This is a genomic window from Paenibacillus zeirhizosphaerae (genome assembly GCF_030705605.1).
GTDB lineage: Bacteria > Bacillota > Bacilli > Paenibacillales > Paenibacillaceae > Paenibacillus > Paenibacillus zeirhizosphaerae.
On sequence record NZ_JAPCKK010000016.1, the window covers coordinates 922,741 to 978,071 of the forward strand.

61 protein-coding genes, 2 rRNA genes and 1 pseudogene (1 of these 64 running past the window's edge) are annotated in these 55,331 nt (G+C 49.1%); 23 read left to right on the forward strand and 41 right to left on the reverse strand.

Going from position 1 to position 55,331, the window contains the following annotated elements:
* On the reverse strand, positions 1-493 hold the 5' portion of the coding sequence (locus OIN60_RS13980) for a phosphate ABC transporter substrate-binding protein PstS family protein (RefSeq protein WP_305755452.1). The gene continues 443 nt to the left of window position 1, outside the view; the window shows 493 of its 936 coding nt (coding positions 1-493); its start codon is at positions 491-493; its stop codon lies off the left edge, out of view.
* 181 nt (positions 494-674) lie between these two features.
* On the opposite strand from OIN60_RS13980, the gene OIN60_RS13985 reads away from it, so the two are divergent.
* A complete protein-coding gene (locus OIN60_RS13985; RefSeq protein ID WP_305755453.1) occupies positions 675-1,577 on the forward strand; it encodes a LysR substrate-binding domain-containing protein in 903 nt (300 codons plus the stop codon).
* Positions 1,578-1,778: 201 nt separating this feature from the next.
* Here OIN60_RS13985 and pyk read toward each other — a convergent pair whose 3' ends face one another.
* From pyk to OIN60_RS14015, 6 genes are all read right to left on the reverse strand, one after another.
* Complete coding sequence (pyk, locus tag OIN60_RS13990) at positions 1,779-3,194, reverse strand: pyruvate kinase (RefSeq protein WP_305755454.1); 1,416 nt, start codon at positions 3,192-3,194, stop codon at positions 1,779-1,781.
* Between the two features lie 111 nt (positions 3,195-3,305).
* A complete protein-coding gene (locus OIN60_RS13995; RefSeq protein WP_305755455.1) occupies positions 3,306-4,298 on the reverse strand; it encodes an acetyl-CoA carboxylase carboxyltransferase subunit alpha in 993 nt (330 codons plus the stop codon).
* 1 nt (position 4,299) lies between these two features.
* Positions 4,300-5,193, reverse strand: coding sequence for an acetyl-CoA carboxylase, carboxyltransferase subunit beta (gene accD, locus OIN60_RS14000; protein ID WP_305755565.1), 894 nt, complete (start codon positions 5,191-5,193; stop codon positions 4,300-4,302).
* Between the two features lie 154 nt (positions 5,194-5,347).
* Positions 5,348-5,536: a glutamate decarboxylase gene (locus tag OIN60_RS14005; RefSeq protein WP_305755456.1), complete on the reverse strand. Its 189-nt coding sequence runs from the start codon at positions 5,534-5,536 to the stop codon at positions 5,348-5,350.
* Between the two features lie 179 nt (positions 5,537-5,715).
* Entirely contained in the window at positions 5,716-6,210 is a 495-nt protein-coding gene (locus OIN60_RS14010) for a phosphatidylglycerophosphatase A family protein (RefSeq protein ID WP_305755457.1), read from the reverse strand.
* A gap of 133 nt (positions 6,211-6,343) precedes the next feature.
* Positions 6,344-9,970, reverse strand: a complete 3,627-nt coding sequence (locus OIN60_RS14015; RefSeq protein ID WP_305755458.1) for a DNA polymerase III subunit alpha — start codon at positions 9,968-9,970, stop codon at positions 6,344-6,346.
* Positions 9,971-10,160: 190 nt separating this feature from the next.
* On the opposite strand from OIN60_RS14015, the gene OIN60_RS14020 reads away from it, so the two are divergent.
* The gene (locus OIN60_RS14020; RefSeq protein WP_305755459.1) at positions 10,161-10,487 is read left to right on the forward strand and encodes a YtrH family sporulation protein; all 327 of its coding nucleotides are present in this window, start codon (positions 10,161-10,163) and stop codon (positions 10,485-10,487) included.
* A 12-nt stretch (positions 10,488-10,499) separates the two neighbouring features.
* Positions 10,500-10,976: a sporulation membrane protein YtrI gene (locus OIN60_RS14025; RefSeq protein WP_305755460.1), complete on the forward strand. Its 477-nt coding sequence runs from the start codon at positions 10,500-10,502 to the stop codon at positions 10,974-10,976.
* 36 nt (positions 10,977-11,012) lie between these two features.
* Here the strand turns inward: OIN60_RS14025 and OIN60_RS14030 are convergent, their stop codons facing one another.
* From OIN60_RS14030 to OIN60_RS14040, 3 genes are all read right to left on the reverse strand, one after another.
* Positions 11,013-12,347 (reverse strand): DRTGG domain-containing protein, encoded by a 1,335-nt coding sequence (locus OIN60_RS14030; RefSeq protein ID WP_305755461.1) that lies wholly within the window; start codon positions 12,345-12,347, stop codon positions 11,013-11,015.
* Between the two features lie 253 nt (positions 12,348-12,600).
* Positions 12,601-12,873, reverse strand: a complete 273-nt coding sequence (locus OIN60_RS14035) for a hypothetical protein (protein ID WP_305755462.1) — start codon at positions 12,871-12,873, stop codon at positions 12,601-12,603.
* A 97-nt stretch (positions 12,874-12,970) separates the two neighbouring features.
* The gene (locus tag OIN60_RS14040; protein WP_305755463.1) at positions 12,971-13,315 is read right to left on the reverse strand and encodes a YlbF/YmcA family competence regulator; all 345 of its coding nucleotides are present in this window, start codon (positions 13,313-13,315) and stop codon (positions 12,971-12,973) included.
* 256 nt (positions 13,316-13,571) lie between these two features.
* Between OIN60_RS14040 and OIN60_RS14045 the strand changes: the two genes are divergently transcribed.
* The 6 genes from OIN60_RS14045 to OIN60_RS14070 are packed head-to-tail and all read left to right on the forward strand — an operon-like array spanning position 13,572 to position 20,288.
* Positions 13,572-14,939 (forward strand): YheC/YheD family endospore coat-associated protein, encoded by a 1,368-nt coding sequence (locus tag OIN60_RS14045; RefSeq protein ID WP_305755566.1) that lies wholly within the window; start codon positions 13,572-13,574, stop codon positions 14,937-14,939.
* Positions 14,940-14,997: 58 nt separating this feature from the next.
* Positions 14,998-16,170 carry a YheC/YheD family endospore coat-associated protein gene (locus OIN60_RS14050; RefSeq protein ID WP_305755464.1) on the forward strand — a complete coding sequence of 391 codons (1,173 nt, stop codon included), beginning with the start codon at positions 14,998-15,000 and terminating at the stop codon, positions 16,168-16,170.
* A gap of 57 nt (positions 16,171-16,227) precedes the next feature.
* Positions 16,228-17,598 carry a YheC/YheD family endospore coat-associated protein gene (locus OIN60_RS14055; RefSeq protein ID WP_305755465.1) on the forward strand — a complete coding sequence of 457 codons (1,371 nt, stop codon included), beginning with the start codon at positions 16,228-16,230 and terminating at the stop codon, positions 17,596-17,598.
* Positions 17,595-18,704 carry a YheC/YheD family endospore coat-associated protein gene (locus OIN60_RS14060; RefSeq protein ID WP_305755466.1) on the forward strand — a complete coding sequence of 370 codons (1,110 nt, stop codon included), beginning with the start codon at positions 17,595-17,597 and terminating at the stop codon, positions 18,702-18,704. The genes OIN60_RS14055 and OIN60_RS14060 overlap by 4 nt, the downstream gene beginning before the upstream one ends.
* 19 nt (positions 18,705-18,723) lie before the next feature.
* Positions 18,724-19,137, forward strand: coding sequence for a hypothetical protein (locus OIN60_RS14065; protein WP_305755467.1), 414 nt, complete (start codon positions 18,724-18,726; stop codon positions 19,135-19,137).
* Positions 19,119-20,288: a YheC/YheD family endospore coat-associated protein gene (locus tag OIN60_RS14070; protein WP_305755468.1), complete on the forward strand. Its 1,170-nt coding sequence runs from the start codon at positions 19,119-19,121 to the stop codon at positions 20,286-20,288. Before OIN60_RS14065 ends, OIN60_RS14070 begins: the two co-directional genes overlap by 19 nt.
* Before the next feature lie 28 nt (positions 20,289-20,316).
* On the opposite strand, the gene OIN60_RS14075 is transcribed toward OIN60_RS14070, so the two are convergent.
* From OIN60_RS14075 to OIN60_RS14125, 11 genes are all read right to left on the reverse strand, one after another.
* Positions 20,317-21,003, reverse strand: coding sequence for an HAD family hydrolase (locus OIN60_RS14075; RefSeq protein WP_305755469.1), 687 nt, complete (start codon positions 21,001-21,003; stop codon positions 20,317-20,319).
* A gap of 36 nt (positions 21,004-21,039) precedes the next feature.
* Entirely contained in the window at positions 21,040-22,356 is a 1,317-nt protein-coding gene (locus OIN60_RS14080) for a stalk domain-containing protein (RefSeq protein WP_305755470.1), read from the reverse strand.
* Positions 22,357-22,599: 243 nt separating this feature from the next.
* Entirely contained in the window at positions 22,600-22,863 is a 264-nt protein-coding gene (locus OIN60_RS14085; RefSeq protein WP_305755471.1) for a hypothetical protein, read from the reverse strand.
* Positions 22,864-22,939: 76 nt separating this feature from the next.
* Positions 22,940-23,371 (reverse strand): GrpB family protein, encoded by a 432-nt coding sequence (locus tag OIN60_RS14090; protein ID WP_370872496.1) that lies wholly within the window; start codon positions 23,369-23,371, stop codon positions 22,940-22,942.
* Positions 23,344-23,862 carry a DUF6886 family protein gene (locus tag OIN60_RS14095; protein WP_305755472.1) on the reverse strand — a complete coding sequence of 173 codons (519 nt, stop codon included), beginning with the start codon at positions 23,860-23,862 and terminating at the stop codon, positions 23,344-23,346. Before OIN60_RS14095 ends, OIN60_RS14090 begins: the two co-directional genes overlap by 28 nt.
* Positions 23,859-24,404 (reverse strand): hypothetical protein, encoded by a 546-nt coding sequence (locus tag OIN60_RS14100; protein ID WP_305755473.1) that lies wholly within the window; start codon positions 24,402-24,404, stop codon positions 23,859-23,861. The genes OIN60_RS14095 and OIN60_RS14100 overlap by 4 nt, the downstream gene beginning before the upstream one ends.
* 262 nt (positions 24,405-24,666) lie before the next feature.
* On the reverse strand, positions 24,667-25,542 hold the full coding sequence (locus tag OIN60_RS14105; RefSeq protein ID WP_305755474.1) for a metal ABC transporter permease: 876 nt from the start codon (positions 25,540-25,542) through the stop codon (positions 24,667-24,669).
* A 3-nt stretch (positions 25,543-25,545) separates the two neighbouring features.
* A complete protein-coding gene (locus OIN60_RS14110) occupies positions 25,546-26,460 on the reverse strand; it encodes a metal ABC transporter permease (RefSeq protein WP_305755475.1) in 915 nt (304 codons plus the stop codon).
* Entirely contained in the window at positions 26,457-27,194 is a 738-nt protein-coding gene (locus tag OIN60_RS14115) for a metal ABC transporter ATP-binding protein (RefSeq protein ID WP_305755476.1), read from the reverse strand. Before OIN60_RS14115 ends, OIN60_RS14110 begins: the two co-directional genes overlap by 4 nt.
* Before the next feature lie 2 nt (positions 27,195-27,196).
* Complete coding sequence (locus OIN60_RS14120) at positions 27,197-28,165, reverse strand: metal ABC transporter solute-binding protein, Zn/Mn family (RefSeq protein WP_305755477.1); 969 nt, start codon at positions 28,163-28,165, stop codon at positions 27,197-27,199.
* A 355-nt stretch (positions 28,166-28,520) separates the two neighbouring features.
* Positions 28,521-28,925, reverse strand: a complete 405-nt coding sequence (locus OIN60_RS14125; RefSeq protein WP_305755478.1) for a GNAT family N-acetyltransferase — start codon at positions 28,923-28,925, stop codon at positions 28,521-28,523.
* 81 nt (positions 28,926-29,006) lie between these two features.
* Here OIN60_RS14125 and OIN60_RS14130 point away from each other — a divergent pair, with 81 nt between their 5' ends.
* Complete coding sequence (locus OIN60_RS14130) at positions 29,007-29,180, forward strand: hypothetical protein (protein ID WP_305755479.1); 174 nt, start codon at positions 29,007-29,009, stop codon at positions 29,178-29,180.
* A 36-nt stretch (positions 29,181-29,216) separates the two neighbouring features.
* Here OIN60_RS14130 and OIN60_RS14135 read toward each other — a convergent pair whose 3' ends face one another.
* The gene (locus OIN60_RS14135) at positions 29,217-29,453 is read right to left on the reverse strand and encodes a hypothetical protein (protein WP_305755480.1); all 237 of its coding nucleotides are present in this window, start codon (positions 29,451-29,453) and stop codon (positions 29,217-29,219) included.
* A gap of 260 nt (positions 29,454-29,713) precedes the next feature.
* Between OIN60_RS14135 and OIN60_RS14140 the strand changes: the two genes are divergently transcribed.
* The 3 genes from OIN60_RS14140 to OIN60_RS14150 are packed head-to-tail and all read left to right on the forward strand — an operon-like array spanning position 29,714 to position 31,334.
* Positions 29,714-30,028: a PadR family transcriptional regulator gene (locus OIN60_RS14140; RefSeq protein WP_305755481.1), complete on the forward strand. Its 315-nt coding sequence runs from the start codon at positions 29,714-29,716 to the stop codon at positions 30,026-30,028.
* 18 nt (positions 30,029-30,046) lie between these two features.
* On the forward strand, positions 30,047-30,691 hold the full coding sequence (locus OIN60_RS14145) for a hypothetical protein (protein WP_305755482.1): 645 nt from the start codon (positions 30,047-30,049) through the stop codon (positions 30,689-30,691).
* A 22-nt stretch (positions 30,692-30,713) separates the two neighbouring features.
* The gene (locus OIN60_RS14150) at positions 30,714-31,334 is read left to right on the forward strand and encodes a DedA family protein (protein ID WP_305755483.1); all 621 of its coding nucleotides are present in this window, start codon (positions 30,714-30,716) and stop codon (positions 31,332-31,334) included.
* Between the two features lie 131 nt (positions 31,335-31,465).
* Here OIN60_RS14150 and OIN60_RS14155 read toward each other — a convergent pair whose 3' ends face one another.
* The 8 genes from OIN60_RS14155 to OIN60_RS14190 all read right to left on the reverse strand — a co-directional run bounded on the left by OIN60_RS14155 (position 31,466) and on the right by OIN60_RS14190 (position 39,124).
* The gene (locus OIN60_RS14155) at positions 31,466-32,035 is read right to left on the reverse strand and encodes a manganese catalase family protein (RefSeq protein WP_305755484.1); all 570 of its coding nucleotides are present in this window, start codon (positions 32,033-32,035) and stop codon (positions 31,466-31,468) included.
* Positions 32,036-32,065: 30 nt separating this feature from the next.
* Complete coding sequence (locus OIN60_RS14160) at positions 32,066-32,356, reverse strand: spore coat protein CotJB (protein WP_305755485.1); 291 nt, start codon at positions 32,354-32,356, stop codon at positions 32,066-32,068.
* A complete protein-coding gene (locus OIN60_RS14165) occupies positions 32,353-32,583 on the reverse strand; it encodes a spore coat associated protein CotJA (protein ID WP_305755568.1) in 231 nt (76 codons plus the stop codon). The genes OIN60_RS14160 and OIN60_RS14165 overlap by 4 nt, the downstream gene beginning before the upstream one ends.
* A gap of 243 nt (positions 32,584-32,826) precedes the next feature.
* Complete coding sequence (ytvI, locus tag OIN60_RS14170) at positions 32,827-33,858, reverse strand: sporulation integral membrane protein YtvI (protein WP_305755486.1); 1,032 nt, start codon at positions 33,856-33,858, stop codon at positions 32,827-32,829.
* 21 nt (positions 33,859-33,879) lie between these two features.
* Entirely contained in the window at positions 33,880-35,229 is a 1,350-nt protein-coding gene (locus tag OIN60_RS14175; RefSeq protein ID WP_305755487.1) for a hemolysin family protein, read from the reverse strand.
* 40 nt (positions 35,230-35,269) lie between these two features.
* Positions 35,270-36,403 carry a radical SAM/CxCxxxxC motif protein YfkAB gene (gene yfkAB / locus OIN60_RS14180; protein WP_305755488.1) on the reverse strand — a complete coding sequence of 378 codons (1,134 nt, stop codon included), beginning with the start codon at positions 36,401-36,403 and terminating at the stop codon, positions 35,270-35,272.
* A gap of 120 nt (positions 36,404-36,523) precedes the next feature.
* Positions 36,524-37,627 carry an HD-GYP domain-containing protein gene (locus tag OIN60_RS14185; protein WP_305755489.1) on the reverse strand — a complete coding sequence of 368 codons (1,104 nt, stop codon included), beginning with the start codon at positions 37,625-37,627 and terminating at the stop codon, positions 36,524-36,526.
* Positions 37,628-37,684: 57 nt separating this feature from the next.
* Entirely contained in the window at positions 37,685-39,124 is a 1,440-nt protein-coding gene (locus OIN60_RS14190) for a bifunctional metallophosphatase/5'-nucleotidase (RefSeq protein ID WP_305755490.1), read from the reverse strand.
* Positions 39,125-39,288: 164 nt separating this feature from the next.
* On the opposite strand from OIN60_RS14190, the gene moaD reads away from it, so the two are divergent.
* The 4 genes from moaD to OIN60_RS14210 all read left to right on the forward strand — a co-directional run bounded on the left by moaD (position 39,289) and on the right by OIN60_RS14210 (position 42,481).
* Positions 39,289-40,020, forward strand: coding sequence for a molybdopterin converting factor subunit 1 (gene moaD, locus OIN60_RS14195; RefSeq protein WP_305755491.1), 732 nt, complete (start codon positions 39,289-39,291; stop codon positions 40,018-40,020).
* Between the two features lie 88 nt (positions 40,021-40,108).
* Entirely contained in the window at positions 40,109-41,167 is a 1,059-nt protein-coding gene (locus tag OIN60_RS14200; protein WP_305755492.1) for an HD-GYP domain-containing protein, read from the forward strand.
* Between the two features lie 150 nt (positions 41,168-41,317).
* The gene (locus OIN60_RS14205) at positions 41,318-41,710 is read left to right on the forward strand and encodes a VOC family protein (protein WP_305755493.1); all 393 of its coding nucleotides are present in this window, start codon (positions 41,318-41,320) and stop codon (positions 41,708-41,710) included.
* 24 nt (positions 41,711-41,734) lie between these two features.
* Entirely contained in the window at positions 41,735-42,481 is a 747-nt protein-coding gene (locus OIN60_RS14210) for a DeoR/GlpR family DNA-binding transcription regulator (RefSeq protein WP_305755494.1), read from the forward strand.
* A gap of 177 nt (positions 42,482-42,658) precedes the next feature.
* Here the strand turns inward: OIN60_RS14210 and sufB are convergent, their stop codons facing one another.
* From sufB to OIN60_RS14245, 7 genes are all read right to left on the reverse strand, one after another.
* On the reverse strand, positions 42,659-44,056 hold the full coding sequence (gene sufB, locus OIN60_RS14215; protein WP_305755495.1) for a Fe-S cluster assembly protein SufB: 1,398 nt from the start codon (positions 44,054-44,056) through the stop codon (positions 42,659-42,661).
* 96 nt (positions 44,057-44,152) lie between these two features.
* A complete protein-coding gene (gene sufU / locus OIN60_RS14220; protein WP_305755496.1) occupies positions 44,153-44,569 on the reverse strand; it encodes a Fe-S cluster assembly sulfur transfer protein SufU in 417 nt (138 codons plus the stop codon).
* Positions 44,559-45,782, reverse strand: a complete 1,224-nt coding sequence (locus OIN60_RS14225; protein WP_305755497.1) for a cysteine desulfurase — start codon at positions 45,780-45,782, stop codon at positions 44,559-44,561. Before OIN60_RS14225 ends, sufU begins: the two co-directional genes overlap by 11 nt.
* Positions 45,779-47,089, reverse strand: a complete 1,311-nt coding sequence (gene sufD, locus OIN60_RS14230) for a Fe-S cluster assembly protein SufD (RefSeq protein ID WP_305755498.1) — start codon at positions 47,087-47,089, stop codon at positions 45,779-45,781. The genes OIN60_RS14225 and sufD overlap by 4 nt, the downstream gene beginning before the upstream one ends.
* 22 nt (positions 47,090-47,111) lie before the next feature.
* Positions 47,112-47,894 (reverse strand): Fe-S cluster assembly ATPase SufC, encoded by a 783-nt coding sequence (gene sufC / locus OIN60_RS14235; protein ID WP_305755499.1) that lies wholly within the window; start codon positions 47,892-47,894, stop codon positions 47,112-47,114.
* 311 nt (positions 47,895-48,205) lie between these two features.
* Positions 48,206-48,778 carry a DUF1802 family protein gene (locus OIN60_RS14240; protein WP_305755500.1) on the reverse strand — a complete coding sequence of 191 codons (573 nt, stop codon included), beginning with the start codon at positions 48,776-48,778 and terminating at the stop codon, positions 48,206-48,208.
* Positions 48,779-48,821: 43 nt separating this feature from the next.
* A complete protein-coding gene (locus OIN60_RS14245; protein WP_305755501.1) occupies positions 48,822-49,292 on the reverse strand; it encodes a Dps family protein in 471 nt (156 codons plus the stop codon).
* A 302-nt stretch (positions 49,293-49,594) separates the two neighbouring features.
* Between OIN60_RS14245 and mtnK the strand changes: the two genes are divergently transcribed.
* A complete protein-coding gene (gene mtnK / locus OIN60_RS14250) occupies positions 49,595-50,818 on the forward strand; it encodes an S-methyl-5-thioribose kinase (RefSeq protein ID WP_305755502.1) in 1,224 nt (407 codons plus the stop codon).
* Positions 50,815-51,888, forward strand: a complete 1,074-nt coding sequence (gene mtnA / locus OIN60_RS14255; protein WP_305755503.1) for an S-methyl-5-thioribose-1-phosphate isomerase — start codon at positions 50,815-50,817, stop codon at positions 51,886-51,888. The genes mtnK and mtnA overlap by 4 nt, the downstream gene beginning before the upstream one ends.
* An 81-nt stretch (positions 51,889-51,969) precedes the next feature.
* Here mtnA and OIN60_RS14260 read toward each other — a convergent pair whose 3' ends face one another.
* Entirely contained in the window at positions 51,970-52,272 is a 303-nt protein-coding gene (locus OIN60_RS14260) for a YunC family protein (protein WP_305755504.1), read from the reverse strand.
* Positions 52,273-52,469: 197 nt separating this feature from the next.
* On the opposite strand from OIN60_RS14260, the gene OIN60_RS14265 reads away from it, so the two are divergent.
* Positions 52,470-53,006 (forward strand): hypothetical protein, encoded by a 537-nt coding sequence (locus tag OIN60_RS14265; protein ID WP_305755505.1) that lies wholly within the window; start codon positions 52,470-52,472, stop codon positions 53,004-53,006.
* A 54-nt stretch (positions 53,007-53,060) separates the two neighbouring features.
* On the opposite strand, the gene OIN60_RS14270 is transcribed toward OIN60_RS14265, so the two are convergent.
* Positions 53,061-53,444, reverse strand: a complete 384-nt coding sequence (locus tag OIN60_RS14270) for a DUF423 domain-containing protein (protein ID WP_305755506.1) — start codon at positions 53,442-53,444, stop codon at positions 53,061-53,063.
* A 144-nt stretch (positions 53,445-53,588) separates the two neighbouring features.
* On the opposite strand from OIN60_RS14270, the gene OIN60_RS14275 reads away from it, so the two are divergent.
* From OIN60_RS14275 to OIN60_RS14280, 3 genes and pseudogenes are all read left to right on the forward strand, one after another.
* A complete protein-coding gene (locus tag OIN60_RS14275) occupies positions 53,589-54,437 on the forward strand; it encodes a DegV family protein (RefSeq protein WP_305755507.1) in 849 nt (282 codons plus the stop codon).
* 67 nt (positions 54,438-54,504) lie between these two features.
* Positions 54,505-54,567, forward strand: a pseudogene (locus OIN60_RS22650) (hypothetical protein); the annotation flags it as partial.
* A 6-nt stretch (positions 54,568-54,573) separates the two neighbouring features.
* The gene (locus OIN60_RS14280; protein ID WP_305755508.1) at positions 54,574-54,729 is read left to right on the forward strand and encodes a hypothetical protein; all 156 of its coding nucleotides are present in this window, start codon (positions 54,574-54,576) and stop codon (positions 54,727-54,729) included.
* A 207-nt stretch (positions 54,730-54,936) separates the two neighbouring features.
* Here the strand turns inward: OIN60_RS14280 and rrf are convergent.
* Together rrf and OIN60_RS14290 are read right to left on the reverse strand one after the other, a co-directional pair.
* Positions 54,937-55,053: ribosomal RNA gene (rrf, locus tag OIN60_RS14285) — 5S ribosomal RNA — on the reverse strand.
* A 152-nt stretch (positions 55,054-55,205) separates the two neighbouring features.
* Positions 55,206-55,331: ribosomal RNA gene (locus tag OIN60_RS14290) — 23S ribosomal RNA — on the reverse strand; the annotation flags it as partial.

Consider the following 55,331-nt stretch of genomic DNA (forward strand, 5'->3'; position numbering starts at 1 on the left):
CGCCAACTTCTTTCCAGTTTGTTACTTTGCCCGTGAAGATAGACACCAGTTGATCTTTTGTCAGATTATCCACACCCACTTGCGGGTTAGCAACAGCAGCCATGGCTACAACAGCAACCTGATGGTCAACCAACTCTTCTGCACCTGTTTCCAGCTTCTCTTGAGCAAATACATCGGAGTTACCGATATCCGCTTGTCCGCCGGACACTTGTGTCAGGCCTGTGCCGCTTCCGCCGCCTTGAACCTGAACGGAAATTTCTTTATATTGATCTTCAGCCATAAACTTCTGTGCTGCTTGCTCTACCAACGGTTGCAGTGCTGTCGATCCAACAGCCAGGACGTTACCACTCAGAGCCGGTGTTTCTGCAGCCTGACCCTCATTGGTTGTTCCTCCTGTCTCACCGCCCTGTGCAGCATTTTTGCCTGAACCACATGCGGCAAGCAGGAACACCAGAGTAAGTGTCATCAGAACGAACGGCCATTTTTTTAACATGATAAATTGTCCTCCCCTTATTAGTGACGGTTTGTTTTTATTTTGTCCATCAGCTACTTTTTTATTGTAGGTTTTGAATGTTAGGTCAAAATCATACTTTTGTAAAAACAATATAAAAAAACAATAGATTTTATCGAATTTTGTATATAATAAATCTATACTGGTTTAGGCGGGGATAACTTTGAAATTGTTGAAATATCAGATCCTGGTTCTTATAGACAAATATCATAAAGTGACTGAAGTCGCACAAGCATTGAACATGAAACAGCCCACAATTTCATTCCATATGAAGAGTATGGAGAAGGAAATGCAAACACCGCTTTTTCATTCTGCCAGAGGGCGCATCCTGCTCACCGAAGCCGGGAGAAAGCTGCTTCCTTATGCGCGGCAGATCCTCTCTCTAGAGTCTGCGGCCATGCAGGCATTGGCTGATCATATCCAACTGACGGGGAATAGGATCCGGATCGCTGCTGAGATCATTCCGGGCAGTTATATAGTTCCCGGCCTGGTGACGGAATATACCAAAATCAATCCGAAGACCTATATTTCACTTGAGATTCATCCCGCGGATACCATCAAACAGCTCCTCCAGGAGGAAGAGATCGATTTTGCTTTTGTCCATGATCCGCTCCTGTCCGATTCGATATCCTGTCATCCTGTATTCCGGGATCACATAGGAATCATGACTTCTACAGCGCACACATTCAGTACGGGAGCACAGCCCACAAAGGAAGAACTACTGCATGAGGCTTTCGCCATAGCGTCATCCCCATCATTCCTGCACAGCTATGTAAAGACATGGTTTGAACGGAGTAGCGTAGCGATGACTTCCGTAAATATCGTATTGGAGACCGCTTCCCTTGAAGCGCTCAAGCATGCAGTATCAGCCGGGAGCATGATCGCTTTCTTCCCTCAAAACGGCATCCGAGAGCAGGAACATGGACTATTGTGGCATGATCTTCCCGGAACCCGGCCGACTTCTTATGAAATTTATATGATGCACGCCAACCACCCGCTGTCCGTCACTGTAGAGGCATTCAAGAACTTCATTCTCAACCAAACCGAACAAACACTGCGGATGTAAAGTTTTTGGGATTAAGCGACATAAAAATAACCGCCTCGAAAAGGCGGTCAGTTTACTGAAGGAGTAGCCCTGTTCTGATCCGATGTGCCAAGCCATCGCCTCCCTCTTTTCAGCCTGGTTAATAGAACATCACCTATAAAAAAAGCTGCTCCCCACTCAGAATAAAATTCTGCAGCGGGAACAGCCTGTATTACAAATCGCTTATACCTGAGTCACTTTAATCAGGTTCGTGGAACCGGAACGTCCAAGCGGAACGCCTGCCGTGATCACAACAAGGTCTCCCTCTTTGACAAGACCACTCTTGACTCCGCCTTCTATAGCGTTGTTAAAGAGATCATCCGTTGAATCTACAGATCTTCCCTTGACGGACACAACACCCCAGATCAGTGCCAAGCGGCGGAGTGTATGCTCATCAGTTGTTACCGCAACAATCGGAGCCTGCGGACGGTATTTCGAGATCATACGTGCCGTAGTGCCCGACTCAGTGGATGTGATAATCGCTTTCGCATGCAGATCAAGCGCCGAGATGGAAACCGATTGGCTGATCGCTTCCGTAATACTAACTTGCTGTGCTGTTCTTTGTTTCTGGAACAACTCACGGTAGTTCAAAGCGGATTCCGCTTTCTCGGCGATGCGGGACATCGTCAGCACCGACTCTACCGGATATTTACCAGCAGCCGTTTCACCGGAGAGCATAATGGCATCTGTACCGTCAAAGATTGCGTTGGCGACGTCACTTGCTTCCGCACGGGTAGGACGCGGGTTACGCTGCATGGAGTCCAGCATCTGTGTCGCAGTAATGACCGGCTTACCGGCAATATTACATTTCTCAATCATGAGCTTTTGTACAATGGGTACTTCCTCTGCGGGAATTTCAACCCCGAGGTCACCACGGGCTACCATCAGTCCGTCAGATACTTCCAAAATTTCGTCCAGGTTGTCTACACCCTGCTGGTTCTCGATTTTGGAAATGATCTGGATATGGCTCGCATTGTGCTTTTTAAGCAGTTCACGGATTTCCAATACGTCGCTTGCTTTACGTACGAAAGAAGCAGCGATGAAATCGACACCCTGTTCGATACCGAACACAATATCCGCTGCATCCTTTTCCGTAATACCAGGCAGGGAAATATGAACCCCAGGCACGTTGACGCCCTTCTTGCTTTTGATTGTACCACCGTTGACGATACGGCATTTAATTTCGGTACCTGCAACCTCAACAACAGTGAGACCGATCAGACCGTCGTCGATCAGAATCGTGGAGCCAGGAGACACATCGGAAGGCAGGTCACGGTACGTGATGGAAATACGTTCCTTCGCACCGAGAATTTCTTCCGTGGTTAGAGTGATGTACTCGTCCTGAACCAGTTCGATCGGCTCAACTTCAAGCTTTCCGGTCCGGATTTCCGGCCCCTTCGTATCGAGCAGCACAGCAACATTTTTGTTCAGTTCCTGGCTAGCCTGGCGGATATTCTTAATACGGTTGCCATGCTCCTCGAAATCACCGTGGGAGAAGTTCAGACGGGCTACATTCATGCCGGCCATAATCAGTTTCTTCACATTTTCCAAAGACTCACTGGAAGGACCGATGGTACATACAATCTTCGTTTTGCGCATTTAGGTTTTCCTCCGTTTTCACAAGGTCTGTCTATATCTTTTTCCAACAATTAAATCTACTATAATTTTGTCTATTTGTATAGGAACTTCGTCATATTTATTGTTTCCCCGTTATCCCTCATCCAAAACCGTACTAGGCGTCTGGTCCTGCGCATACGTAAACTCGCCGATTTTGCGGAACTTACGGTAGCGGTCTTCCCGCAGTTCTTCAGGGTTCATAGCAGACAGCTCCTTCAAATGCACTGCCAACGAAGAGTGGATGGCCTTCGCAGTCTTCTCATAGTCCTTATGGGCGCCGCCCCTTGGCTCTGGAATAATATCTTCGATGACTTCCATGTCCAGTAAATCATGTGCGGTGATCTTCATCGCTTCGGCCGCCTGATCCGCTTTGGACGCGTCCTTCCACAAAATAGAGGCCGCACCGTTAGGAGAAATCGCAGAGTAAATCGCGTGCTCTAACATCAGAACCCGGTTGCCGACAGCCATTGCCAGCGCACCGCCGCTCCCACCCTCACCGATGACCACACAAATAACAGGCACCGAAAGCTTCGCCATTTCCCGCAGGTTGCGGGCGATCGCTTCCGATTGACCTCTCTCCTCTGCCGTATTTCCCGGGTAAGCCCCTTTGGTATCGATAAACGTAATAATCGGCCGGCGGAACTTGTCCGCCTGCTGCATCAGACGCAGTGCTTTCCGGAATCCTTCCGGATGCGGACTGCCGAAAAAGCGTGCGATATTGTCCTTCGTATCCTTACCCCGCTGCTGTCCAATGACGGTGACCGGCGTCCCGTTCAGACGGGCCAGCCCCCCTACCACCGCCAAATCGTCGCCGAAGAGGCGGTCGCCGTGCAGTTCGATGAAGTCCGTAAACACCAGCTCGATCAGATCAAGCGAAGTCGGCCGCTGTTGGTGACGGGCAAGGTGCATTTTCTGTGCTGCGGTAATGCTGCTGTAAATCTCATCCTCCATCTTGCGGTACCGTTCTTCAAGGCGGCCGATTTCTTCAGTGAAATCTATCCCTTTCTCCTGACCGAACTGCTGCAGCTCCTCAATCTTTTGCCGCATCTCCACAAGAGGTTTTTCGTAAGGCAATTCTCCTGCCAATCTAGTTCGCCCCTTTCGTGCTGTGAAGTTCTAGCAGCTTGGCAAGTGTAGCGCGCATGTCCTTGCGGTGCACCACCATATCGAGCTGACCGTGCTGCAGATTAAACTCAGACGTCTGAAAATCATCAGGCAGCTTCTGGCGAATCGTCTGCTCGATGACAATCCGTCCCGCAAAGCCAAAAACCGCACCCGGCTCCGCAATGTTAATATCTCCCAGCGTAGCGAAGCTGGCCGATACACCGCCGGTTGTCGGATCTGTGACCACAGAAATGTAAAGTCCACCCTGCTCGTCCAGCCGCGCGAGAGCCGCGCTTGTCTTGGCCATTTGCATCAGGCTCAGAATGCTCTCCTGCATTCGTGCGCCGCCGGAGGTCGAAAAAATAATGATTGGCAGTTGATGTTCGATGGCATATTCAATAGCACGGGTAATCTTCTCGCCTACTACCGAGCCCATGCTGCCTGTGAAAAAGTCAAAGCTCATGACTGCGGCGACCACAGGCTGCCCGCCTATTGTCCCGCGTCCCGTAACTACAGCCTCGCGCAATCCCGATTTCAGGGTCTGCTGTTCAAGCTTGGTGCTGTACCCCGGGAATCCCAGCGGATCGACCGAGATCATGTCCGCATCAAACTCGGTAAAATCTTCCTCATCCAATATCATTTGAATCCGTTCCGGCGCATTCAGGCGCATATGGTAACCACAATTCGGACATACTTTCAGATTCTTCTCCAATTCTTTGCTGTATTGGATTGTTCCGCATTTCCCGCATTTGGTCATCAAGCCTTCAGGAATTTCCCTTTTAGGCCGTTCCTGCGTCTCCGGGCTGTCGTTTCGAAGGGTTCTGTCAGACGGGATGGTCGCGTATTTCCTTTTCTTCTGAAATAAATCTTTAAACACAACTACACCTCTCCAGCCGTTAATTTGTCGGCCGCAACCGATAAAGGTCCTCGTGTCGCCATGCGGCACCTGAATACGATATAACATCAGCCGCCGACGCCCGCAGGCGTCACCGTTGTCTGCACTCTTATCATGCTTACTGCCCGTTTCGGACTCAGCGGTGCAAAATGGAATTAAGCACTTCCTGAACTTCTTCGACTTCTCCGGAAGGGACGAGTATCTCAAACTGCTGCTTGGAAGCGCTAATCGCACGCGTCTTCACTAGAAAACCTTCCTCAGACAGTTTAAGCTTGATCCTCTCAGCCAGCTTGGCCGTAGGCGCAATATAGATCACCGTCCACACCTCTTAACCCCCCAAGGTTCATGTTCTGAGTCCGTATAATGAAACAATGATACCATACCTTTCTTTTTTCCCGCAAGAAAGACCCTCCTGATTAAGGGAGGGGCTCCAAAGCTGAAAAACATAGGCAGCCCAAGCTACGGGCACGTTCCTACGCCATAATATAAAATTTTAATTTAAATTTAAGAAGGCGGGGTGGGATAGTGCTTGGCACCCTCATTGCGATGCGCAATCCTCGCGGAAGCGGCTGCTGCCAGACCTGCGACAAGGTCGTCCAGGAAGACGTGAACACCTTGATCTTTGCGGTTAAGCTGCTTCATGATACCTGTTTTATCTTTATCCACGTATCCGAAGCTTGTTAAGCCGATCATGCCATACACACTGGTGATTCCCAGAGCAAGGGTTTCATCGACCCCGAACAATGGTTCATCCGCTTCCATCAGCGCCTGCAAGGGCTGGGGCAGAAGCCCCTTCTCCGCCAGCTCATCCAATGCAATTCCTGTATAGAGCGTATACTGCACTTCCCTTTTCTGCAAAACAGCTCTGACGCTCTCAACACATTCCTCTAAAGTCAGATCCGGATAATAGCCATGCTGCAAATGAAAAACAATGTCGGCAATGGACTCGATCCCGACTCCCCTGCGCTCCAGCAGCTCTTCTACATACGCCTTTGACATAGGCTCCCTCCGTTTCACCACAGCCGAACGACTTCGGCTTTTGCGAACCCGTGAAATATTTGAAATCAGTTCGCCAGTGTTTTCAAGTGTATGCGAAAGAGAGCTAAATAGTTCAAAAATGATCCATAATAGGTCATCTAACCCGGACCGAATCCTTGCCAAGCAGCGCCTCAAGCTGTCCGAAAAGCTCCTGCGATGGCTTGATTCTGTAGGCCCCGCTCAGTGCCAGCAGCTTCTGGCTGCTCTCGTAGAAAAGTATGGTCTCCAGCGGACCTCTATGCTCCTGCAGCACCTGCTTCAGCCGTGTAAGCAGCTCCGCATCCTTCTCCGCCTGCCGTGTGATCTTGATAAATACGCGCTGAGTCGGGGTCTTCTCTGCAAGAGCTGCAGCCGGGGCCTTAGCCCGGGACTCCACGGCTTGGACCGTCGCACCGGTTTGCGAGCGGGCATGGACCTGTGCTCCGCCGCTCGCTGGAGTATTCGACTGCGGACGCGTCCCAACCGACAGTCTATGCCGCAGCCGCTCCAGCTCATCCCTGCCAAGCGGTCCGACTTCGTCGGCGAGCAGCTTGAAATGCTCGTCCTGCTGCTGAACCTTTGCACGCACAGCCAAGAGAGCCCCCTTTTCAACCAGCCGCTGGCTGCGACGCCATACTTCGGGAAACAATACAACCTCACAGCGTTCGATCTGGTCCTCCAGCTCAATAAAGGCCATAGGCTTGCCCTGCTTCGTCGTAATGGTTTTGAGTGATACTACCATGCCTGCGGTAACTACCACCACATCGTCCTCCTCCTCGGCCAGCTCCCTCAGCCTGTCAGCCCCCGCCGTCTCCAGCGCTTCTTCAAAATCGTCCAGCGGGTGGCCGGACAAGTAGAGCCCCAGCAGTTCACGTTCCAGCTCCAACTGCTGGCCGCCGCTGAAGGGAGGCACCTCAGGGTACGGGATTTCCCAATTCGGGGTCTCCACAAAATCAAACATCTGAATCTGCAGGTCATCCCGTTCCTTACGCCATTTCAGGGCCGCTTCCACCGTTTCGTCAAGCATGGCCAGAAGCTGTGCACGGTGCCCCGGCAATGAATCAAACGCGCCTGCCTGAATCAGAGATTCAATGACTCTTTTGTTGCAGACACGCAAATCCACGCGGCGGCAGAAATCCAAGAGGCTGTCAAACGGCTTCTCGGCACGGACAGCCAGAATGCTTTCCATCGCCTGGGTTCCAACATTCTTGATGGCTGCGAGTCCGAAGCGGATGTTCCCTGGCCTGGACTCGTCCTCTGCCTGGTCGCCGCCAGTAATTTTCGGGGCTACAGGCGTAAACAGCACTCCGCTTTCATTGACATCCGGTGGCAGCACTTCAATGGCCATTCGTCTGCATTCAACAACATATTCCGCCACCTTGCGGTGGCTGCCCATGACAGCGGCCAGCATAGAGGACATGAAATGAACCGGATAATGGGCCTTCAGATATGCCGTCTGGAAAGCCAGCACACCGTATGCGGCGGCATGAGCGCGGGGAAAGCCGTAATCGGCGAAACGGACGATCATATCATACACAGCCTCCGCCTCCGTCTCCGAGTAACCCTGCTTCAAGCTTCCCTGCACAAAATGTCCGCGCTCCCGATCCAATACCTCACGCTTTTTCTTGGACACCGCCCGGCGCAGCAAATCGGCGTCTCCCAACGAAAAACCCGCCATGCGGGACGCAATCTGCATAATCTGCTCCTGGTATACGATAATGCCAAAGGTATCCTTAAGGATCGGTTCCAGGTCGGGATGCGGGTATTGAACCTCCGATTTCCCGTGTTTGGCCTCAATAAATTTCGGGATAAACTCCATTGGGCCCGGCCGATACAATGCAAGTACAGAGATGATATCCTCAAAGCCCGAAGGCTTCAGGTCTTTAAGAACCCGGCGCATCCCCGCTGATTCCAGTTGGAATACGCCCGTCGTATCCCCGTGCCCCAGCATATCGTATGTGAGGCTGTCGTCGTCGCTGATCTCGTTAAAATCGGGACTACGGCCATACTGCTCACGAATCCACTGCTGGCAGCGCTCTATAATGGACAGTGTGCGCAAACCGAGAAAATCCATTTTGAGCAGGCCGATCGATTCCAGATTTTCCATGGAGTACTGGGTCAGCGGAATCCCTTCCCCACCTTCCTGCAGCGGAACCGCATCCGTCAAGGGAGATTGCGAAATAACAACACCCGCAGCGTGCGTCGAGGCATGACGCGGCATACCTTCCACCTTCATGGCCATATCCAACAGGTTACGCGCCCGAGGCTTCGTCTCGTACAGCTCCTTCAGCTCGGGGCTGATCTCCAGCGCCCTATGGATATGAATGCCCAACTGTCCGGGAATCAGCTTCGCCGCTTTGTCCACCTCACCGAACGGCACATTTAGCGCACGGCCGACATCGCGCACGGCAGCCCGGGCAGCCAGCGTTCCAAAGGTAATGATCTGGGCGACATGCTCTCGGCCGTATTTCGCAACTACGTACGTGATCACCTCGTCCCGCCGCTCGTCGCTGAAATCGATATCAATGTCCGGCATGCTGACCCGCTCAGGGTTCAGAAAGCGTTCGAAAAGCAGCTTGTACTTGATGGGGTCAACATTCGTGATCTCCAGCACATAAGCCACTAGACTGCCTGCCGAAGATCCCCTCCCCGGCCCGGTCACGATCCCGTTACGATGAGCAAATGCGATAAAATCCCATACAATCAAAAAATAGTCACTGAATCCCATGCTTTCGATCGTAGCGAGCTCATAATCCAATCTGGATGTCAACTGCTTCCGGCCTTCCGGATCTGTCCACATCGGGCTGGCAGCATAACGTTTCTCCAATCCCTCGCCGCACAGCTGCTTCAAGTAAGCAGAAGGTGTCATGCCCTCAGGCAAAGGCCGGTAAGCTGGCAGGATCGATTTGCCGAATTCCAGCTCCACATTGCACTGCCGTGCAATTTTCACCGTGTTCTCCAACGCTTCCGGTAGATGGGGAAATAATTGGTTCATTTCCTCTGCACTCTTAAAATAAAGCTGATCCGTCGGAATCCGGAAGCGGCCTTCATCCTCTACGGTTTTCCCTGTTCCGATGCAGATCAGCACATCCTGCACCTCCGCATCCGGACGGGTCAGATAGTGAATGTCGTTGGTCGCCACAAGCGGAATGCCCATCTCCTGCGCAAGCGCCACCAAAAGCGTATTCACCCGTTTCTGTTCAGGCAGTCCGTGATCCTGGAGCTCCAGATAAAAGTCCTCTCCAAAAATATCAAGGTAGCGTCGCGCCGCGCGTCGCGCTTCCTCCTCACGGCCGTGCAGCAAATGCTGCGGTACTTCGCCCCCCAAACAGGCACTAAGGCAGATGATTCCTTCACTGTGGGCTGCCAGACTTTCCATATCAATGCGCGGCTTATAATGGAAGCCCTCCAGATGCCCTATCGAGCATAGCTTCATTAAATTACGGTAGCCCGCCATATTTTTGGCGAGCAGTATCAAATGATATATGGGCTGATCCTTGCGACTGCCGCGCTCCTTGCGGGACCCTGCCGTCAAGTAGGCTTCACACCCGATAATCGGCTTGACACCGTGTTCCATGCAGGCCTTGTAGAAAGGGATGATACCGTACATAACCCCATGATCCGTCAGGGCCAGCGCTTCCATCCCGTTGGCCGCGGCTTGTTTAACCAGGTCCAGGGTACGAGCCGCGCCGTCCAGCAGACTGTATTCACTGTGAACGTGCAAATGCACAAAAGAACTCATGCGCTTCTCTTCCTTTCACCCGTGGTATATATGTGCAAATGTCTATCGCTGAAATTCGATTGTTGAATGGAACTATTTTATCATATCCTGCAACAAACCGCCCATAGAATAAAGTACAGCCCTGAGCGGACAAGAGCATATCCGGGGCTGAATGTATTGGCTTCGCCAAGTCGAAAGGAGCATAGGCCGAATGAGTACCTTCATCTCCAAAGTCATTCTGGATTTCTTCATTGCGTTTGGTATCGTACTGGGAGGGGCCTTGCTGGGAGGCATGGGGGCAATCGTCTCTCTCCAGCCTCCTACACAAACCATGCTGGATGTCGCCGGACGAATCAAAATATGGGCGCTCGCGGCCGCGGTCGGCGGCACCATTGATCCCATGCGGGTCATTGAGAGCAATATGCTGGACGGTAACCTGTCTCCGGCCATCAAGCAGATTTTGTATCTGATCTTCGCCTTTCTGGGCGCGCATATGGGCACCGAGCTGGTCAAATGGGTGTGCAGCAGTCGCGGCTGAGCGGGGCAGCCTATGAATAAATGGATACAAACTTTCCGATCGTCCTCTCTCCTCGTGCTAGGCATGGTGTTCGGCGCAATTATTTACAATATCGTATGGCATAACCGCTTCAACGAGCTGTGGACCATGAATCAGGACCTGCGGCTGCAACTGCAGCAGGCGCAAGAAGATAACAAGACACTGCAGCAGCTCAGCGGGCGACAAACGGTCATCAAAAAAATTAAAATTACCGCCGAACAGGCGTCCACGGAGAAAATCGATCCTATCGACATTAAGGACATCATTCAGCAGCTCTATGCGGACATGGAAGTGCTTCGCGGCAGAGACATTTTCGAAATTGACAGTGACAGTCGGCTGGTTCGTACGCTGCTGAACCGCAAAATCTATACAGTCCGCGAGAAGGAGTATGCCGTCCAGATCAAGACGATGCTGGTCATGGAACATGTGCTCCAAATCTGGATTGAAGTACGGCCCTATATCCGAAGCTGACCTTCCTTATCCTCCCAATGACTTGACACCTGCAGGTCAGCCCGGATCTATAGAGTGCATAGTCATTACTCCTTTACATACCAGGTTGTTCTCCCTCAGGATTTCGATTTCCAGCCTACACACACGGCGGCTGATTTCCAGGATCGCCGGACGGATCACCACAGCGTCCTCAATTTGGACGGGGCTGATAAAATAAGTGGTTATATTATCAAGCACATGGTCATTGCCTGTCACATCCTTCGCCGCACGGTAGGCCGCCTGGGTCATAATGTTGATCAGAACGCCTTCAGAGATCGTTCCAAGATGGGTAGCCATCTGTGGAATAATAAAGCCGCGGAACATCAGCTCTCCGTTCGAACCCCGCTCTTCCGCAAAACCATTCCAGATCAAATGGTCAAACGTCTCCCCAAGCTGCGGCTGCTTTTGCGCGTTACGCAAAGCCTCCAGCACCTCACGCCTTGTAACAGCCGCGACCAGCTTGCGGCTGCGGTCCACGATAGGCAGATAATGAATGCCTTCCCACGTCATGATCTGGGCCGCCGAAGCCAGCGATGTCTGCTGGGACACCGTAACCGGATTGCGGATGACCACCTTATCAATCGTCTGCTCAGGCAGCAGGCCCTTCACATCAGGGCGGCTGACAATACCGACGAGACGGTTCCATTCGTCCACGACCGCAAAACGATGCTCACCCGTAATCTGGACCAGCCGTTCGTATTCGGCTGCCGTGCTGCCTCCCTTTAGAGTGTGCAGCTTAGGTTTGTGGGCGGTAATATCCTCGATGAGCATAATTTTCTTCTTGATCAGCCGGTCGAAAATAGCCCTGTTGATCATGGAAGCAACTGTAAAAGTATCATGACGAGAGGAGATGATTGGCAGATTCAGTTTGTCCGCCAACAGCTTGACTTCGCGCGTGGTTCCGAAGCCACCCGTGATTAATACACCTGCTCCCTGCTCAAGAGCGAGCGAATGCGCATTATCCCGGTTGCCCACAATGAGGAGGCTGCCCGGGTCTATGTAACGGGCCATCGCCTCTTCCCTCATGGCTCCGATCACGTATTTATGCAGCGGCTGATCCAGCCCTTCGCTTCCCCCTAACACATGGCCTTCCACAATTTTGACCACATCGGCAAAGGTAAGCTGCTCAGACATGCCGCGCGGCCGTTTCTCTACACGTACAGTGCCAATCCGTTCCTTGGTAATGACAATTCCCAGGTTCTCCGCTTCCTTGACGGCCCGGTAAGCCGTACCTTCGCTCACCCCGGTCTCCCTTGCCAGCTTCCGCACAGATATTTTGGCCCCAATCTTGAGCTCCTCAATATGCCGCAGAAGCTGCTCATGCTTCGTTACCGTTTCATCATAACCCTCCACAACTGTTACACCCCCAACGGTCAAACTGTATTAATCTGTACCCATTATAGCAACATGACAGGACAGAAGTAAAATCTTAAAAAGGGGCTACGCACAAAGCAGCGGAGAGAACGAAGCAATTCCGGAAAAGCGGAGCGTTCGCCTTTGTCCCGAAGGGGCAACCGCGATTGGAGGAATGTTTCGTTCTCGGAGCGCCTCAGCACACAGAAAAAGAGAGCCCCCGGGTCAATGGACCTTTTGGGACTCCCACGCATTATATGGATCTGCCTCGTTCTTTATCCAACTGCAGTTGCCACTGCTGCAGCTTCGCCTTGCGAACTCTTTCCAGCGCTTGGCGCTTCTCATCATCTACCCCAAGCAGGAAATGAAGGTTTGCCCCGATGACCATGAGCGCAAACAACACCCAGACGATCCCAAACCCGTTAACGAGGCCCAGGCCTCCGGTCAACGATATGCGCGGCAGCGCAATCAGGAGCATTGCCAAAGCAATCAGCACATACACACCATGTTTCCATCTCTTTTTCATACTATACCGGTCCCCTTCCTTATTCCAATCAGGATGAGCCTGATCGCGAATCTATGTATCTAGTCTATGAGGGAGGGGAGTCGAATATGAGACAAACTTACATGGAAGATCCGTACAAATGCTGCATGCTGTCTGTAATAATTTTATTAACATCCTCAATAATGATGCTCAGACGACGTTCCGCATCAAAGAGCCTGCGAATACTTAGATTCATGCTAAGCACTTCAAACAGCTTCTCCAGCTTCTCCATCTCTTCCTGATCTGGCATGTCGCCGCTCATCATACGCTGCTGCACTTCCATCTGCTTTTGCCGAAAATTATCCAGCATCCGCTTCGCTTCCGGTTCCGCATCAATCAGCTTCATGGCAGAAGTGATCTCCTCTACCTCAGGGCTTTCTTTCAGTGCCTTTGCCAAATCATGGGCTTTGTCATACACATTCATGGTTTACATTCCTCCAAGTTTTTTTTATAAGAAAACCGTCTATCATCGTACTTTCACAGAAGGCAGACCGCATTTAGCGGAAGTTTTTCTTGCGATTTCAGGAAGCTTGTGCTTCGAGGATTATACTTTCTGAGATCTTAAACAAAGGCTAATCACCAAGGGATATATGTCCTCATATGATGGAATACATGCAATGTACTGAAGCAGCCCCTGCCTCCCTCAGACATCGAAGTTGCAGCCCGGAAGGAGATCCATGATGTCCAAAAAAAAGATAACGGTTCAGGTTATGGGATCGGGCATCTTGCAGGATGACGTCCTTATGGTTGGTGAAAAACTGCTCAAGCAATTGAAGCTTCAAACCGGGTACCCTGTTCAACTGGTATTCGGTGCATTCCGTCAGCAAATGACCGCGATCTCTGTACCTCGTTATGACGGAATTCGTCTCGGGAGCGGCATCGCGTACAGTATGGGAATCCTCTCAGACTGCGCGCTTCGCATGCAATATAACCCGAGGAGCCGGACACTCCGGCTGGGTCCACTGATCAGCGTCCTTATCAGCAGGGATTATCCCGGGCAATACGACAAGCCTTTTGGTAAGATCACACAATTTTGTCGTGAGCTGTCTGGCGCATGCGGTAAACAGGGCGCGTTTGTGTATTTCTTTACACCTGAGCATATTTCAGGAAATGCAAGCCGGGTCGAAGGCTGGGTATACAGCAATGGCTGGAGAAAGGCTACTCTACCTGCAGCCGATGTCGTCAATAACCGCCTGACCTCCCGTAAGCTTGAGAACAAACCTAGCGTACAGCATTTCATGAAAGAAGTAAAATCCCGTTACGGCTCCCATGTGTTTAATGAAAAATTTCTCGATAAGCACGAGGTTTTTGATGCGTTAAAAGGCAGCAGCGCACTGCGGCGATATCTGCCCGAATCTCATCTGCTTGAAAACTTTGCGGTCTTTAAGCGGATGTGTGGCTTGTACAGCCAGGTATTTATCAAACCAGTGCGCGGCAGTCTGGGGAAAGGGATTATACGTATCAACAAAAATGCTGACGGTTCGTTCACAATGCTAACAACGACTACGGGCACGCCGCTCAAACAAACCTACCCCAACGTCACCAAGATGTTTGCCGGGTTGTCGGGCAAGATGCGATCCACCCGCTTCCAGATCCAGCAGGGGCTTACCTTGATTCATCACAACATGCGCCCCGTGGACTTTCGCGCCCTGGTGCAAAAGAACAGCAGCGGCGCATGGAGTGTAACATCGGTCGTTGCCCGCATTGCAGGAGGCAGCCATTTTGTTTCCAATCTGGCCAGAGGCGGGACGCTCAGCACCGTGAAGGATGCGGTTGCCAAGACCACCCTTTCGGCCACCGCAAAAGCAAATGCCCCCAACAAGCTGAAGGCAGCGGCATTGCAAATCGCAGCAGGAATCGACCATACGATCCCCGCCCACTTTGGTGAATTAGGTATTGATTTGGCTATTGATTCTTCAGGAAGGATCTGGCTGATCGAAGTCAATTCCAAGCCGTCCAAAAATGATAACACCCCTCTCGGGGATGTAAAAACTCGCCCTTCCGTTCTGAGAATGCTGGAGTATTCCTGTCATTTGACCGGCTTTTAGCTGTGCAGTCCGGTCTAGAGTTTCCGTATGATCGTCCGAGAATTAGGAGGCACCCCGTATGCTGGCTTTACATGCTGTTTCCAAACCGATGCTGGGCGTGCTTGTCAGTACAGCCAAGGGCTCCGTCCCCCTATCGGAACTGAGCTTCTGCCGCAGATTGATCCAGATAGGCAGGCAGCTCGGTATACATGTTGCTGCATTCAATTCAGAAAGTATTCACCCGGAAGCAGGACGAATCGACGGCTTCGTGCATCATGACGGGGCTTGGCGCGCCTGCAGTTTTCCTCTGCCGGATATTATTTATAACCGCTGCTGTAATTATCGGGAAGGAAAGACAGCTCGGTCTCAGCTGCTGCGCATGGCATCCATACTTGAGTGTCCATGCACCTTCCTCTCTGGTGGTCTTCCAGGCAAATGGGGGGTTTACAGCTCGCTGAGAACCGATCCTCTGTTGTCCCCTTACCTGCCGCTGACCATGCTCTTCAACAAGGATCGTCTTCGGAATCTGCTTTCCAGACAACAGGGTGTGTTTCTGAAACCGCAATCCGGCATGCAGGGAAAAGGAACACTTTGTCTGCAAGAGCACGCAGATTCCGACGATTCCCCATTCTCACTCCAGGGACGGGATCACAGCAATCAGACATTTTTCCATACTTATTCCAATTTTAATGAAGCTTATGACTGGATTTCCGCGTTTATTCGGGAAAGGCCTTATATTATTCAACCGTTTCTGGATTTACACAGCTCCACAGGCCGCCCTTATGACGTTCGTGCTCTGGTGCAAAAGGACGGGACGGGAGAATGGAAATTGACCGGTACCGCCGTTCGTGAAGGTGAGCCAGGAAGCCTGACCTCCAACCTGCACGGCGGAGGCACAGCCCGGGAAGTTGCAGGTTATTTGCAGAATCAGTTCGGTACACAACCGTCACACAGCATTCTAAAGAAATTGAATCAACTGTCTATGTATATACCGCCAGTATTGGAGGCCAGGTACGGCCGCCTCGGTGAGCTGGGTATAGATTTTGGCATTGATCGTTCAGGGCAATTGTGGATTCTGGAGATTAACTCCAAACCGGGGCGTGCTGTTTTTACAGAAATCGGAGACCGATCAGGTGCCATTGCGGCTGCAGCCCGGCCGCTTCTGTATGCACGGTATCTAATGCGTCGGCATTGCCCGGCTGCGATCCATACTGGCACAATACGTCACTTTCCAAGTTTTCAGCTAAGCTGACCCGGACGGCGTCCATGGCCACAGTTTCACGCCCGACCGGGATAGGAGGATAAATACATGAGGTTGACCCCTTGTAACGTTCATTTCACGACACAGACCGATCGAGTCGTTTATGTCTCCAGCGCGCTGTACAAAAATTTAAACCTTTCGAGAAACAAGTCGATTCAGCTCAGACTCGGGAAAGGCCGGATTCCGACAGCCGTAAAGCCGATTAAAAAAGCGGGACGGCATGTATATCTGACTTCCGGAGTACGCAATGCCATAAAAATCCCGAAATCAGGAAGCGTATTATTGAAAAATGAAGACGGTGTTGTGCAGTTGGGACCCTTGATCGGGGTGCTGTCCGATGCGCCTGGCTCCGCTGCCAATCCCTTCGGATCACGAACCGGGTTCATTAAACAGCTTCTGAGAGAAGGAAGCAAGCATGGCTATATTTTTGCTTTTACGCCGAAGGACATTAACTGGCAGACGGAGAAGGTGACGGGTTATTTTCTGACAGATAAGGGAACATTCACACGTAAATCGGTCCCTCTTCCTGATGTCGTATATAATCGCCTCCCAAGCAGAAGATTTGATTTCTCCCCTTCCACCAACCAGCTTCGGGAACGCTTCATACGCCGGAAAATCCCATTTTTCAATTGGAGCTTCTTCAACAAATCTGACATTTACCGCATGCTTGAGAGGGATTCGCAGGCCGCTCGCTATGTTCCGGAATACCATGTGAATCCGGGAAGGGAGCTGATGCAGGAAATGCTGGAACGGCATCAGGTTGTTTACTACAAACCGAGCGCCGGCAGTCTTGGTCAAGGTATTTTCCGTCTTTCCATGCTTCCCCAGCGCGGTTATTTCGCCCGCTTCCGCAAAAATAAAAGCAATGTCCTGCTGCGATTTTCGTCGTTTAATGCTTTATACAGAATGCTTCAATCGAAACTGGGAGGGTCCATGCGCGGATATGTCGTTCAGCAGGGCATCCGCCTGATTGAAATAGACAGTTGTCCGATCGATTTCCGGTTCCACATGCACAAGAACGGCTCCAACAAATGGGTTGTTGTTGGCATCGGAGCCAAAAAAGCAGGCAGGGGCAGTGTTACCACTCATATTAAAAATGGCGGCTCTCTCCTCACACCTGAGCGGGCCCTCTCCCGTTCCTTCGGAGACCGCTCAGGAGAGGTACTCGAAAAAGCCAAAAAGGCGGCCATCTCGTTAGCCGAAGCTATTGAACGCCAGCATTCCCATCTGCTCGGGGAGATTGGCTTCGACCTAGGCATTGATCAAGCAGAGAAAATATGGATGTTTGAAGCGAACTCCAAGCCTGGACGCTCCATCTTCCAACATCCTTCGCTTCGTGCGGAAGGTAAGGCCTCTGTCGAGCATATTCTTGATCACTGTCTCTATCTCAGTAAGTTCCGCAGGAGGGAGGAATCGTGAACAGCAGAAAACTGGATAAACCGATTGTCGCTATTCTGACCATGCATGATAACAAGCGCATGTTCCGGGGAAATAAAGACAATTTCCAGGAGATCTGGGAAACCGGATCGCGCATGGGACATCTGGTCTACGTCGTTACGGTCAAAGATCTTGACACGGGAAAATATTCCGTGAAAGGCTACAGCTACAACAGGACTACAAAGCAGTGGGAGCCGGGGTACTTTCCCCGTCCCCAGGTTGTCTACAACCGGATTCCCGACAGGCTTGATGAGCATAAACCCTCGGTACGCAGCCGTATCGAGGAGCTACAGCGGGCCAAGGATATCGCTTTATACAATCCTGGCTTCTTCAATAAATGGACTCTGTTTCAAGCGCTTCGGACTTCTCCCAAAACGCGGGGTCTGGTTCCAGCCACCAAAAGGCTTCAAAGCTCCGGGGTACTCATGAAAATGCTGCAATCCTATCCCAACCTTTACCTCAAGCCCGAAAGCGGAAAGGCGGGCAAAGGCATCATGACGGTGAATTTTAGCAGAAAAAATCCCATGCCCTATCGGCTGAAAATTCAGAATGCGCGCAAAAGCACCGTTTACACAACAGCAAATTTCAACAATCTGTGGTCACGAATTCAGCGCAAAATCGGCAGCACTCCATATATTGTTCAGCAGGGTATTGAACTGGCCACCAGCCGCAACCGTCCATTTGACCTGAGAGTATTGGCTCAAAAAAACCGGAGAGGCCTTTGGCGGGTTACCGGAATCGGAGCGCGGCTGGCCGGCAGCCGCAGCATTACGACTCACGTTCCGCGCGGCGGCAGTATTGAGGATCCGCAAAAGCTGCTGACCCATATCTTCGGTACGGAGATGAGCACCGCGCACCTGCAGCGTGTCCAAGGAGCCGCACTGCAGATTGCACGGCAGGTTGAAATTAGTGCCAACGGTATTATAGGGGAAATGTCGATGGACCTCGGAGTTGACCGTTCCGGCAACCTATGGTTCTTCGAAGCAAACGCCAAACCGATGAAGTTCGACGAACCTGACATCCGGAAGAAATCTCTGGAGCGGATTTTTTATTACAGCTCATATTTGGCCGAACAGCAAAAGTATTAAAGCCGGGAGGTGATCACGCTTGATACACGTCGTTTCTATCTTAAGCTATCCCCCGGATAAATGGCCTTTGTTCAGGCGTAAACTGCTGTACATGGCATATAGCTGCAGCGATACTCTTTCGCACCGCAATCAAATAAAAGAAATCCTGCTTCTCACAACCGAGCAGCTCCGCCAGCCCGGCTCAGCTCTCGTCTGTGGGTATGTCCGCACTGAGCTGGGACCGGAATTAGCCGGTTTCAGCCTGATGTTGGGGTACGGCACCCGGGCATCCATTGTGGCAGTTAGGCCGGTATACCGGGAACACCGACTGGGTGCCCGCCTTTTTCGTGCTGTCCTCAAGCAATCAAGCGGAAAACTCGAAGAGCCGGTTAGCCATAACCATACAAAATACAGTGTCAAGGCAGGTGAAGCGTTATGCAGCAGCCTGTCTTAGGCATCATGACACTTTATCTCAACAAAGCAAAGCAAATTGAAGACCGGAGGGTCTATCAGAAGATGATCGAGGAGGGGCGCCATCTCGGGCTGGATATCTTCGTCTTTACGCCAGCGGACGTCCATCCAACACGCAAGCTGCTGCTTGCTCATATTTACGAGCCCTCCCAAAGAAGATGGACCCGAAAATGGCGCGCCTTCCCTCAAATGGTCTACGATCGCTGCCGTATTCAAAAGGGCGCGCGATTCCAACAGTTAAGAGAGTTCAGATCGAAGTACGGACATTTGATTTATTTGAATCGGCCGCTCCGAAACAAATGGACCATTTATGAGGTGCTTTTCAGCAAAGTACCCTTTAAACCCCATTTGCCGGAAACCGTCCTTTACAGAAGCCATAAAGACATTGAATCGATGCTGAAAAAGACCCGTCTGTTATATCTCAAGCCTGTTAACGGTACTGGAGGAAGAGGAATTCTGCGCATTGAGCAGCCCGGTACAGATGACAATTATTATGTAATCCAGGGGCGGAATATGAATCGCCAGATCATTCCTCGCAGCCGCGTTCACCGGACACGACTGGAAGCCTGGCTCCGACGCTGGAAATTGGATCACTATTTAATTCAGGAAGGCATCCCTATTGAGCTGGAAAGCGGACGGGTGCATGATTACAGGCTGCTTGTACAAAAAAACGGACAGGGCAAATGGGAGGTGACCGGCTGTGCGGGACGTGTAGGTCCGGTGCGAAGCGTCACTTCCAATCTGCACGGAGGAGGCCGTGCCGTTCCCATGCGGATTCTGCTGGATCATTGGGTTACTGGCGAGGAACTACGGGGGCGTATTGAGGAAGAGGCAGGCAAGCTGGGCATTCAGATCGCGACGCATCTGGAATCTCTATACGGCGGGCTCTGTGAGCTGGCTTTGGACCTGGCAATTAATAAGGAAGGACACATCTATCTGCTTGAGGTCAATCCCAAGCCTTCACGGGAAGTGTTCGCGCGAATCGGGGAAAAGGACACCTACAAAAAGGCCATCGTCCGTCCGGTCGAATATGCGTTATGGCTATATCGTTCGAAGCTCGCAGGGAACGAGCCGAAGAAAAGAAAGCATACTCTCAAGCCACCTAGAAGGAATAAAAAAAAGGGTCCCGCCTGAAGCGGCGGGACTCTTCCTATGAGCATGCTTATTGCGCCTCTTTATAAAGACGCAACACTTCCGTAAAATCGTGTATGAGCACATCGGAGTCCTTCAGCTCGTCCTCCCTACCGAAGCCAGCATAAGCACAGCCGATGACCGTCTGTCCATTTTCTTTACCAGCCTCTACGTCAGAGGAGCGGTCTCCCACCATCCAGGCGCTAGCTACGCGATGCTTCTTCAGCAGCAGCTCAACCAGATGGACCTTGGAAACCGTATTGTACTCCCCTGCGCTGTACAGCCCTTCAAACAAAGGCATGATCTCATGCGCAGCCGCCACTCCTTTGACATAGTCCTCAAGTCCGTTGCTGGCTACAAACAGACGGACTCCTTGATCATGCAAAGCCTGAAGCGTCTCTTTGACCTGGGGGTACAATTGATGGCTTCCGTGTTTCAGCCCTTCGATTTCCAGTTCCAGCAGCAGTTCGTCCGCTCTTTGGCGGGCGGCTTCGCTGGCTTCAGGCATGACACGCAGCCATATTTCTTCAAGCAGCAGGCCAAGACTGTTCAGCATCCGTTCCTCCGGTGGAGTCTCCCCTTCAAACAGCCCCTCCGCGCGCAGTGTATCAAACAGCTTGTGATACGCTGGCAGCAGCAGTGTCTCGGTCTGGAACAAAGTTCCGTCCATATCGAAAATCATGGCTTCCGGCTTCTTCAAGAGCCTTACAGTTCCCATCCTCAGTTCACCATCCTTCCCGTAACTTTCAAAGCATTAGAATCGGTCGAAATAGCTGCCCGTGCCTTCTTTATTATAAATATATCCATACACAACTGCATCAGGGAAAAATTCCAGAGCATCTTTAAGCAATCCCGATTTGAGCTGGTTCTTACGGTAGCTACTCAATGCGTCCCAATCCTCTTTGCTCACATACGCTTTTATGGTTATGGAATCATTGGCTTCCCCTTCCAGCTTGATGCTGAAAGTTGCGCCGTAGAAATTCCCATAGTCATTGCTCAACTGATTCACTATATCCTGAAGATCTACATCTGTACTCAGATTAACCTTGCCGCTACTGCTAACTGTGAAAGAAGCCAATCTGGTAGAATCATAGATTTTGCCTGTTATTTTAGCACCTTCATACTCAGCCAGCAGATCATCAACGATACCCTGCAAATATCTTTTCTGTGTGGCGATAGCAAGATCGTTCCAGCCGTTCTCATCTACATCGATTCTGACTGTAATATCGTCTTCGTCCCCGCCGAGTGAGATCCGTGCGTCTGTATTTTTGTATTTGTTATGATCATCCTTGAGTTCGTCTTCCATCTCATCAAGTTCTTTGACCGTGCTCCCGCTCAGACTGACTTTGCCGCTGCTGCTGACAGAGAAAGAATCCAATTTACTGGAGTCGTAGATTCCGCCTGAAATGTCGGCGTCCTCATATTCATCCAGGAGGTCATCAACGATATCCTGAAGAAGGCTCGTTTTACTGCTCGTGGTCAAATCTCTCCATTCGGACTTATCCACATCGATTCTGACCGTAATATCGTCCGTATCCCCGCTGAGCGATATTTCGGAATCCGTTTTTTTGTAATTCCCATACAAGTCATTTAGTTTCTCTTCTATTTTATCGAGATCGCCGCCATGATTCTGCTCCGCCTTAAGCTTCTCAATATCTGCCTGCAGCGTTACAATTTCGGCAGTCTTACTCGTTAGGGAGGCATGGGTCGCAGTCAGTTCTTGGTTCAGCGTATTCATCTGATTGTTTAGAGCCGTAATTGTGGATTGATCCACGACTGACCCGTTGTCGGCGATAATAACCCGCTTATTCGTTCCATCCCAGGTTACATTTTTATTCAGAGCCGTTCCCACCAGGCGAAGCGGAAGATAGGTTGTGCCGTTAATCATAAAAGGCTCGCTTAAAGCATCATAAGAGATTGCGGTCCCGTTATACGTAATACCGATATTGTTGTACACCGCTTTAATGGTTTTGGCAGCTTCGGCTGCATATGTAGACTGACTGAAAAGCGCTCCTGAGACGGTAAGTACAGATAATGCGGTCATCACCATTGGTTTTTTCTTAAATTTCATAACTGCTGTCTTCTCCTTGTCTATCAATTTTTGCTCTCATCCTACTGCTTGATAGATACAGATGCCAAAAATCAACGATTTGGGCTTAAAAGCGCAGCTTTTCTCCAGAAATAGAGAAAAAATGGATAGGCTTATTATACCAGGGTAACATTAATAGGACAATTTGATAACCCTTTGCACCATCTTTTCGGCTAATTCTTCCTGTCTCTTGAAAAAAAAGACCTACCGGCACGCCGGTATAGTCTATATCTCTGTTCTGAATTCAAAACGGTCTCTGAAATAGAATCCCCCGTTTATTTTTACGGCTTCAGGAGTGAATTTCTCAATCATTCCTCCACTGTTGACGACAATGTTTAACTTATTATTCATCGGCATGACTACATAAACCTTAACTTGAGAGACGGCGGCTGCAAATAATTCCAAATCTGTATCTAATGTCTTGTATGTAGACTTCATCTCTATCACCTCAATTCCTGAATAGATGTCTACATTCGACACCTTTCTCATAAATCCCTCCTTTTGAACCATGAAAAAAGAACTGATTTAAAAAAAATTAGGCATATTTACTTTCATACAGTTTTTGCTATCTATCAGATACTGCTGGCTTCCACCCAATCTCTTGCGACCAGATATGGGCCTTCTGTAATATATCCCAAACTATCGGCCCTTTTCCTTCGACATATTTCGGACGTTCTTCCTTGTATAGTTTCATTAGCCGGTGTTTTTCCTGAGCGTACCTCAAGCCGTCCTCCGGATGTGTACGTAAATAGTCCCTGAAGAGCAAGGTCATTTGCTCGGACAGACTTCCCGCTTGTCTTACATGGACATGGATTCTTCGTGTTCCCGGCACTTCACGAAAATACCTTTTGCTCCTGTCGGGGTTCTCCTCCCTTAACTCGAAACCCACTCTTTCAACCTTGTGTCGATAACTGATTATGTCATCATAACGCGCCCCTCCTTTTAAGGCCTTCTCCAGGATCGATAAATTTAAAATCCGCCTTTGGCGTTTGTGAATTTATGTACCCCAAAATGTTTTACGGTTGAGCTAACCAGCGCATTTCTTAACAGGATCAGGCTGGACGTAAATCTGAGCTCGACAGAAAGCTGCATGAGCCTTTCCGGCAGATGATCAAGCGGTTCAACCCCGAGAGGGACAATCGTCTGTTGAGAGATGTAATACCCGGCAATCTCATCGAACAATTGAAAGGATTCTGTGGGGAAAAGGTACCTGTAAATCGTTGTATCCCTGATTCGTTCATACCAATCCTTTTCCACAGTAACTACAACATTTGATGAAGTCACACCGAAAAATTTATTCCGGTCCACCTCATTTATGTCATCCGACCTTCGATACACAATTCTGGGGCACTGCCTGGGAAAATAAAACGTAAATTCATGAGCTTCATCAATAGCCCAGACAACAGGCGGCATATCTCTTCGGTTTTCTTTCACTCTAGGTACAAAAACTTCAATCAAGCTTTCCTCGCTAAAATGAAACAGCTTCATATATCCCCCTCCGGACTGCTGCTATTCCCTGACTGTAACGATTCGACAGTGGTAAATATTCTTGCGTAGACATCCGCAATATGAGCTTCCGTTTTCTTGTCGTTTTGCAATCCAAAGTCCCAATACTTGAATTCGTTTCCTGTTTGGATAACCCCCGTAGCATAGAGGTCAGATGACAAATCAGGAACCTCTTCATAAGACAACTCCTCTTCAGTGAAGGGAACGTACGATTTCTCCGATTCCATAAAGAAAAACGGGATACCGGCGCTTTTATATACTGCAGAGTATTCCGGATTCGCCGCTTTGGCCAGGTGCTCCTTCATTATGATAACAGCATCAAATTTCGCCGAAAGCCCGGCATCTTCCAGTTCATCAAAGGTTACATTGGTGAAGCTCACATTTCCGGCACTTATGCTTGAAGCATCTCCTATCACGCCAATCTCCAGGCTTCTTCCCTCATAACGCGGCGGATCCGTTAAGTCGGTAGTACAACCGCCAAGAATTAAGACAATCCCCAATAGGAGAAATAACTTTTCAATCATGCCAGACACTCCCTTCCTTGGTTGAACGGGCAAAAGAGACTGCCGTTTGCGGCAGTCTCAACATGTGCAGATAGATTCAGAAAAACTCGTATAATTCATCGTTATAGTATCTAAATTGAATCATGGTTGGCTGCACGGGATGAGGCCGCAGTCCACCTGCTCCAACCTCCAGTCAATCGAGACCCGATATAGGATTGGGAAAGATAACCTATCTTTTATATGCGCTGAAAGCTGATTAAATGTCAAGGCTGAATTGTTATTCTTAAGCATCAACGTCGACAGGGCGAACCAGCCTGGCGGCAAGCCCATGCCGCGGTGAGAACAGAAAACTAACCATAAAGACGATTCCCGTCGAGAAAGCCATAGATCCGGAAATCGAAGTGTCTAGCCACAACGCTATATAATATCCCATAAATGCGGACAACACCCCGAACAACCCGCTCAGCCCCATCATGACCAGCAGGCGATCTGTCCACAAATAGGCGGCTGCCGCCGGCGTAATCAGCATGGCCACAACCATAATGGCTCCGACGGCGTCAAATGCAGCAACCGTGGTAATCGAGACCATAGACATGAACACATAGTGCATCAGGACGACGGGAATCCCCAGACTTGCAGCCAGCGCAGGATCAAACGAAGTTATTTTCCATTCCTTATAGAAAGCAATAATTATCACCAATACAGTGATCAAGACCAATGACAATAGAAAAACAGCTTCAGGCACTTCACCGATCCACGGAAGCTTCATGAGCTCCCAGGGAATAAAGGTGATTTCCCCCATCAGCGTATGCTGTATATCCAGATGGGCATTGCCCACCCGTGTGGCAATCAGGACAACCCCCATCGCAAATAAAGAGGTAAATACAACCCCGATTGAGGCCTCCTGCTGCACGCCTCGCACATGAAGCCATTGAACAAACAGCGAGGTAAGCAGACCGGCTGCCACAGCACCGATGAGCATGTGCACACCGCTTAATTCGCGCGTAACGAGGTAGGCGACCACAATGCCCAGCAGCACCGTATGGCTAATCGCATCGGCCATCATAGCCATTCTGCGCAAAATCAGAAGCACGCCGATGAAGCCGCAGGACAGCCCAACCAAGGATGCGGTCACTAATATCCATCCGGTATAAGACATAGGTTACCCTCCCCTTTCAATGGCATCTCGACCGACAGACTGCTTCGACAATGCCATCTTCTGATTACGCTGCTGCAGGAACATGACAAGCATTCCTTTGCGTGAGCCAAATACTAACGAAACCACAAAGAGGGAAGAAGCAGACAGAACGATAAAAGGCCCTGTCGGCCACCCGTTTCCCAAAGTGCTGATCAGTGTGCCCGCAATGCCCGAGCCTCCCCCGAACAAAGCAGATAACCCCAGCATCACGGCATAGGAATGAGTCCAGTAACGGGCGCTTACACTGGGTATAATCAGAAGCGCTGCCATCAAAATGACTCCTGCCGCCTGTATTCCGACGACAATAACGAGCACCAGAAGGATCATATACACCATGTTCATCAGACGGCCGGACAGCCCGAGTCCTGCGGCGAACTGCGGATCGAACAAAAATAGCTTCCATTCCTTCCACGCTGCAAGCGCAACAATGAATACGAGCAGCGTAATGCCAATCATCGTGTATACATCCTGTCTCACCATGGATGCGGACTGGCCGAAAATAAAACTGTCCAGCCCGCTTTGCTGTCCACCCGGCATCTTGTTGACGAGCGTAAGCAGCATGATGCCCAGTCCAAAAAAGACAGACAACACAATCCCCATCGCCGCGTCTTCCTTGACGCGGCTTGATGTGCGAATCCAGTGAATGAACAGCGCGCCAAGCAAGGCGCTTATGGTCGCACCAGCCATCATGAACGGCAGGCTCTTCGCCCCTAAGACAGCGAATCCGGCAACAACGCCCGGAAGCGCAGCATGGGATAGCGCATCGCTCATGAGGCTTTGTCTCTTCCAATAAGCAAAGCAGCCGATCACACCAGCCGCCATGCCCAGCATCATGGTGCTCAGCAGCACCCATTGCGTGTTCGCAGACAATATGATCATCCCAGCCGATCTCCCATCCACCGTAATGAGCCGCCATAGGTTCTCGTGATATTGGCTTGATTGAATACCTCCGCTGTAGCACCGTGGGCAATGACAGTCCGATTCAGCATCAGCACATGATCGAAATATTCCTCGACCGTCTGTAAATCATGATGTACGACCATCACTGTCCGTCCCTTGCTTTTGAGCGTGTTCAAGGTGTCCATAATAACCTTCTCCGTTGCCGCGTCCACCCCTGCCAGCGGCTCGTCGAGGAAATACAGATCAGCATCCTGAACAAGCGCCCGCGCAAGAAACACGCGCTGCTGCTGTCCGCCCGACAACTGGCTGATTTGGCGGTCTGCATAGCTGCCAAGTCCCATCTCTTCCAGTGCGGACATCGCCAACTCCCGATGCTCGCGCTTGGGCCACTTCAGCCAGCCGATCCTGCCATACAGTCCCATCATCACGACATCCAGGGCGTTCGTCGGAAAGTCCCAATCCACTGTCCCCCGCTGTGGCACATAACCAATCCTTGATTTAACCTGTGCATAGGTCGAACCAAAACAGGACACCGTTCCCGATAGACGGGGATGGAGCTCCAGGATCACCTTAAGCAGGGTGGACTTTCCTGCCCCGTTAGGTCCCACGATGGCCGTCAACGTTCCGGGCTGCACCTTGAAATTCACATGGTTCAGCACTTTGTTTTTACGATATGAAGCAGTAAGACTGTCTACATTCAGCACGCTATCCACGTTTATTCCCCCTTTCCTCCCAGAGCTGTATGGATCGTGTCTACATTGTGACGGTACATGCCAATATATGTACCTTCTTCCGTCCCCTCCGCTCCCATGGCATCAGAGAACAGCTCACCGCCAAGGGAGACTTGCAGCCCCTTCTGCTGTGCACCTTCGATGACTGCGTTGACAGAAGCCGGGTTGATGCTGCTTTCCACAAATACGGCTGGAACATTATGCTCCAGCAGCAGATCAACGGTATGCTCTATATCCGATAATCCAACTTCATCCTCGGTGCTCAGTCCTTGCAGTCCCACCACCTGAAGGTCCAGCATACGCCCGAAATATCCAAAGGCATCATGCGCGGTAATGAGCACTCTCTTCTCCTCGGGAATGTCCGCCATTTTGTCTGCCGCCTCCTGCTTCAACCGGTCCAGCTCCGCAAAATAGGCCGTTTTGTTCGCTTCAAAATATTCCGCGTCCGCAGGTGAAGCCTTTTTCAGTTCCTCCGCTGCCGCTTCAAGCGCTTGTTTCCACAACTCAATGTCAAACCAGATATGCGGATCGATCGCTCCCCCCGGATCCTTCAATAACTGTTCCTGTGGAATAGTATCTCCAATCGCTATTGCAGGTTTGTTTTTTCCAAGCTGCTCGAACACCTTGACCATATTTGCTTCCAGATGCAGGCCGCTGTACAAAATCATTTCGGCGCCATCCAGCTTCTGAATATCTCCAGGAGTCGGTTTATATAAATGCGGGTCCACACCCGGTCCCATCAAGCTTTCTACCTGAACCCGCTCTCCTCCAATAATTGAGACGGGTTCCGCAATTTGCGCAATGGTCGTCACAACATGCAATGGCTGTTCCGGATCGCGCGCTTCTGCCTCCGCTCCCCCTTCAGTTGAAGAACAAGCTGAGAGTGCCAGCGACAGTCCTAATACCAAGTAGAACCAAGCCACCTTCCGCTTCTGAACATGCTTTTTTTTCATGATTCATGACCTCCCCCATTAAATTTTTTACATATGCAAAAAAAATAACTTATGTACAATAAGTTTCCCTAAGGAAACAATTATGTCTATATACAAGTTATTTGAATAAACTCATTTTGTCAATATCTTTTTTTTTGACGAAAATTGAGAACCACAAAAAAACGCCTCCGGTCAAAACCGGAAGCGGTTAGTGAACAAGCTTATGTTTGAGTACAAGTATTTCAGCTTTTAACGTAGAGTTTCGCGCAAATCGTTATCTCACTCCAATCACCTCTTAGAAAATCATAAGAATCATATGCCCCCTGAATCGTGATGCGCCCAACCTAAATGCAATGCACATAACAGAACTTTCTTCTTAATAGTTCTGCAAACACCATTGATATTTGCTCAGTACTTTACTGTTAATCTGTTCCAATTCCATATCACATTCTCTGAACCCGAATTTCTGGTAGAAGTCCTTTAGTTCCTCAAAAGGAAGACAGTACACCTTTTTCAAATGGTCCAATTGGGTCTCCTGCACCAGGTAATCCACCAGCTCATAAGCAAGCGAGAGCCCTCTAAACTCATTCAGGATATAAATCCCGCCGATTTCGGCTTCTTCTTCATTCAGATAAACAATTCTTCCTACACCTGCAGGCTTTTCATCATGTGTAACAATTGCAACCTTCTCATTGTCCAGGCTGCTTGGAACAAAACCGATATATTGATACTGCTCATTGACCCAATGAATTTCTTTTTCTGTCGCTAGTTTTATCCCCACATTGTTCACCTCTTGAATCAAAATCTCTTAGAGATATTATATTATAATGTAAATATCATACAGAAGGAGGTCATTCTTCGGATGGATTTCAGAAACCCGCCTGATCCATATGATCCTGAAGCACACAAGAAAAAGCATGAAGAAATGGAACGGCAGCATTTGGCCGGAACTTACAGCCTTTTACAAAATGTAGTCAACCTGCTCATCGTTGTCGGCATTTTTGCGATCATTTTTTTACTGATTCGGCTCCTGTAACAATTTGTTTCTTCCCACCTGAGCTTCATTTCAGGCTCATTTCTCAATAAAAGGGTATATGATGTAACTCACAAGCAGACCTAAAATAAAAGCTACTGAGACATTAAGCCACTTGGGCCGCCCCTCTGAATCTGGTTCTAAAATATCGACTACACAAACCAAAATAAATACAATAACTTTCCACTTTAAATCCAGATAAGGGTTAAACATCCCTGCTGTAAAAGCAACAACACGCAACACAGTACTCCAGAAAAAAGGAAACTTGGCAAACAAATTCTCAAACCGCCTTTCTGGTGGTATTATCGATTCTTTAAATTCTATTTCGTTATTTCAACATTGCAAAAAGAAAATTTTAGTCATCAAAACCTAAATATACATTCTTCTTCAACATATAGGCTACGAGCTTATTGAAGCTCATGGGGACGGTGCTGCGTCCTCCTTTTTGTTTTTAAATACATTGCATTATTAAGTAATATACCTTATGCTGTTTATGTACTCAATATTATTGAGTAATTAGTCTGGAGGGGTTGCCAATGAATGCGGAAATGCTGAAAGGAACGATCGATCTCCTCATTCTGTCTGTATTGGTCAGGCAAGATAATTACGGTTACGAAATCTCCAAAACCATTAAAGAACAAACGGAGGGGGCGTTCGAAATTCAGGAGGCAACGATGTATCTTTCGTTGAAGCGTCTGGAAAAGCAGGGGGCGATTTCCGCATATTGGGGGGATCAAAGCCACGGAGGCCGACGCAAATATTATTCGGTAACCGAAGAAGGTCGACGAATGCTTGCAAAATTCGTTGCAGACTGGAAGAAAACAACCGAGATTGTAAATCGGTTCATTTGAACTGGGGAGGTGAGAAAAGTGACGAATCTTTCACGAAAAATATTCAGCTTGGGAGAAATAAGATACGCCTGGATATTGCTGCTCTCTATTGTAATTTGTATCGTTACTTTCTTTAGTGACGAGCATTTCAATCCTGACGACCAATTTTGGCTATCCGTCTCGTATTATGTTTCCTTCACATTGGCGGCCGTCTGGAGCGGCGCAAACTATGTGGGACATATTCGGGTGAACAGCCTGTACCACAAGCAAAATGATATCCCTGCTTACGTAGCTCAACTCGCACTGAACAAAGAGGACAAAATGGAACTACAGAATTATTTGGAGGATTTTGCAGCGGATCTGGAGCACCAAGGAAGGTCAAAAAAGGAGGCCGCCAAGGAAGCCATTAACCAGTTTAAAGTCAAAGAATTTCTTTCCATGTCCAAGCATACGAGGCCCTTCGAAACGCATGGTCATCATTATTTGATGGGTTACGCTTTACTTTTGTTGGCCTCGGTACTCCTGCTGGCCATAATCGCACAAATGATTGCCCCTGGTATATTGTTGTTGTTTATTTTTCAGGTCGTGCTTGCTGTATATGGCGTCTGCTTCATCACGCTATTCATGTTGTACAAGGTTTTGGATAGATTCATTTACCGAAAACTGAAGCAATATTTTTCTTAACAAGCTAAGGAGTGTGCTGAAAATGGAACAATGGATTATCGAAATCATGAACGGTTACGGTTACTTGGGCGTTTTTCTGCTTATCGCTTTGGAGAATCTGTTTCCCCCTATTCCCTCGGAGGTCATTCTTACCTTTGGGGGGTTCATGACCACTACATCGGGATTGAGCATCATCGGAGTCATCGCAGCCGCTACCGCCGGTTCAGTCGCCGGAGCCATCTGTCTCTATGGTATCGGAAGGCTTTTATCTGCAGATCGACTTGAATGGCTCATCATTCGTTATGGAAAATTTTTTCGCTTGAAGCCCGAAGATATTCAGAAAACCTATGCCTGGTTCGATCAGTATGGGACATGGGCTGTGTTCTTGGGCCGTTTGGTCCCCTTAATTCGCAGTCTGATCTCCATTCCCGCCGGGAGCACGGGGATGAGCTTTCTACCGTTTCTGATCCTCACTACACTTGGTTCTCTAATATGGAATACCGCTCTGGTGTATATAGGTTCAGCAGTTGGAGCTTCCTGGGAAACGATCGTAGGTTACATGGACCTGTATTCCAATACCGTATATGCTCTTCTAGCTCTGGGAGTAGCTGTGATTTGTTTTCTATTCCTACGCAGGTCATCACGCGAGCGCAACCAGCCCTAAGAAAGGTCGATGCTGATTGCTGGGCTATTTACTGATTAAACCGCGAAGAACGAATTTTCATAAAAATCAAACTGCCCCATATAAGGACGCTTGATTCCAACCGTCCTTTCTTATGGGGCACATGCTCATGTTCAAAACACCTTCTTCGATTCCTGATCCTCTTTCAATATTTCAACTGCCTCACGGAAGCGTAGAGAATGGATGATCTCGCGCTCACGGAGGAATTTCAGACCGTCCTGCAGGTCGACATCATCCGTCATGTCGATCAGCCACTGGTATGTAGCACGTGCCTTTTCTTCTGCCGCGATGTCTTCATACAGATCGGCAATCGGATCTCCCTTTGCTTGAATGTACGCCGCTGTCCATGGAACCCCGCCTGCATTTTCGTAAAATAGAGCACGGTCGTGCGCCACATAATGGGGATCTAGCCCGGCGGCCTTAAGCTGCTCCACCGTGGCATCCTTCGTCAGCTTGTAGACCATCGTTGCGATCATCTCGAGATGAGCAAATTCTTCGGTACCAATGTCATTGAGCAGTCCGATGACTTTGTCCGGGATCGTATAGCGCTGATTTAGATAACGGAGTGCTGCAGCCAGCTCTCCGTCCGCACCTCCATACTGCTCCAGCAGCAATTTGGCCATATGGGGATCACACTTGCTGACACGTACTGGATACTGCAGCTTTTTTTCATAAATCCACACAGAACCATCTCCTCACCCGGAACACCCGGTTTATACCTGCCACGGCCAGGGCGCCTTACTCCATTCCCAGGGATACTTGGAATAAGCATGACCAAAGTTCTGAAGCGGCCCATACAACAGTTGAAAATGATGGGCTGCCTGCATACGATCACGTGTCAGACGGTTGTATTGTTCAATCGCTTGCAAATCATTGGGATGGGTGTCCAGATACAAATTGAGCTCCACTAGGGCAAAATCAAGCTCCTGAAGCCGTTCAAGCAGCTCATAATACTGTTTGTCACAGGGTACTGGCTGCTGGGTCGGCTGCTGCTCAATGCTCATCCTCCGTCAGCCTCCTTTGTGTTCTTCTTGGACTTATACGGACTGTATAAGTCTGGCCACAGGGTGCCTAGTCTCAAGGCCTCTCTGGGGCTGAACTGGGGCAGACCGGGGGGCTGAAACTCGATAAACAGGTTGGGCGGAAGACTGTACGTTTTGAGCTTGATCGGCGGGCAGGGATCAAAGGGACCGATAAATGGGGCATATACCCCCTCCTGCGGAAACTGCATGGCGTTCTTGGTGTGCATTTCATTCGCGTCCTTCACAACAGATGCCTCCTTCCTTCTCTCGAAGCTGAAACCGAGTATACTTATGAATGGCTTGCCGGCTGTGGAACCTCTATTTCAAACCTATGCGTACTTTGAGCAAAGCTGAACCGAAATTCGCGAACAACCTGCACAAAAGCAACAAAAAAGTCCCCCGCAGGCCGTTCGGCTTTTGGGGAACTTTTACGGGGACAGCTGGCTGCCCTTTTAAAATTTGATTTTGATTTGAAAAAGGCCCGCCTTCCGTATAGCGGAGTAAATAATGATGACAAGAGGTCCGATGAAAAAGCCGATGACACCCACTAGCTTGAATCCTACGTACAGGCTGACCAAGGCGGGAAGGGCTCCTATGCCGACAGCATCACCAATCACCTTCGGCTCAATGACTCTGCGCAGCACCGTAATCACGATAAAGAGGATGAGGAGACCAATGCCTGTGAAGATGTCACCGGTAATAAACAGGTACACAGCCCACGGAACAAGAACGGAACCGACACCCAGGATCGGCAGAAGATCGACGACCATGACCAGGAGCGCAATGGCCAGAGGGTAATCAACCCCAAGGATCAGCAGACCAATCAGCGTTTCTACATAGGTCAGCAGGCACAGAATAATCTGGGCGCGCAGGAAGCCGAATATCGACTTCTTGAGGCTGACCAGAACGTCGCTTACCTGATCACGTGACTTTTCCTCAAAGAAGGACAACACCGAAGCCCGCATCGTATCCAAACTGAAGGAAAACAGAAAAACAGCGACACAGAACACGATAAAGAAAATGAACATATTCGGTATTTCTTTCGCGAACGAAAGCACACCGGCGGAGAGCGTATTTACGAGCGATAATGCGTAGCTGCTCACGTTTTCCATAAATGTCCCGATTCCGTTCGTCGTCTCTGGAGGAAGCTGACGGAACAAGCCTTCAGCCTGAACAAACGTATGCTGTATAAACTCATTGGCGGACTGGAAGTAGAACGGAGCATTCCTCCAGTATTCGATGAGCTGTGCGAACAACCGAGCCCCCATGATATAAGCAAGAACAAACAGCACCAACAGAAATACCGTACCACTGACCGTACACGCCGCCACCCGGCTCATTTTGAGCCTGCCCATCAGAAATCCAACCAGCGGTTCCAGAAATATCGCAACGATAAATGCGAGCAGAAAAGGCGCTCCCACGGTAAAGATCCCATACAACAAGATGAGCCCTAATAAAATAAAAATCAGTTGTTTCCCAGACATGATCCACTTCCTTCAAGTAACTTAATGCGCCTCGTCTGCGGCTTCATCATTTCGCTGTACCGGGATGCGCTGAATTTTCGCTCTTAAAATCCGCAGCTTGGTCGAGTCCTCCACCTCGATTTTGTAGTCCTCCAGCATAATGCTCCGGCCTTTTTGTGTATTCCCTGCAAGCTCTTTATACAGCCAGCCTCCAATCGAATCCACCTCTTCATCCTCGATCGCCGTTCCCGCCACCTCATTCACTTCCTCAAGGAGCAGTCGACCGTCTACAGATACCGTGTTCCCGACGATCTCTACAGCAGGCCGTTCATCTTCAAATTCATCGTACAGATCGCCTACAATTTCCTCGAGAATTTCTTCAGCGGTCAGCATCCCGGCCGTTCCGCCATACTCATCCATAACGAGCGTCATTTGTACATGCTTTTTCTGCATCAGACGCAGCACCTGACTGACTTCCATCGACTCCGGGACATTCAGAATCGGTCTTGCAATCGAAGCCAGATCCGGCTGCTCCCCGCGCTCCGGCAGGAAAATATCTGCAATATGCACAAAACCGATAATCTGATCTTTGTCCTCAACGGCAACCGGGTAGCGCGTGTGCCTCGTCTCGCTGATGATTTGCAAATTTTCCGCAAAGGAAAGGTTCGTATACAGACAATCCATGTCGGTTCTCGGCTTCATGACTTCACGGGCAAGCAGATCGGAGAAATCAAAAATATTATCCATCAGTTTGATTTCATTGCTGTCAAAGACACCACTCTGTGCGCTTTGATTCATCAATATGCGGATCTCCTCTTCCGAATGCGCCGCTTCCGCTTCGCTTGCCGGCTGAATACCGAACAAACGCAGCAACCTATTGGCGGATGCGTTCAGCACCCAAATCACCGGAAAGAAAATCTTATAAAAATACAGCAGCGGCGCAGACAGCAGCAGAGCAACTCCCTCTGTCCGCTGAATGGCAAGCGACTTAGGAGCAAGCTCGCCCAGCACAATGTGCAGAAACGTAATGACACAAAAACCGATGACGACAGAAATTGTCGTGATGAATGTCTCGTCGGCAACCCCCAGCCGATACATGATCGGCTCTACCAGAAGCTCGGATATAGCCGGCTCACCAAGCCAGCCAAGCCCGAGAGAAGCCAAAGTTATCCCAAGCTGCGTTGCCGATAAATAGGTATCCAGTTTACTATTCACCTTAACGGCATAACCTGCCAAACGATTCCCTTCGCTTTGAAGCTGGGTTAGTCGGGATTGGCGCATTTTCACAAGGGAGAATTCAGCGGCTACGAATACCCCGTTAAGAAATACGAGCAGCAGCACCAGGAATAGATTTATGAACAACTCTCCAAAATGAAACTCGGTATGGCCCAAGGCTTATTCCTTCTTTCCATCTTATCTATAGAGGCATTGATTAGATGATTGCTTTTTTCGTTTTAAAATCAATATTTTTATAGTACATGTCCGCAACCAGCAGATTCGGGCCGCAGCAGTTCGCGGCGGCACAGTGGCAATTGACCGCCTGATAGAGTGGATGCTCGTTCATCCAACTGCCGAAGATATCGTCCAGCTTCTGGTCATGAATGTTACCAAAGGCTGGGATATCCGCAAAATCAGTAACATACACATTACCTGTGAACATATTCACGTTAACCCTGTTGCGCCCGTCCGGGTCATTGCGTACAGTGACGTTCGGCTCTATCCGCAAGCGGCGCAACAGTTCCTGATCCTCAGAGGTGCTGGAGCAGAAAAAGAAAGGAAGCGTACCGAACAGCATCCACAGCTCAGGATTACGGTGATCAAGCAGATGGTGGATAGCCGAACGCATGTCGGCCAAGGACAAGACCGGTAGAGATGCTGCAAAATTAGACGCATACATCGGATGCACCTCATGCCGCTTGCAGCCCATCTCCTGAATTAGCCGATGAATTTCCGGCAGCTTCGTATGTGTTCTGTAATTAATCATAGACTCGGCAGAAATGAACATGCCCATGCTGCTCAGTTTGACGGCGTTGTTCATCATCTTCTCGTACAGACGGGATGCTGCTTCCCGCGGAGCTGGACGGCTCGTATTTGCGAAGCCCACCTCGTAAAAGTTGTCAGCATCCGTATAGTTATGTGAGATGTGCATCACATCCAGGTAAGGAAGCATTTTCTCATACCGGCCAATATCCAGTGTAAGATTGGAGTTAATCTGTGAACGAACGCCGCGCTCCCTGGCGTATTTCAGCAGGGGAACGATGATCTCGTCAACGGTTTTCTCCATCAAGGCTGGCTCGCCCCCTGTAATGCTGATTGTCTGCAGGTTTTCCACCTCATCCAGTCTCTTCAGCATCAGCGGCAAGGGCAGGAAAGGCTCCTCCTTCATCACAAGCGAATCCCCGACAGCACAGTGCTCACAGCGCATATTGCACAGATGAGTCACGGTCATTTCCACACTTGTAAGCGTATGTCTCCCGAATTGCTTTAAAGAATCAATGGGATCCCACGGATCGTACTCCGGGGATAAAGGTTTTAACGAATGGCTTGTGCCATATAATCCTGACATTTATTTTTCCACCTTATTCCTCTTGTTATGCTGCTTTCTTATGGAATATAAAATTCCTATCCAATATCATAACACGAAGCGGACGGTTGCTGCACCGTTCCAGAGAAATACGAGTTAACTCTATCTGGCATTCTCCTCTGCCTTTTTTACCCCTCCCGCTTCCGTAATGATGACGGACAACACTTTAGACAGATCCATTTCATGGGGAGCCGCCAGCTCCTGCCCGTCCCGATCCTTCAATATCCGAATCACGGGACGATGCGGGATGCGGGGATCAATACGAACGACGACTCCCTCTTCTCCTGTGCTTAATACGACAGGAAGCCCCAATGGATAAATTGCTACACGATCACGAAATTTCTCCAGCATATATTGCTCATACAAGGTGCCTGCCCCCGAATAGAGCACTTCTACTGCCTGATGAGGAAGCAAGGGCGCTCGATAGCTCCGATTCGCTGTCATCGCGTCATAGGAGTCCGCAAGCGACACCCACTTGGCATAATCATGAATTTCCCTGTTCACCAGCCCGTTAGGGTAACCGGTTCCGTCAATCCGTTCATGGTGCTGCAAAGCACAAAGCGCGGATAGCTGCGAGATGTCAGGTTCCTTTTTGAGAATACGATAGCCAAGCAGTGTATGTGTCTGTATCTCCAGATACTCTTCACGGGTCAGTTTTCCCGGCTTCAGTAAAATACTTGAAGGAAGCTGTGTTTTTCCAATATCGTGAAGCAATGAACCGATCCCCAGTTCCAAGAGCTGCTGGCGGGTATAACCGTTAGCTTTTCCAAGCACCAGCGTATATAGGCATACCGTCAAGGAATGCTGATATAAATTTTGATCTGTGCCGCCCAAGTCGTTGAGCAAAATCATAGTATCCTGTCTGCTGCCGATATCATCCAGAATTGATTCCATGACACCGCCAAAAGCTTTGCCTAAATGAGAAACAGACCGCTGCAGGGAAGTACCGGAAATTTTTCTAAATTGATTTCGGATTTCCTGCAGCGCCTTCTGCCGCGTTTGCTCCTGAATCATGTCGGGAATATCGATATCATCCGTTTGCGGGTCTTGTATATACACATATGCAATTCCCATCTCGTCAAGACGCTTGATAATCCGATCATTCAGTTCCACCTGTTCCGCCAGCAGAACCAATCCGTCTTCATTATAAATTTTTTTGCCGAGTATCATCCCCGGGCGCAATGAATTAACCGCTAAAAGCCGCAATATGCTATACCTTCTTCCGCACCAATGATAACGAATTGGTTATCTATGTCCTATTTCTTACTCATGCACTGTAATCCAGCGGGATGCCATACTTTCTTGCAGGGCATTTGGACGCTGGAGCTCAATTCCAATTAAATCACGTAAAAATTCCGGCAAGCGGTATTCCGGCTCCGTTCCCGAGGCGAGGCTTTCATAGCCTATTTTAAAGGTGAACATATCCAGCGTTCCCACGTTATAAATCTCTTCATCCACGAGCAGTTCGCCACCCAGCCAGATTTCAATGATTCTGTCATATGGATTTCGCAGCAGGTCGTATATGATTTGGATCCCGTCAACACACAGGCTGCCTAGGACCTCTCCTCTGAACCCAAAGCCTATAATCTTTTTATCGGCAAATTCGGGTAAAAGTGATTGCTCCAGCGCGAGACGGATTGCAGAGCCTTTCAAGCTTACCGTGCAGGCATTGATTGGTGAAGGGCATAACTGATGCAGAAGCCCTTTGGAAATGCTGCCCTCGGGCAATGGTCCAAGCAACTGGCCCGAGTTGACTATGGCGAGCTGAGCGCCCGTAAAATGTCGGACAGCCTGTGCCATCAGATTTCCAAACTCCGATTCCCTCTCATATGCAATGGAACATGCTCTGTCTGCAAAAGCTACGGTTTCCTGCAGACGAATCTCCGCCTGTTGACGATGGACGGCTATAGCAGCCGCAACCCTTTCATCCAATATCGTTGAGTCCAAAGGCAGACATTCCCCCGTGATCACCCTAAAGGCCTTATCCTCTCCCGAACGGGCCAAAACAACCTTGCCCAGCAGCATGCCATGCTTGCCCGCGGCACAGAGCGCTGTACCTCCGATCATCAGCGGCGTCTCCAGCACATGATGTGTATGGCCGCCAAGAATTACATCAATGCCTTCGATTTCCTTGACCAGCCTCTCATCAGTATGTAACCCCAAATGTGACATCACAATCACAACATCCACAGTACCGCGAATCTCCGCTACCTGTTCCTTCAGACTCTCAATCGGATCTCTTGCCTCCCAGCCCAGCAATCTGTAAAAAGTCGCAAACGGTGCTGTTGCCGCAACAAGCCCTATTCGGATGCCCTCCTTATTCAACACTAAGGATTCCATCATCCAGGCAGGAGGGGCCCCGGTGGCCGTCTCCCGGATATTTCCGCACACTACCGGGCATTGAATCCCTGCATAGGCCTGCTCCAGCATCTCAGGGGTGAATGTCAGCCCTTCGTTATTGCCGATGGTTACCGCGTCATAACCTGTCAGGTTGATAACATCCACATTGGCCCCACCGAAGGTGCCTTCCGTTTCCGAGGCCATTCTATCCATATGATCACCGATATCAAGAAGAAGCATGACTCCTTCACAGGCCCTCTTCTGTTCTGCGGCCATGGCAGCGAGCGAAGGCATACTTCCAAAACGACTGTGGATATCGTTCGTATGCAGGATCGTTAACGTTTGCTCATAAGTGGATTCCATTCCGTTCCTTCCTCCTATAACGGGTCCGGTTCTTAGCATGCGGCTTGTTCAAGCCGTGAAGAATATAGGATATCTAATTGTTAAGAATAACATTTTACTAGGCAATATGATATATTGAAGGAGTTAAAAAGTTGCAGTAACCCATAACTTGAGGTGAATCATCCATGAATATAGAAGTCCTGCTGTTTGCCGGGCTCGCCGAGCATATAGGATCTTCCCGTGTAACGATGAGTTTTACGGAGCCTTCCGTTACTGCCGGGCAGGTCAAGACACAACTGGCAGCTAATTATCCTGAAGCCGCAGCGGCCATACAATCATCTTTTATAGCCGTAAATCAGGAGTTTGCCGCCCTTGAATCCCCTATTCATGAAGGTGACGAGGTCGCAGTCATTCCCCCTGTTTCCGGCGGTGACGGCCTTGCCAGCTATCCCGTATTTACGAGCAGTGACGGTCTGCATATCATTACCCAAAACCCGCTTTCGCCCGAGGAAATTACAGCTAAAGTGATCACGGCAAATCATGGGGCCACGCTTGCATTTGTCGGCACGACAAGGGAAATGACAGAAGGACGCCGCACCGTACATTTAGAATATGAGGCCTATGTGCCTATGGCGCTGAACAAGCTGTCCGAAATCAGCAGGGAATTAGCCGAGCGGTGGCCTGGTACACTGTGTGCGATTGCTCATAAAACCGGCAAGGTAGATATTGCTGAAGCTAGTGTCATCATCGCCGTATCCGCACCGCACCGTGATATATGCTACGATGCAAGCCGTTATGCCATTGAAACCCTTAAGCATAAGGTGCCGATCTGGAAGAAGGAAATTTGGAAAGATGGCTCCGAATGGAAAGGTTCTCAACTAGGACCTTGGAACCCCTTAGCACCACCATCAACATAGTAAAAAAGTCGTTGTCATGGGATTTTTTTCTTGATATATTAAGCTATAGTATTCTTATTACTCCAAGAAAAAAAGGTGGTAGAACCGATTGAGAGTCCACGTCACCGATGCCCAGCCAGGAGATTGCTTACAGAGCGATGCATACAACGACAACGGTGTGCCAGTCTTGACCAAGGGTACCACCCTTAGACATGAAGACATTAGCAAACTGTTGATGCACAATATTGAATATATTGATATAGAATCGAGCGCGTCCAAGAGTTTATACGGCTTTGCTCCGGATAAACCGGTCCCCGCTGAATCACTTGCGCATGTTGTTCCTCTGTTCACCGATGCCATTGATGGTGTGGAAGCTATGTTTTTATCTGCGTCGGCTTCAGGTCAGTTCAATTCTCATCGAGTGGATGAACTGTTCGGACCCATTGTCAACGAACTAGCCAATCAGAAGGACGTCGTTTCCATGCTCCTGATGCTGGACCAAGGAGACGAGTATACATACAATCATTCCCTTGAGGTTGGTGTCTTATCTTATTATATTGCCCTTTGGCTGGGATACTCCCAGGAAGAGGCGTATGCGGCCGGCAAAGCCGGCTATCTGCATGACATCGGCAAATGTATGATCCCTGCTCATATTTTGAACAAGCCTTCCAAATTAACGGAAGAAGAATTCCGTGAAGTTAAGAAACACACTCAGTACGGATATGATATCATCCAGAGTTCAACAACAGATGAGGTTTCAGCCATTGTAGCACTCCAGCATCACGAACGTGAGAACGGAACGGGTTACCCTCATGGCTTGTTTAAAGAGGACATCCATCCTTTTGCACAGATTACGGCTGTCGCGGACGTATACAGCGCTATGACCTCCAACAGGGTCTATCAATCCAAGCAGGAATTACTGGCCGTTTTGCGGGAAATGCACTCCATGAGCTTCGGCCATTTGGACCCGGTAGCAACTCAAACCTTTATCCGTCATATGCTGCCTAATTTTATCAAGAAGAAGGTACTGCTCACTAATGGACGGACCGGCACGATTATCCTGAATAATCCTGTCGATTATTTCCGCCCGCTGATTAAAATGGATGAAGGGTATTTCATTGACCTGGCCAAAGAGCGGGAGCTGGCCATTGAAGAAGTATATATTTAAATCATGCTGGAGTCCCAAAGGTCCTTTGATCTTGGACTCCTCTTTTTCATGTAAAATCCAAATTCTTGGAAAAACAAACTATTACAGCTTGTCGGTAAGTGATACAGCTTATATAATAAGCTATATCACTTATGATTGAGGTGGATTTCTATGCATATTGAGCATGTAGCAATGTGGGTGCTTGATTTGGAGAAGATGAAGGAATTTTACGTTAAATACTTTGGCGGATCCGCTAACCACAAATACCGAAATGATCGGACTCTCCTTGAATCCTATTTCATCACCTTCGACAGCGGCTGCCGTCTTGAATTGATGCAGAAGCCTTCCGTTAATGAAGCACACCGGAACACGCCCGACCACCAAACCCTGGGTTATATTCATGCAGCCTTCTCTGTAGGTGCGAAAGAAAAGGTTGACGCTTTAACCCATCGGTTAAGGAAGGACGGGTATCAAGTTATCGGCGACCCCCGCACCACCGGTGACGGGTATTACGAGAGCGTGGTGCTCGATCCGGAAAATAACCGGATTGAAATCACGGCTTAACACATCCGGCAAGGAGTTAAATGAATGGATCAGCTTCAAAGGCTTTCGCAAATCGTTGAAATGACGAACACCATGGCTTTGGTTACGGTTCAGGATATATGCGATACTTTTCAGGTATCACGCGATACGGCCAGAAGAGACCTGGTTAAGCTTGAAGAACAGGGGAAAATCACCCGTACCCGCGGCGGCGCGGTTTCCGCAACGATCCAAACCTACGTCCAGCGCAAAGAGGAAAATGGGGTCACTAAAAGAAAACTGGCGAAAGCCGCAGCATCGTATGTCCAGAACGGAGATGTTCTGTTCATGGATTCTTCCACGTCCGTTGCGGCGCTTGCCGAGTTTTTAATCGAAAAATCCTTAACCGTAGTGACCCACTCCCTTCACATCGCCCAATGCTTCGGAAATCTTCCCCGCACCGAGATTATAATACCCGGGGGCCGTTTTAACCCTGAGGAACAATTTGTCTACGGCACCGACGCACTTGCCGCTCTTGACCGGTTCAGAGCAAATTGTTTTTTCACCGGGGCTTGCGGGCTCGATGATGGAGAAATTACCGCCGCTAATTTGGAGGATGCCCTGATTAAGCAAAAAATGATGTCCAGGGCGCGACAGGTGTTCCTGCTGGCGGATCACACGAAAATAAATGTTAATTATCCCTACAAAGTAGGGCACCTTGAGGAAATAGATATTCTATTTACCGATCGGGAGATTTCCCCGCGCTTACATGTATCCGCACGCCCCAAACATATTCAGGTTGTCGGAGCCCCATAAATATCAGATTAAGAGTTTCTTTAGATAGCTGAAAGTAATTGTATGGCTTAGATGTAACTGAAAAAATAGAAGAAGGCGAACTTAAAAGTTCGCCTCCTACACAAAAAGAATTTCTGAATCGGCACGAAATCGGCACGACGATTTGTAAATACTCTAAAAACCTTGTTGCAGCAAAGTTTACCCAATACTTCCTTCCATTTCGAACTTAATCAAACGGTTCATCTCAACAGCATATTCCATCGGCAGTTCCTTCGTGAACGGCTCGATAAAGCCCATAACGATCATTTGGGTCGCTTCCGCCTCAGACAAGCCGCGGCTCATCAGATAGAAAAGCTGATCCTCGGACACCTTGGATACTGTAGCTTCATGCTCCAGGGTAATGTTGTCATTCATGATTTCATTGTATGGAATCGTATCTGAAGTGGACTCATTGTCCAGAATCAGCGTATCACATTTGATATTGGACTTAGCGCCTTCCGCCTGACGTCCGAAGGATGCCAGACCACGATAAGTGACCTTACCGCCATGCTTACTGATGGATTTGGACACAATCGTTGACGTTGTATCAGGTGCCAGGTGAATCATTTTGGCGCCCGCATCCTGGTGCTGGCCTTTACCTGCTACCGCAATGGAAAGTACCATACCCTTCGCACCACGGCCTTTCAGGATAACAGCCGGATATTTCATAGTCAGCTTGGAGCCGATATTGCCGTCAACCCATTCCATCGTTGCATTTTCTTCTGCAACAGCCCGTTTGGTCACCAGGTTGTAAATGTTAGGTGCCCAGTTTTGAATGGTGGTATAGCGGACACGTGCATTTTTCTTCGCGATAATCTCAACTACGGCGCTGTGCAGGGAGTTGGTGCTGTAGATCGGAGCTGTACAGCCTTCAACATAGTGAACAAAGCTGTCTTCGTCCGCGATGATGAGCGTACGCTCAAACTGTCCCATATTCTCCGAGTTGATCCGGAAATACGCCTGCAGCGGAATTTCGCATTTCACGCCTTTAGGAACGTAAATGAAGCTTCCACCGGACCATACCGCACTGTTCAGTGCAGCGAACTTGTTGTCAGCCGGAGGCACCACAGTCGCAAAGTATTCCTTGAAAATTTCAGGATGCTCTCTAAGCGCCGTATCCGTATCTGTAAAAATAACGCCCTGATCTTCCAGGTCTTTCTGCATGTTGTGATAGACTACCTCAGACTCGTATTGTGCGGATACCCCTGCCAGAAATTTTTGCTCTGCTTCAGGAATACCCAGCTTGTCGAAGGTTTCTTTAATTTCGGTCGGAACCTCTTCCCAGGTCTTGCCCTGCTTCTCGGAAGGACGCACATAGTACTGGATATCATTAAAATCCAGATCTTCCAGATCGCCACCCCACTGCGGTGTGGCCATTTTTTCAAACTGCTTCAGCGATTTGAGCCGGAATTCCAGCATCCACTCCGGTTCGCCTTTGATCTTGGAAATTTCTTTGACAATTTCCGGAGTCAGACCCTTGCCGGTTTGGAAGATGGCTTTATGTTCATCGCGAAAACCATACTTATACTCTTCTAACTCAGGTGCCTTTTTCGCCATTTCGTTCAACCCCTTCTATATGGGAACCGGCAACCTTTCGGCATCTCCGGCTGTTCCCACTGCAGCTTTGCTGCAAAAATTTTCGAATCCTAATCCTCAATGCTCGATTCCCTTGCGCAGCGCATTCCAGGCAAGTGTTGCACATTTAATGCGGGCAGGAAATTTATTCACACCGGACAGTGCTTCGATATCTTCATATTCTTCAAACTCCGCAGGTTCCCCCTTCATGAGGGAAGAAAAGCGGTCCGCCAATTGAAGCGCCTCATCCAAAGACTTGCCTTTAACAGCCTCTGTCATCATGGAAGCCGACGACATACTAATGGAGCAGCCTTCGCCCGTATATCGGGCGTCTTCCACCAATCCATCTTTCAATTTTAGCTGTAAGGAAATCTTGTCGCCGCAGGTCGGGTTATTCAAGTCCACCGTAACGGCATCGTCGTCAAACCGCCCCTTATTTCGCGGATTTTTATAATGATCCATGATGACGCGCCGGTACAGATCGTCAAGTTGCATCGCCAAAGTACTCCTTTGTCTCAATTAGAGCGCTAACCAATGAATCAATCTCTTCTTCTGTATTATACAGGTAAAAGCTCGCTCGTGCCGTGGAACTTACTTTCAGCCAGCGCATCAGGGGCTGGCAGCAGTGATGCCCTGCACGGATCGCAATGCCCTTACTGTCAAGAACCGTGGCCACATCATGCGGATGAACATCACCAAGGTTAAAGGTGACCAATCCGACATGCCGTTCTTTCGGACCATAGATGGTAAGTCCCTCCACTTCACTGAGCCGGTTCATAGCATAAGCTGCAAGGCGGCTTTCATGAGCGGAAATTTCATCCATGCCGATATCTTGAAGAAAATCGATAGCTGCTCCTAGACCAACAGCGCCCGCAATAATAGGCGTGCCGCCTTCGAATTTCCACGGCAGCTCCTTCCAGGTTGACTCATAGAGTCCGACGTCATCAATCATTTCGCCGCCGAATTCAACCGGCTCCATGGCATCCAGAAGCGCCTTTTTACCGTACAAGGCACCAATGCCCGTTGGACCGCACATTTTATGGCTGGAAAGCGCATAGAAATCGCAATCAAGATCCTGCACATCCACCTTCATATGCGGCGTGCTCTGCGCTCCATCAACGACCATAACAGCACCGTTCCGATGGGCAATCTCGGCCATTTCTTTGATTGGATGTATAACTCCGAGCACGTTGGATACATAAGCAATCGATACGATTTTGGTACGTTCCGTCACAGTCTGCTCCACGTCAGCCAGACGTACGCTTCCGTCCTCCTGCAGCGGGAGATACTTCAAGGTAGCGCCTGTAGCCTTGGCCAACTGCTGCCACGGAATCAGATTGCTATGATGCTCTGCCTGGGTGATGACAATCTCATCCCCCTCCTTGCAGTTCGCTCTTCCATAAGAAGAGGCTACGAGATTCAGCGCCGTTGTAGTGCCACGCGTAAAAATAATTTCCTGGCTGCGCTTGGCATTAATGAAACGTGCGACCTTCTCACGTGCTCCTTCATACGCGTCAGTTGCCCGACTTCCCAGAGTATGGACTCCGCGATGAACATTCGAGTTGTCAAACTCATAATAACGTTTGACAGCCTCGATGACGGAGACCGGTTTCTGGGAAGTGGCCGCATTATCGAGATAGATTAACGGATGGCCGTTAATCTCTTGCTTCAGAATCGGAAATTGTTCACGTATTTGTGCGACATTCATTGTCCCAACTTCCTTTCCACCAGACGCTGCAACTGCTGCTGCAAAGCTTCCAGCGGAATATCGGAAACAACAGGGGCAAGGAATCCGTAAATGATCAGCCGTTCAGCGTCTGTACGGCTCACACCGCGGGACATCAGGTAATAAATTTGCTCCTGATTCACCTGCCCGACAGAAGCCGCATGACCTGCGGTAACATCATCCTCATCAATCAACAGAATCGGATTGGCATCCCCACGTGCTTTGCTGCTAAGCATCAGCACCCGTTCCGTTTGCTGGCCGTCCGCTTTCGTAGCGCCCTTTTCAATTTTGGTAATCCCGTTAATGATCGCAGAAGCTTCTTCTCTCATAACCGCTCTTGTGATCATCTGACTGTCAGAGCTTTTGCCAAAATGCTGCGCTTGTGTCGTATAGTTCAGTTTCTGGCTTCCCGAGCCGACAGCAATCACTTTCGCGTCAGAGTTAGATCCGTTGCCCTTCAGAACAGACATCGTATTGCTGGCCGTGTTGCCATCGTTCATTTCGCCTACGATCCACTCGATGGAAGCATCGTTATCCAGCACGGCACGGCGTGTGGAAATATCCGTAGCCGCCTCTCCAAATTGATGTACAGAAGCGAAACGCACCTTGGCACCCGCCTGGGCGAATACTTCTACAATCCCGTTATGGAACATAGGAGCAGACAAATCTCCCGAAACATAGTTATCTACATAAGTGACAGAGCTGTTGCTTTCTACCACGATCAGAACATGAGGTACAAACGTCGCGGACGCATCATCAGTCAAAAAGACAGCCTGCAGCGGAATGTCCTGTATTTCAACATTTTTCGGCACGTACAGGAATACGCCACCGTTCCAAAGTGCTGTGTGGAGAGCGGAAATCGCGTTTTCATCCGTCTTTACGGCCGTATGAAGATAACGCTGAACCAGCTCGCCATGTTCACGTGCAGCTGTTTCCAGGTCTGTGAAAATGACGCCTTTTGCCGCAAGCTCATCATTCAACTGCGTATAGATAACGCCAGAATTATGCTGAATAATCAATCCGCCGTTATTCTGTTCACTCTCGATTAGCTCGGATATGGAGGCTGGAGCATCCTTCAGCGAAGCCAGCTTCTGCACCTCTTGATGCGTACCGTACCCGCTCAGATTCCAGCGGTCGATTTTCGTTTTTTCATATACCGGAAGCTCCAGCTTGCCCGCAAGCTCCAGCGCTTGGAGTCTTTGCTCGCTAAGCCAGGCAGGCTCGTTTTTTTGAACCGACAAGGCGCGAAGCTGCTCAGAGTCAACCGGAAGCATTGTTTGTGTTGTCATCAGTTATCCCCTCCGCTCCGGCTTACGCCTCTTGGCCTACTGTTTCATCAACGATTCCCAGTTCCTCTTTAACCCATTCATAACCTTCCGCTTCAAGACGCTCAGCAAGCTCAGGTCCGCCGGATTTGACGATTCTTCCCTGCATCATGACATGAACGAAGTCAGGCTTGATGTAATTCAACAGGCGCTGGTAGTGAGTAATAATGAGGAACCCACGATCTTCCGAACGCATTTGGTTCACACCGCTTGCCACGATTCTCAAAGCATCGATATCAAGACCGGAGTCAATTTCGTCCAGAACGACAATTTTCGGATCAAGCAACATCATCTGCAAAATTTCGTTACGCTTCTTCTCACCGCCGGAGAAACCTTCGTTCAGATAGCGGTGCGCGAATTCAGGATTCATTTCCAGCTCCTTCATTTTGCCTTCCATCTGACGGATAAATTTAATCAGCGAAATTTCTTTTCCTTCCTCCATGCGCGCATTAATGGCACTGCGTAAGAAGTCGGAGTTAGTAACGCCTGCTATTTCACTCGGATACTGCATAGCTAGAAACAGCCCCGCGCGAGCACGCTCGTCTACTTCCATCTCAAGCACGTCTTCACCGTCAAGAAGAACCTTACCCTCGGTCACTTCGTACTTTGGATGACCCATCAATGCGGATGCCAGCGTACTTTTACCTGTTCCGTTGGGTCCCATGATCGCGTGGATCTCTCCACCTTTCATCTCCAGGTTGATGCCTTTCAGAATCTCTTTACCCTCAATGGTCGCTTTCAGACCTTCAATCACGAAATTTGTAGCCATGTAGTCGTGTCCCTCCGTTTATCGTAATAGCGGCTTGCAAAATAATGACAACCTTCTGCATCAGCCAATTAAAGAAATCAGAAAGAGTATACTGAACAGGCTTCCACCTGATTTCGATTTACTTGTTCGAGTAAGCCTCTGACTAGATCTTCGCTTATTTATAATCATTCTAAACTGATTCTCAATGATTCTCAAGTTATTTTATAATATTCATATTTGTAAATGCAAACGATCCGTATATCAACAGCTTGTTATAGTGTATCCCAATAACCAAAAGGCTTGACCGAATTCATCAGTCAAGCCTTTTTCGTTCAAACTTTTAATACTTTTTTGATTTCACGTACCTGCGCTTCAAATTCTCGATCCTCCAGCACCGGCGTCATTTCGCTCGGCATTGAATGGGTTTCCATGGAAATCCATGATCTGCACCCCAAGTATTCAGAGCGGATATCTATTTCCATCGGTTGCTTTAATTTATATACGCGAAGCAGCAGTATGTGCAAAGGATCTTTTCGCTTCCATTTGAGCCGCTCGGCCGCAAAGTCGTCGGTCCACATATGATATTCCCGCAGAAGATTCAGCATATCCTGATCGTGAACCTCGATATCCTCGACCGCTTCCGCATAGATCCGGATTTGAACCGTGGTATTAGCGGGATGCCAATGATCCAGTGAATCATCGATTCTCTGCCGGTCCGCTTCTTTCACCAGCTCTCTGCGCTGATGTTCATAAGTAGGATATAAGTAAAAAGCGTGGCTTTTCAATTGAAAATGTCTGGTTTCCTCCGCTATACCGCCTTTACGCATCAGCATAATCTGGCGCCCGTTCTCCATGGCTCCGATGGCTGAAGCCCATTCTTTAAGAGCGACTACCGATTCATTCATCGCTGTTCCCCCTTGGCAAAATCAAATGAACGGGAAGAGGCGATTAGCCGAGGTAGGAACGCAGCATCCACATATGTTTTTCGAAATCTGTCTTAAAGCCTGTCAGCATATCCGCAGTTGGCTGATCCTCTGCCTTCTCCGCCAGCTCGATGCCTTCCTGGAATTCTTCACACAAGGTTGCAAAATCTTCAATAAGAGTCTGTACCATTGTGTTGGCATCTTCCGTTCCGGAAGCTTCATTAATAGAGCTCAGGTCCAAATACTCCTTCATCGTTGCTGCAGGCTCGCCTTTGAGCGTCAGAAGACGCTCTGCCACCTCGTCCATTTTCAGTGTCGCTTCATCATAAAACTCTTCGAATTTGGTGTGCAGAGTAAAGAAGTTCGATCCTTTGACATACCAGTGGTAGTTATGCAGTTTCACATAGAGTACATTCAAGTTGGCTACCTGCCGGTTAAGCAGTTGTTCTACGGATTGCGCCTGTGTGCCTGCTGTGTTTTTTGTTGTTTTAGCCATGTTCATCCCATCCTTATCAAAATAATGTAGGACATCCAGAACCCGATCTGAACTCGTAATTCTGTTGATCCTTGAGTAGCCATAACAAGAAGACGCAGCGGGCCACCTTTGTTCGCCTGCCTGACGTCTAGTTCTTTCTTACCCTTCCGCAAAATACGCGAAACAGGCAAAAATTCTTTGGACGCCTTCAAGCCGACCCGCACTTTTCATGAAAAAAGCTATATTAAATTTAGACCATTTTCGTTATACTGTCTATACCAAGTGAGCCAGTTGGTTTTCGATTATTTATGGAGGTGTCATCTTTGTCTGCCTATCATCCATTAACAAATGAAGAATCTATAGTCCTCGCCAGAGCGATCCCCGGCTTTTTCCGGGAAGGAGCTGAGCTCGATTGCCGGGAAATCGGAGACGGCAATCTGAATCTGGTGTTCCATATTCGAGATACCGAATCAGGCAAGAGTATTATAATCAAACAGGCTCTGCCTTATGCGAAAGTCGTGGGTGAATCGTGGCCCCTTAGCCTGGACCGTGCGCGCATTGAACGCGAGGCCCTTCAGATCCAGCACCACTTGTGCTCCAACCTAGTGCCGGAGGTTTACAGCTATGACGATGAAATGGCCGTTACGGTTATGGAGGATCTCAGCGACTTTACCATTATGCGGCACGCTTTGATTGAAGGCAAAACTTTCCCGCATTTTGCGGATCATATTGGAGCCTTCATCGCCAGAACCCTGTTTTTCACCTCCGATCTTGCCATGGATCCACGTGCAAAGAAGGAGCAGGTTCAGCGCTTCATCAATCCGGATCTGTGCAAAATTACGGAGGATCTGATCTTTGACGACCCTTATAAGCTGTCGGACAATAACAATTACCCGGCTGTCATCGAGGATGAAGCCGAAGCTCTGCGGACAGATGCGGCCCTGCATCTGGAGGTTGCACTCCTGCGCGAGAAATTTTTGACCCGTACCGAGGCTCTTCTGCATGGGGATCTGCATACAGGCAGTATTTTTATCACGGAGGAGTCCACGAAGGTGATTGATCCCGAGTTCGCTTATTACGGTCCTATGGGTTTTGATATCGGAGCCGTTATCGCAAATCTGCTGCTTAACCTTGCTGGCCAGATCGGCTGGAAGGCGGATGAGGCGGACCGCCGCCGTCATCAAAACTGGCTTCTTCAAACCTCACTTGATGTATGGAGTAAATTCGAAGCGGAATTCCGCAAATTGTGGGACGAGCATGCTGTCGATCCTCTAGCGCATGCACCGGGCTATCAGGATTTGTACATTCAGAAAGTGCTGCAGGATGCCGTCGGCTTTGCTGGTGCCAAAATGATCCGCCGCATCGTAGGCCTATCCCACGTTGCGGACATCGATACCATTCCGGATGAGACCCAAAGGGAACGTGCTCAGCGCCTGGCTCTCTCGGTGGGTAAAGCTTTGATCCTGAACTGCAGAAAAATCAGCTCGATTGCTGCAATTGACGATATCGTCCGGACCACTGCCACAGATAGAGGTGAAACCCTATGAATCAACATATTGAACAAACTAGCGCTCCCGTATCCCTGATTTGGAAAGGCGACCGTCTGGCCATGCTGGATCAGCGCCTACTGCCCGAATCCATCGTTATGCTGGACTTATTCACCCCTGAAGAGGTATGGGAAGGGATTCACGCCATGAAAGTGCGCGGAGCGCCTGCCATCGGCATGGCGGCAGCTTACGGTGTCGTACTCGGAGCGAAGGCTTATGGCGCTTCGGAGGCCACGGAATGGCTCGAACATGTTCAGGCCGTATGCGGCCATCTGGCCACCTCCCGTCCGACCGCCGTCAACCTGTTCTGGGCTCTGGACCGTATGAAGAAACGTGCTCAAGAGCTTGTACAGACCGGCACTGTAGAAAACTGGAACGCAGGCCTCGAACAAGAGGCCATAGCCATTCAGGCCGAAGATGAGCAGGTCTGCAGAAGCATCGGAGAGCATGCCCTCCCGCTGTTTGAAGATGGTATGGGCGTGCTGACACACTGTAATGCAGGTGGACTGGCCACGGCCAAATACGGGACAGCTCTTGCCCCGATGTATCTGGCACATGAGAACGGGATCCACCTGAAGGTGTTTGCGGACGAAACACGCCCTGTTCTGCAGGGAGCACGCCTGACGGCTTTTGAGCTGCAGCAGGCCGGAATTGATGTTACGCTGCTCTGTGACAACATGGCCGGCATGGTCATGTCCAAGGGATGGGTTCAGGCTGTCATTGTAGGCACGGACCGCGTCGCAGCCAACGGGGATGTAGCCAATAAAATCGGGACTTACAGTGTTGCTGTACTGGCCAAGGCACATGGTATTCCTTTTTATGTGGCATCTCCTTTATCGACCATTGATCTTAACACTCCGACCGGCGCAGATATCCCTATCGAAGAAAGATCTGCTGAGGAAGTTACGGAAGGCTTTGGCAGAAGAACCGCTCCACAAGGTGTAAAAGTGTTCAACCCGGCGTTCGACGTAACCCCGAACGAATATGTAACAGCGATTATTACCGAAAAAGGGATTGTCCGGCCACCCTACTCGAATAATCTGGCCGCCTTATTTAAAGAATCCCGCTGAAGGAAGCACAGCATTGTGTCCTGATACCGGAGCCGCTGGCTCCGGTATCTTTGTACATTTTCTTGTATTCTGTGCCGTTGTTCATACCATTTTCAGAAGCGCCTCATAACCTGGTAATCCTGGCCGGATACCGAGCGCCTCTGCCTCGGCTGTAACGGATTCCATAGGAGCTTCCAGCAGTTCTTTAAGAGTCCGTACTCCCACAGCACGTGCGGCGATAATTTTGCGATCTGCAAGCCGTTCATTCAGCAATCCGACATCCAGTGCTCCACACATAATATACCCTCGTGCGTTCGATATGGAGATCAGTGTGGTCTTAGGAAGCTTCACTTCCACACCAATGAAGGTATGTTCTCCTATTTGTATAGGTCCCATATGAATCATCTTGAATAAACACCTCCTTCTACGGCGTTTGCTGTAGTGTATGCATCTGCTTTGTGCAGGTGTGGACAGTGTAGTCATTTAGTCATGCTTTATATGTTAAAAATTCGTAAAATCGATACATTGGGACTATTCCGAATTATAATTTAATGATATATTGAGAATCTAAAAAATTGATCTAATTCAAGGCTGGAGGAAATATGGACAAGGTAACGCCAAAAGAGGAAACGAGTTATTTATTTAACGTGGATGTCTTAGTCAAAGGCAGCTCCAATGCGGTCGCGCTTCAATCCTTAATGGAAGTTTTCAACAGCTTTGAACAGGTTGCCGATTACCGCGTCATTTCTGGCATTGAATTAGGCAAACTGATTGAAACCGCTCTTGAAATAAAGAAAAAGGCATGGAGTGAAAGTGCTAATACAGCCAACAGCTTGCCGCATGGGCAAAAAACCAAAAATAAGACACAAAACGGAAACAAAGCTAATCATCAAGGTAACACATCACCGAAAGTATCAGCCGAGAATCAGTCAAACAGCATGCATGAATGGATTAATGCCTATATTCAGAAAAATTCGCTTGTCCGCTTGGTTGTGAACAGGTATGGAGGACAGCGCAGCATCCCTTGCCGGATTATTAATAACGATCAGGACAGCGGTACGCTGAGTGTCTATCATGTGGATGAGAAGCAGGTATACACCTTTAAAATGAACGAAATAGACGAGATTTTCCCCACCTAGTCCGATATAAAATACAAAAAACCGTTTGCGCAGCTACCGCAGACGGTTTTTTATTCATGAATCCTTCTTCAATCCGGCAGCAGCCAGCATAAGCAGCAGCCATCCGCCCATAAAACATACACCACCAAGCGGCGTTATCGCTCCCAAAATACGAATATTGGTAATACTGAGAACGTACAGACTTCCTGAAAATATGATAATACCGGTAAACAGCAATCTTGCAGCCCATTTGAGCTTCGCCGAAGCTCCCCATTGACCCGCCGCCAATGCTATAATCAGTAGCCCCACCGCATGTATCATGTGATATTTAACGCCTGTTTCATAGATCGATAGATTGTCATCACCGATCTGCGGTCCAAGAGCATGTGCGCCAAATGCCCCTATGGCTACGGAAAGCAGCATCATTAAAGAACCAATCATTAACCATTTGCGCTGCATTTGTACAACTCCTTATTTTTTGATCTGATTAGCTTATTGTACAAGGAAAGCAGCCCTAATTCCAATAGAGTGGATTGGCTTGATTTTTCAGAGCTTTTTGTGGAAAATAAATATTTAAACTTCTAGATTGCGAGAGGAGTATTTATGAATCCTATTAAAATTTTCACAGACAGTACAAGCGACCTTCCCAGGCAATGGGTTGAACAATATGAAATCGGAATCGTCCCCCTCTATACCGTTTTTGGGAACGAATCCTTGCGGGACGGTGTAGATATTATCCCTGAACAATTATTCAAACGTGTCTCCCGGGAAGGGAGGTTACCGAAAACGGCTGCCCCTTCGCCGGCTGATTTTATTCAGTATTTCTCCCCGTATATAGATCAGGGAATGGATATTTTGTATATAAGTTTGTCCTCGGATCTCTCTTCAACCTACCAGAACGGACGTGTGGCAGGCGGAGAATTTCCGGAAGGCAGAGTCCATGTAGTAGACTCCAAAAACCTAAGCTGTGGAATCGGACTGCTGGTCATGAAGGCCGTGAAAGCAGTGCGAAACGGTCTTGGCATTCAAGAGGTCGTGCAGGTGCTGGAAGAAATCAGACCTCGGATCGATACCGAGTTTGTTATTGATACCCTGGAATATCTTTATAAAGGCGGCAGATGCTCAGGCATGCAAAATTTGATTGGCAGCTTGCTCAAAATCCGGCCTGTCATTAAGGTTATAGACGGAAAAATGACGCCTGCCTACAAAGTGCGAGGAAAGCGTGAAAAAGCCATTGATCAAATGCTGAGCAACGCCCTGAGCCAAAAGGACAATATGGATCTGGAACTGGTCATTGTTGTGCATGCCCTGGCTGAAGAGGATGCTCTAGAGCTACAGAAAAGGCTTCAGGAGCAAACAGGAGCTGAAGTGGCTCTAGCGACTGCAGGCTGTGTCATATGCAGCCACTGCGGCCCTCAAACCATCGGTATTATTTATGCTAAAAAAAGCTGACGCTTACCTTGACGATAATCAAGCCCTGTCCTGAGAAAGACGGGGCTTCTTTGTGCTTCCTGTAGGGATGATTAAAGGCACAAGCGGATCCTCCTTTATGCCTAAGTCGCCCGTCACTCGTCAGGAGGCGGCTGTGATGCGGAGCAGGCTGATGACCAGTACTCCTGCTACTTCTGCCTGTACCCGCGCTTACACGGACGACAGTGATAGCGCTTCTTGGACATCCTCTGCCGTATGCAAGGCTGGACAGAAAGATTTGATGATGGGTTCAGACGGCCAATTTAGCCCGTAGAGGCCTTGTCACGCGAAGAGGCTGTGTTTCTGCTACAACGTCTAACACAAGCAGTAGGAGTAAAGCAAACAGTTCAAACACCCATTCATTTGGGCTGGCAATATAATCAAACGGCCGAACAATACAAAACCTTCTGATTTAGTGGGCAGGATAAGAAGTAGCAAATACAAAAAAAACCACTGTTTATGACAACAGTGGTTTACTTTTGCCTGGCAACGTCCTACTCTCCCAGGACCCTTCGGTCCAAGTACCATCGGCGCTGGAGGGCTTAACGGTCGTGTTCGGGATGGGTACGCGTGGAACCCCTCCGCTATCGCCACCAGACATGATTTTTCGAAGCTTCCGCTTCTCGAAATCGCTGCAAGAAAATATCAATCCTCAGAAAGGACCCACATTCTTGCTTCGCAACATCTTTCTTTCAAGGCGGTTACACCCTGAAAACTGGATCCGAAACGTTCATTGCCTTTTAGAACCTTTAGGATAAGCCCTCGACCGATTAGTACTGGTCAGCTCCATGCATTGCTGCACTTCCACCCCCAGCCTATCTACCTCGTCGTCTTCAAGGGGTCTTACATACTGGGAAATCTCATCTTGAGGGGGGC

Excerpts from the sequence above, each read along its gene's own strand:
- OIN60_RS14265 (WP_305755505.1), top strand. The coding sequence starts at position 52,470 with ATGGACAAGGTAACGCCAAAAGAGGAAACGAGTTATTTATTTAACGTG.
- OIN60_RS14190 (WP_305755490.1), bottom strand. The coding sequence starts at position 39,124 with ATGGAATCCACTTATGAGCAAACGTTAACGATCCTGCATACGAACGAT.
- OIN60_RS14280 (WP_305755508.1), top strand. The coding sequence starts at position 54,574 with ATGCGGAGCAGGCTGATGACCAGTACTCCTGCTACTTCTGCCTGTACC.
- OIN60_RS14150 (WP_305755483.1), top strand. The coding sequence starts at position 30,714 with ATGGAACAATGGATTATCGAAATCATGAACGGTTACGGTTACTTGGGC.
- mtnA (WP_305755503.1), top strand. The coding sequence starts at position 50,815 with ATGAATCAACATATTGAACAAACTAGCGCTCCCGTATCCCTGATTTGG.
- OIN60_RS14085 (WP_305755471.1), bottom strand. The coding sequence starts at position 22,863 with ATGAGAAAGGTGTCGAATGTAGACATCTATTCAGGAATTGAGGTGATA.
- OIN60_RS14205 (WP_305755493.1), top strand. The coding sequence starts at position 41,318 with ATGCATATTGAGCATGTAGCAATGTGGGTGCTTGATTTGGAGAAGATG.
- sufD (WP_305755498.1), bottom strand. The coding sequence starts at position 47,089 with ATGACAACACAAACAATGCTTCCGGTTGACTCTGAGCAGCTTCGCGCC.
- OIN60_RS14270 (WP_305755506.1), bottom strand. The coding sequence starts at position 53,444 with ATGCAGCGCAAATGGTTAATGATTGGTTCTTTAATGATGCTGCTTTCC.
- sufU (WP_305755496.1), bottom strand. The coding sequence starts at position 44,569 with ATGCAACTTGACGATCTGTACCGGCGCGTCATCATGGATCATTATAAA.
- OIN60_RS14110 (WP_305755475.1), bottom strand. The coding sequence starts at position 26,460 with ATGATCATATTGTCTGCGAACACGCAATGGGTGCTGCTGAGCACCATG.
- OIN60_RS14015 (WP_305755458.1), bottom strand. The coding sequence starts at position 9,970 with ATGAGTTCTTTTGTGCATTTGCACGTTCACAGTGAATACAGTCTGCTG.
- OIN60_RS14025 (WP_305755460.1), top strand. The coding sequence starts at position 10,500 with ATGAATAAATGGATACAAACTTTCCGATCGTCCTCTCTCCTCGTGCTA.
- OIN60_RS14070 (WP_305755468.1), top strand. The coding sequence starts at position 19,119 with ATGCAGCAGCCTGTCTTAGGCATCATGACACTTTATCTCAACAAAGCA.
- pyk (WP_305755454.1), bottom strand. The coding sequence starts at position 3,194 with ATGCGCAAAACGAAGATTGTATGTACCATCGGTCCTTCCAGTGAGTCT.
- yfkAB (WP_305755488.1), bottom strand. The coding sequence starts at position 36,403 with ATGTCAGGATTATATGGCACAAGCCATTCGTTAAAACCTTTATCCCCG.
- OIN60_RS14035 (WP_305755462.1), bottom strand. The coding sequence starts at position 12,873 with ATGAAAAAGAGATGGAAACATGGTGTGTATGTGCTGATTGCTTTGGCA.
- sufC (WP_305755499.1), bottom strand. The coding sequence starts at position 47,894 with ATGGCTACAAATTTCGTGATTGAAGGTCTGAAAGCGACCATTGAGGGT.
- OIN60_RS14020 (WP_305755459.1), top strand. The coding sequence starts at position 10,161 with ATGAGTACCTTCATCTCCAAAGTCATTCTGGATTTCTTCATTGCGTTT.
- OIN60_RS14010 (WP_305755457.1), bottom strand. The coding sequence starts at position 6,210 with ATGTCAAAGGCGTATGTAGAAGAGCTGCTGGAGCGCAGGGGAGTCGGG.
- OIN60_RS14050 (WP_305755464.1), top strand. The coding sequence starts at position 14,998 with ATGCTGGCTTTACATGCTGTTTCCAAACCGATGCTGGGCGTGCTTGTC.
- OIN60_RS14160 (WP_305755485.1), bottom strand. The coding sequence starts at position 32,356 with ATGAGCATTGAGCAGCAGCCGACCCAGCAGCCAGTACCCTGTGACAAA.
- OIN60_RS14165 (WP_305755568.1), bottom strand. The coding sequence starts at position 32,583 with ATGCAGTTTCCGCAGGAGGGGGTATATGCCCCATTTATCGGTCCCTTT.
- OIN60_RS14055 (WP_305755465.1), top strand. The coding sequence starts at position 16,228 with ATGAGGTTGACCCCTTGTAACGTTCATTTCACGACACAGACCGATCGA.
- ytvI (WP_305755486.1), bottom strand. The coding sequence starts at position 33,858 with ATGTCTGGGAAACAACTGATTTTTATTTTATTAGGGCTCATCTTGTTG.
- OIN60_RS14240 (WP_305755500.1), bottom strand. The coding sequence starts at position 48,778 with ATGAATGAATCGGTAGTCGCTCTTAAAGAATGGGCTTCAGCCATCGGA.
- OIN60_RS14210 (WP_305755494.1), top strand. The coding sequence starts at position 41,735 with ATGGATCAGCTTCAAAGGCTTTCGCAAATCGTTGAAATGACGAACACC.
- OIN60_RS14075 (WP_305755469.1), bottom strand. The coding sequence starts at position 21,003 with ATGGGAACTGTAAGGCTCTTGAAGAAGCCGGAAGCCATGATTTTCGAT.
- OIN60_RS14260 (WP_305755504.1), bottom strand. The coding sequence starts at position 52,272 with ATGATTCATATGGGACCTATACAAATAGGAGAACATACCTTCATTGGT.
- OIN60_RS14040 (WP_305755463.1), bottom strand. The coding sequence starts at position 13,315 with ATGAATGTGTATGACAAAGCCCATGATTTGGCAAAGGCACTGAAAGAA.
- OIN60_RS14140 (WP_305755481.1), top strand. The coding sequence starts at position 29,714 with ATGAATGCGGAAATGCTGAAAGGAACGATCGATCTCCTCATTCTGTCT.
- OIN60_RS14245 (WP_305755501.1), bottom strand. The coding sequence starts at position 49,292 with ATGGCTAAAACAACAAAAAACACAGCAGGCACACAGGCGCAATCCGTA.
- OIN60_RS14120 (WP_305755477.1), bottom strand. The coding sequence starts at position 28,165 with ATGAAAAAAAAGCATGTTCAGAAGCGGAAGGTGGCTTGGTTCTACTTG.
- OIN60_RS14080 (WP_305755470.1), bottom strand. The coding sequence starts at position 22,356 with ATGAAATTTAAGAAAAAACCAATGGTGATGACCGCATTATCTGTACTT.
- OIN60_RS14275 (WP_305755507.1), top strand. The coding sequence starts at position 53,589 with ATGAATCCTATTAAAATTTTCACAGACAGTACAAGCGACCTTCCCAGG.
- moaD (WP_305755491.1), top strand. The coding sequence starts at position 39,289 with ATGAATATAGAAGTCCTGCTGTTTGCCGGGCTCGCCGAGCATATAGGA.
- OIN60_RS14225 (WP_305755497.1), bottom strand. The coding sequence starts at position 45,782 with ATGAATGTCGCACAAATACGTGAACAATTTCCGATTCTGAAGCAAGAG.
- OIN60_RS14095 (WP_305755472.1), bottom strand. The coding sequence starts at position 23,862 with ATGAAGCTGTTTCATTTTAGCGAGGAAAGCTTGATTGAAGTTTTTGTA.
- OIN60_RS14105 (WP_305755474.1), bottom strand. The coding sequence starts at position 25,542 with ATGTCTTATACCGGATGGATATTAGTGACCGCATCCTTGGTTGGGCTG.
- OIN60_RS14045 (WP_305755566.1), top strand. The coding sequence starts at position 13,572 with ATGTCCAAAAAAAAGATAACGGTTCAGGTTATGGGATCGGGCATCTTG.
- sufB (WP_305755495.1), bottom strand. The coding sequence starts at position 44,056 with ATGGCGAAAAAGGCACCTGAGTTAGAAGAGTATAAGTATGGTTTTCGC.
- OIN60_RS14130 (WP_305755479.1), top strand. The coding sequence starts at position 29,007 with ATGGATTTCAGAAACCCGCCTGATCCATATGATCCTGAAGCACACAAG.
- OIN60_RS14100 (WP_305755473.1), bottom strand. The coding sequence starts at position 24,404 with ATGATTGAAAAGTTATTTCTCCTATTGGGGATTGTCTTAATTCTTGGC.